Source organism: Kocuria sp. GQ42, from assembly GCF_059758435.1.
This window is the reverse complement of record NZ_JCAXEN010000001.1, coordinates 113,119-169,901: the sequence shown is the minus strand read 5'-3', so window position 1 is coordinate 169,901 and position 56,783 is coordinate 113,119. Positions and strand designations below refer to the sequence as shown.

Below are 56,783 nucleotides of genomic sequence, written 5' to 3'. Positions count from 1 at the left end.
CCGCAAGTTCGAGCCGCCCGCGTCCCCGGCCCGGTACGAGACCCGCACCGGTGACAACCACCACCACGCGTACTGCGTGCGCTGCGGAACGGTGGCCGACGTCGACTGCGCCGTCGGCCACGCCCCGTGCCTCACGCCCTCCGAGCACCACGGCATGCAGCTGCTCACCGCCGACGTCGTCTACCAGGGCATCTGCGCCGACTGCCTCGCGGCCGGAGCCTCCCCCGCGCAGGCCGCCCCGGAGCAGCCCTCCGCAGAGCAGCCCCTCCCCGCCGCGGGCTGACCCGCCCGCCGGGACTCAGCTCCGCCCGGTGCCGTCCCCGGCCGGAGCCGGCCCGGCCTCGGCGCCCCCTGCCTGCCCCGGCTCCTTCTCCACGAGGGCCAGGAGCTCCCGGAGCTGGTCGGCGGTCAGCGTGGCCACCGGGGGGTGCGCGTTGATGCTGACCTTCCGCGCCCCGGCGTCGAGGGCGAAGCGCAGCGCCTGGCGGGCCGGCGCGGAGCGGACCTCCAGGGTGGTGTCCAGCACGGCGACCTCGGGCGCGGACGTGAACAGCAGGAGGGTGTCCGGAGCGGCGCCCTCCTCCTGCGGCTTCGCGTAGACCGGCACGGCGCGCCCGTCCTGCACGCGCGCGCCGAGCAGCAGCACCGCGTCCGGGGCCAGGAGCCCGGCGAGCAGCTGCGACATGTTGTTCTCGAGCATCGCGGCCTTCACGGCGTCGTTGCGCGGCGCCCGCATCGCCCACTCCACCTGGGGGCGGCTGATCCGGCAGCCGCGGTGGGCCGGGTCGATGACCAGGTGGTCGTGCTGCGGGTCGTCGGCGAGCATCTTCAGGACCTTCACGGCGGACTCGCGCAGCAGCACGGGCTTGCCGCCGTCCGGGTGGTGGCGGTCGAACATGGCCTGGGCCTCCGCCGCCGAGGTGTAGGCGGCGAGGGACCGCGTGCCGTCCGGCTCCCCCAGGGTCTGGACGCGCAGGGTGGACTCCGGGCCCACGGCCTCCCCGCCCGGGCCCGCCACCAGGTCGCTGGCCGTGACGTCCAGCAGCAGGGAGCCCGCCATGCACTGCCGGACGACCTCGATCATCGCCTTGTTGTCGGGGGCGCTCACGAACCGGTCGACGGCCGCCCGCACGAGGGGGTTGACGACTCCCTCGGGGTCGGCCTGCTGCTCGGCGCCCGGGGCGAGGACGGGCAGCTCGACACCGTCCCGCCGGGCGAGCTCGAGGGCCCACGCGGGGGTCCGGGCGCGGGTGCGGGGGAAGCGCTCGAGGTGCGCCAGGACGTCCTGGGCCGTGAACGGCCCCTCCGTCCCCCACTGGCGGGGCTCGCCGTCGAGGTCGTAGGTCCCTCCGATCCGGTGGGTCGGCTCGGGCCAGCCCTCGGCGAGGATCACGACCGTGGCCGTGAACCACGTCCCGCGCCCCGGGACGTGGACGTTCTCCCGCAGCTGCTCGACGGCGGGGATGACGGCGCTGTCCTCCTTGATGGGCCCGGCGGTGCCGGGCACCACCTCGTCGCCCCGCTGCTCGCGCACGCGCAGGTGCACGCGCCCGCCCTGGACCTTGAGGTCCACGACCATCCGGTCCCATCCCGGCTCCGTGCGCAGCACGGAGAGCACCCACGAGCCGATCGTGTTCAGCAGCTCCTGCCGGGCCGGTCCGGGGGTCGGGGTGGCGGGGGTCTCGCTCATGCGGTGGCTCGTTCCCGGCCCGCGAGGGGGCCTGCTCGGATCGTGTGGTCACGGGACGGGCGCGGGGCCGGGCGCGGCACCCGCCGGGCCCCGGGGGTCTCGCCCCACCCTACCCAAGCGGTCCCCGGCCGCCGCGGGCGGAGCGGCCGTCCGGCGCCCCCGCCGACGCACCGGGCGGCGCCCGCCGTGACGCTCCCGCACCCGCGAGGGTTGCTAGCCTGGACGCATGACGAAAACGCTGCAGGAACTGATCGACGAGTCGATCTTCATCTCCACCGAGTACCAGGCCAGGCTGGCCGAGCTGACCCAGGGCGCCGGGTGGGACGTCGACTTCTCCGCGCCGGCGTTCACCCTGCAGACCGAGCCCCCCGTGACCCTGACGCCCTATCTGCTGGGCACCGAGTCCGCCTCCCGCGGCTCCTGGATCTGGTCCTGGCAGGAGCTGGGCCACTTCCCGGCCGCGGTGGTCTCCGCCGCGGTCCAGGCCCGCGAGGCCGGGGAACGGCTGGGCGTGGACGAGCTGTCCACCGACGAGCTGCCCGTGGCGGAGGGCCTCGCCCGCCGGCTGACGCTGGCGGCCAAGGCCGTGACGGGCGTGTACGCGCACTACCCCGCGGGAGCGGGCGGCGGCGTCACCGCGTGGCTGCTGCTGGACGGACCCGAGTTCGAGCTCCCCGAGCTCACCGTGGAGCGGATGATGCGGGTCATCGCCGAGGCGCTGACCACGGACACCGCGGTGGACCACAACCTCGCCGTGGACTCCTACGCCAAGCTGCGCGGCGCCCACATCGAGTGGGACACCGCGGCCACGTGCGTGGTGACCGTGCGGGACGGCGCGCAGCGGTTCTGGTTCGACGACCACCAGATCTCCGGTGTCGAGCCCGCCGAGCCGTCCGTGGGCCCCGAGATCCTGGTGGACCTGGCCGCCGACGCCCGGGAGCGCGCCGCCACCCTGCGCGAGGACCGTGCCGCCGCCGAGGCCACGGCCGCCCGGCAGGAGGCCGAGCCGCACCGCGCCGCGGCCCCGGCGGCTCCCGCGGAGACCCCGGTGCCCGAGGAGGCCCCCCGGGAGCAGCCCGAGCCGATCGAGGTGCCCGACTTCGTCGAGACGGAGCACGTCCGGCCCGAGCCGGCCGAGGAGCCCCGGCCGCCCGAGGAGCCGGCCGCCGCGCACGCAGGTGCCGCCGAGACCGACCTCCCGTTCGACCAGGAGCCCTCGGACCGGGAGGTGCGCCCGGGCCGCGTGAGCACCACGGTGGTGCCCGGCCCCGAGCCCGTCCGCCCGGCCCGCGAGGAGGTGCCCGAGCCCGCCGCCGCGCCGCACCGGGAGCCCGTCGCGGAGCCGCAGGTGGAGCGCGAGGTCGAGCGCGAGGTCGTGGCCGGCCCCGGTGTCCCGGGCAGCGCCGGAACCGAGCCCGTGGTGGAGGGCGAGGAGACCGCCGAGGAGGAGCAGGGCGAGCGGAAGAAGGGCTTCTTCAGCCGATTCTTCGGCCTCTGACCCCCGGCGGTACCCTCGAGCGTGACCGCCTACAACACCGCACCCGGCCCGGATCCCGACGAGCAGTCGAGGACCCGGGCCGGTGTGCTGTCCGGATTCGCCGCCTACGGGATCTGGGGCCTGCTCCCGCTGTACTTCGTGGCCCTGGAGCCGGCCACGCCGGTGGAGATCGTGGCGATGCGCGTGCTCTTCTCCCTGGTCTTCTGCCTGGCGCTGCTGGCGCTCACCGGGCAGCTGACTCCCCTGGGCCGGGCGCTGCGCGCTCCGCGCACCCTCGGGACCCTGGCCGTGGCCGGCCTGCTGATCGGGGTCAACTGGTGGCTCTACACGGTCGCCACGACCACGGGGAACACCCTGGAGGCCTCCCTCGGGTACTTCATCAACCCCCTCGTGGCCATCCTGCTCGGCGTGCTGGTGCTGCGGGAGCGGATGCGGGCCCTGCAGTGGACGGCCGTGGGGATCGGGTTCGTGGCGGTCGTGGTCATGGCCGTCTTCTACGGGCGGGTGCCGTGGCTCTCGCTGGGCCTGGCCTTCTCCTTCGGCTTCTACGGCCTCGTGAAGAACAGGATGGGCGGGTCCTACCCGGCGATCGTGACGCTGACCGTGGAGACGATGGCGCTGACCCCGGTGGCCGCGATCGTCGTGGCGCTGCTCGGGGCGGACGGCAGGCTGACGCTGGGCAGCGAGGGCACCGGCCACCTCCTGCTGATGCTGTCCTCGGGCGTGATCACGGCCGTGCCGCTGATCCTGTTCGGGGTCGCCGCGACCCGCCTGCCGCTGAGCACCGTGGGCATGATCCAGTACGTGGCGCCCATCGGGCAGTTCCTGCTGGCCGTGCTCGTGTTCAGCGAGCAGATGCCCCTGGAGCGCTGGGTCAGCTTCTGCTTCGTGTGGCTCGCGGTGCTGCTGCTCGTGCTGGACGCGGTGCGCGCCCCGCGGGCGCGCCGCGCCTGAGCACCCCGCCCCGGGTCCGGCGCGCGGCGGCGGCCCGTTCCGGGTCCGCCGCACCCGGGCTCCGGGCCCGGGGGGCGCGGACCCGGGTCACCACGCGCAGAAGGGCTCCCGGCGCCGCGCGGCGCCGGGAGCCCTCCTGCTGGTCCCGGGGGTCCGGGACGGGGTCAGGTGGTGCGGACGTAGTCGTCGCCGCCGAAGCCCTGGTCGTTCTCGTCCACCTCCGGCGTGCGCCGCAGGTGGAGCACGGCGGCGATGAAGCCGCCCCACACCGTGCACACGGCCACGATGAGCATGATGATGGCGGGAGTGGTCATCGGGGGTCCTCCTGGGATCCGGTGGTGCTGGACGGGGTGCCGGAGGACCAGGGCGCCGTGCCGGTCCCCTCGGCGGGGGCCTCCGCGTGCCGGCCCGTGGACCCGGCAGTGCCCTCGGCGAGGGTGCGGTAGGAGAAGTCCTGGTCGAGGGCCGGGGTGCGCAGAGCGGTGTCCGACCAGCGCGAGAGCGGCTGGCCGCCCTGCAGCCGGCGCCGGTCCACGGAGGCGTCGACGATCGCCGGGGACGGGCTGAGGTCCGAGGCCGCCGAGCCGGCGGGCCACGGCAGCCGGGAAAGCAGCAGCGCGACGACGACGATCGCGAGCGCCGTGCCCCAGCCGAACGTGTTGACGAACCACGCGGGCATCTCGCCGTAGCCCTCCGCCAGGGTGGTGGTGAGCGTGTTGATGAGGATGTAGCCCAGCATGATCGGGGTGATCCCGCCGACCACGACCATCCAGGTGCGCCCCAGCTTGAAGGAGGACACCGAGTTCAGGTGGTCCCGCAGGGTGGGCAGCGCGGAGAAGCCGGCCGTGAGCAGCATGATGGACACCAGCGCCGCGGCGACGATGCCGAACTGGTTGACGAAGTTGTCCGTGACGTCGAGCAGGTTCAGCCCCGTGGTGGTCGTGAACAGGGCCAGGGAGATCAGCGCCATGGGCACCACGACGGCCACCACGGCGGTGCGCCGGCGCAGGCCGAGCTTGTCCTGGGCGGCCGCCACGACGACCTCGACGATCGACACGAGCGACGTGAAGCCCGCGAAGGTGAGGGTCGCGAAGAAGAGGACGCCGATGAGCGTGCCGAGCGGCGCCTGGGAGATGATCGTCGGGAACGCGATGAACGCGAGGCCGATGCCCGAGGTGGCGACCTCGTCCACGCCCACGCCGGAGACCCCGGCCATGAAGCCCAGTGCCGCGAAGACGCCGATGCCGGCGAGGATCTCGAAGCTGGAGTTGCCGAAGCCCACCACGAGACCGGAGCCGGTGAGGTCCGTCTTGGGCTTGAGGTAGGACGAGTAGGTGATCATGATGCCGAAGCCGACCGAGAGCGAGAAGAAGATCTGGCCGTAGGCGGCGACCCACACGGCGCTGTCGGTGAGCGCCGCCCAGTCCGGGGTGAAGAAGGCGTTGAGGCCGTCGGTGGCGCCCGGCAGCGTCAGGGCGATGACCACGATGGTGAGGAACATCAGCACCAGCAGCGGGATGAGCACGAGGTTGACCCGGCCGATGCCCTTCTGCACGCCCAGCAGCAGCACCACGAGCAGCGCGATCCACGCCACGGCCGTGACGGCCAGCACGTTGGGGACGAAGTCGAGGCCCACACCGACCTCCTCGGAGGTCTGCAGGACGTCCGAGAGGAAGAACGCGGCGGGATCGTCCCCCCAGGCCTTGCCGAAGGAGAAGTAGGTGTACAGCATCGCCCAGCCGAGGATGACGGCGTAGTACACGGCGATCACGAAGCTGATGCCCATCTGCCACCAGCCGATCCACTCCGTCTTGGGGTGCAGGCGGCGGTAGGCCAGCGGCGCCGAGGCGCGGAAGCGGTGGCCGATGCCGTACTCGAGCATCAGCAGCGGCAGACCGGCCGTCAGCAGCGCGACGAGGTACGGGATCAGGAACGCCCCGCCGCCGTTCTCGTAGGCGATGTAGGGGAAGCGCCAGATGTTGCCGAGGCCGACGGCGGAGCCGATCGCGGCCAGGATGAAGACGGTGCGGCTGGAGAACGCCTCGCGTGGCGCGGCGGCACGGCCGGGTGGGGACTGAGGGGTCATGGTCGTCCTCGGGTGCGGGAAGTGGTCTGCGGACGGCTACAGGCTAGCCCGTGGGACCGCGGGAACCACACCCGGCGCCACGGCCCGGGACGCACGGTGCGGAGCTTGCTCAGGCCTCGCGGTGGACGACGGCGTGCGCGAACGCCACGAGCGCGCGCTTGGCCACCGTGTCCGGCAGCGGCTCCAGCGACGCGATGGCCTCGTCGGCCCACTGCCGGGCGATCCGCCACGCCTCCTCGGTGGCCCGGTGCCCCGAGACCGCGGTCACGGCCCGGGCCAGGGCCTCGTCCGAGGTGAGGTCGGAGTCGAGGTGCTCGAGGGCGCGCACCGCGTCGGCGTCGCCCTCCCCCGCCATCCGGCGCAGGATGAGCACCGGCAGAGTGGGCACCCCCTCGCGCAGGTCGGTGCCGGGGGACTTCCCGGAGACCTCGTCCTCGCCGGTCACGTCGATCACGTCGTCGGCGAGCTGGAAGGCGATGCCGACCTTCTCCCCGTACTCGACCATGACGTCCACGACGTCCTGGTCGGCCCCGGCCAGGACCGCGCCGAAGTGCCCGCACGCCGCGATGAGGGAGCCGGTCTTGCCCGAGAGGACGTCGAGGTAGTGCTCCAGCGGGTCCTGTCCCTCGCGGGGGCCGACCGTCTCGTGCAGCTGGCCGAGCACGAGCCGCTCGAACGTGTCCGCCTGGATCTTGAGGGCCCGCTGGCCGAGCTCGGAGACCATCGAGGAGGCGCGGGCGAAGATGAGGTCGCCGGTGAGGATGGCCACCGAGTTGCCCCACACGGTCTGCGCGGTCGCGACGCCGCGGCGCAGCGGCGCGGAGTCCATGACGTCGTCGTGGTAGAGGGTCGCCAGGTGCGTGAGCTCCACGACGGCCGCGGACTCGAGGACGGCGTCGTTGATGCCGCCGCCGATCTCCCCGGCCAGCACGGTCAGCAGGGGCCGCACGCGCTTGCCCCCGGCCTGGAGCAGGTGGCGGGAGGTGACGTCGGCCAGGTGGTCGGCGCTGCGCACCGCCTCGTCGAGCCGCTCCTCGATCCGGGCCAGCGACCCGAGCACGACCGGGCCCAGCCGGTCGTCGGACGCGATGAGGTCGAAGCCGGCGGGCAGCTTCACCTGATCGGTGCCGAGACCTGCGGCGGGGCCGTCGGCGCTCGGGGAGGAGGATTCAGTCACGGTCCACCACTCTAGCGAGTTTTCGGGGGGCGGGTGTTGCCGGTCGCGGGCGTCAGGGCGTCCAGGAGGGAGACCACCCGGTCCTCCCACGTGGCGGCGGGGCGGTCGGAGAGCTCCGTCATGACCCGGACCACGAAGCGCATCAGCGCGGGCACGGCCATGCCGGTGCGCACGGCCGCCTTCATCACGGCGGGGCTGCCGATGAGCTGGGCCAGGACCCGGCCCTGGGTGAAGTGGGCGCCCCACTCCTGCCGGACCCGGTCGGGGTAGCCGGCGAGCACGAGCTCCCGCTGGGCGGGGCCGTTGGCGGCCGCGGCCGCCACGACGTGCTCGGCGGCGTAGCGGGCGGACTCCATCGCGTTGGAGATGCCCTCCCCGTTGAACGGGGAGACGAGGCCCGCGGCGTCGCCCAGCAGCAGCATCCCCGGGACGTGGTGCGGCGTGCGGTTGAAGGCCATCGGCAGGGCCGCGCCGAGCACGCGGCCGCGGCGGTGCTCCTCGTCGAACGTCCACTCGGCGGGCATGGACGCGGTCCAGTCCGCGAGCACCTTCCGGTAGTCCAGGGCCCCGAACGCCGGGGAGGTGTCCAGGATCCCGAGTCCCACGTTGGCGGTGCCGTCCCCGACGCCGAAGACCCAGCCGTAGCCCGGCAGCAGCGCCCGCTGCGGGTCGGTGCCGTCGGTGAGCTCGAGCCATCCCTCCATCCAGTCCAGGTCCGAGCGCGGGGACTCGAAGTAGGCGCGCACCGCCACCCCCATCGGGCGGTCGTCCCGCTTGTGCAGCCCGGCGGACACCGCGGTGCGGGAGGAGTTGCCGTCGGCGGCGAGCACGACGTCCGCCCGGTGCTCCTCGGTCTCGCCGGTGCGCCGCCCGGCGGCGTCGAGGACGTTGGCGCGGGCGCCGACGACCCGGCCGGAGCCGTCGCGGAGCACCCCGGTCACGGCCCGGTGCTCGAGCACCCGGGCCCCGGCGGCGCGGGCGTGCCCGGCCAGGTGCTCGTCGAAGCCCAGCCGGGTGCGCACGAGCCCGTAGGGCGGGAAGTCGCTCAGCTCGGGCCACGGCACCTCGACGGTGCGCTCGCGGGCCACGAGCCGCAGCCCCCGGTTGCGGGCGTAGCCGAGCTCGGGCCCGTGCGGGAGGCCCATGAGCCGCATCTCGCGCACGGCGCGCGGGGTCAGCCCGTCGCCGCAGACCTTCTCCCGCGGGAACGCGGTCTTCTCCAGGACGGTGACCTCGATCCCGTGCGCCGCGAGCCAGTACCCGGCCGTGGCGCCGGCGGGGCCGCCGCCGAGGACGAGGGCCCTCATCGGGCGGGGGCGTCCGCGGCGGGCTTGACGGCCCGGTGCACGGCCACGATGCCGCCGGTGAGGTTGCGGTACTGCACGCCGGTCCAGCCGGCCGCGAGGATCTCGGCGGCGAGGTCCTCCTGATCGGGCCACGCCGCGATGGACTCGGCGAGGTACCGGTAGGCCTCCGGGTTGGACGCCGCGCGCGCGGCGATCCCGGGCAGCGCCTTCATGAGGTACTCCGTGTAGACGGTGCGCAGCGGGGCGGCCGCGGGGGTCGAGAACTCGCAGATCACGAGCCGGCCGCCCGGCCGGGCGACCCGCAGCATCTCGGCGAGCGCGCGGCGGTAGTCCTGGATGTTGCGCAGCCCGAAGGAGATGGTCACGGCGTCGAAGGACGCGTCGGCGAACGGCAGCCGGGTGGCGTCGGCCTGGACGAACTCGATGTCGGGGCGGCGGGCACGGCCCACCTCGAGCATCCCGAGCGAGAGGTCCGCGGCCACGACGTCGACGCCCGCGTCCGCGTACGGCTCGGACGAGGTCCCGGTCCCGGCGGCGAGGTCGAGGACCTTCTCCCCCGGGACGGCGCCGACGGCCTCCGCGACGACCCTGCGCCAGCCGCGGGTCCGCCCCAGCGAGAGGATGTCGTTGACGAGGTCGTAGCGGGGCGCCACGTCGTCGAACATGGCGGAGACTTCGTGCGGCTGCTTGGACAGGTCTGCTCGGTTCACCCGGTCATTGTCGCACCTCGCTCCGACGCCCCCGCCCGGGCCCCTCCCCCGGCGCCCGCCCCGGACGCCCTCCCGGCGGCCCCGCCCGCGGGAGCGGGGCCAGGGGGCCAGGGGCTGTCCGGCGGTCGGCCTAGACTGGGGGGCGATGTCTTCCACCGCCCCCGCCGCCGACCCCGCAGCCGTCCCGCCGGTCCCCGTGCTGCACACCCTGACGGTGCCGCTGTCCGCGCTGGGCGCGGATCCCGCGCCCGCCCCGGACCTGCGGGACCTGCTCGTCGGACCGGAGCTGCTCACCTGGACGGTGGACGGGCGCGGACTCGTGGCCTGGGGCCGGGCCGCCGAGCACACGGTGCGCGGCGCGGACCGGTTCACGGCGGCCCGCGTGTGGTGGGACGACCTGGTCGGCGCGGCCGTGGTCGAGGACCGCGTGGGAGTGCCCGGGACCGGGCTGGCCGCCTTCGGCGCGTTCACGTTCGCGACCGCCTCCGCCGTGGATTCCGGGCTCGTGGTCCCGGAGCTGCTCGTGGGCCGCCGGGGCGACGTCGCGTGGGTGACCCTCGTGGTGGCCGTGGCCCCCGGGACCCCCTTCACGCTGGGCGCCGACGACGTCGCGGCCGCCTGGCTGCGCCGGATCGGCTCCGCCCCGGGGCGCCCGCCCGCCGCGGGCGGGCCGCCCGCGGCGCCGGCCGTGGTCCGGCTGTCCTCCGGGACCCTGGGCGAGCACGAGTGGACGGAGGCGGTGCGCGAGGGCGTCGAGCGCATCCGCTCCGGCCGGATGGAGAAGCTGGTCCTGGCCCGGGACGTCGTGGCGCGCACGGACGCCCCGCTGGACGCCGTGGCCGTGGTGCGGGACCTCGCCCGGCGCTACGAGCAGTGCTGGACGTACTGCGTGGGCCTCGGCGGGGACCCTGCGGGCGCGGGCCGGCTCATGGGGGCCACCCCGGAGATGCTGGTGCGGGTCCTCGACGGCGTGGCCCACGCCCGGGTCCTCGCCGGCACCCTGGACCGGGACGCCGCGCCCCCGGACGAGGACCCGCACGAGTACGCCGCGCGGGTGCTCGGGGAGTCCGAGAAGCAGCAGCACGAGCACGGGTTCGCGATCGACTCCCTCGAGGCGTCGCTGGCCCCCTACACCGACGCCGTCACGACCTCCCCGGAGCCGTTCATCCTCGAGCTGCCCAACGTGTGGCACCTCGCCTCGGACGTCACCGCCGCGCTGCGCCCGGGCCCGGCCGGGGACCCGCCGTCCTCCCTCGAGCTCGCCGAGGCCCTGCACCCCACCGCCGCGGTGTGCGGGACGCCCACGGCGGTGGCCGCCGCCGCGATCCCGGAGCTGGAGCAGATGGACCGGGGACTCTACGCGGGCCCCGTCGGCTGGCTCGACGCGGCCGGCAACGGGGACTGGGGCATCGCCCTGCGCGGGGCGGTGCAGGAGGACGAGCGCACGGTGCGGCTCTACGCCGGGTGCGGCATCGTGGCCGCCTCGGACCCCGAGTCCGAGCTGGCCGAGACCTGGGCGAAGCTGCGGCCGATGCTCCAGGCCCTGGGGCAGCGGGCCGCCGGGGCCCCGGAGCGCCTCGTGCCCGCCCCGGGCCTGTCCGCCGGCTGAGCCGGACCCGGGCTCGCACCGTATCCTGGTGCCCGAACACGCGCGGGGCCACCGCCCCGCAGGGCCGGCCCCGCGCCCGGCCCGACCGCGCCGACGACCACTGCTCCCACCGGAGGAACCCCGCATGCCCCGTCCGACGACCCGCCCGTCCCGCGCGCACGCCCTGGCGGCGCTGTCCGCGATCGCCGCCCTCGCCCTGACCGCCTGCACGCCCGAGAGCCCCTCCGGGGAGGCCGCGGACGGCGGCGGGGAGACCGCGGGGGCCACCGCGTCCTCGGCCGTGGCCCTGGTGGAGACCGGGTTCCTCACCGTGTGCTCGGAGTCCAACTACCCGCCGTTCGAGATGGAGGAGGGCGGCGAGATGGTCGGCCTCGACATGGACCTCGGCCGGGAGATCGCCGAGGACCTCGGCGTGGAGATGAAGAACGTCACGCTCGCCTTCGAGTCGATCCAGTCCGGCGCGGCCCTCGAGACCGACCAGTGCGACGTCGCGATCTCCGCCCTGTCCATCACCGAGGAGCGGCGGACGGTCATGGACTTCTCCGACCCCTACTACGACAACGAGGTCGGCCTCGTGACCGACGGGGAGGACGGGGTCGACTCGATCGACGCCGCCCGCGAGGAGCAGGTGCGGGTCGGGGTCATGCAGGGCACGGTCGGCGAGACCCAGGCCCAGGAGCTCGGCCTCAACGCCGTCCAGTTCGAGGACGCCACCACGCTGTTCACCGGCCTCAGCACCGGAAGCGTGGACGCGGTGCTCGACGACGTCACGGCGATCGCCCAGCACGCCCAGGACGACCCGGACTTCGTGGTGCAGGAGACCGCCGACCTCGACGACCAGCTCGGCGTGGCCGTGGCGAAGGGCGACGACGCGATGCTCGGCGCGGTCGACGCCACCCTGGACCGCATCGAGGAGGACGGCACGCTCGAGCAGATCGTCGAGACGTGGATCCCCGTCCAGGAGAACTGACCCGGGGCCGGCGACCCGCACCCGGGACGCCGGCCCCGTCACCGTCCCACCCGTACCACCCAGAACGGACCAACCCATGGCCATGACCATGCACCAGAGAGCACGGCTCTCCCGCGGCGTCCAGTACGCCGTCCTGATCCTCGTCGTCCTCGCCCTCATCGCGGTCGCCGACTGGCCGCTGCTGGTCGAGAAGGTGTTCAACCCGGCCATCGCGGCCCAGCAGTTCCCCGGCATCATCGTGGTCGCGCTGAAGAACACGCTCATCTACACGCTCCTCGGCTTCGTGGTCGGCCTCACCGGCGGTGTGGTGCTCGCGCTCATGAAGCTCTCGTCCGTGGCGCCCTACCGGTGGCTGGCCACGATCTACATCGAGTTCTTCCGCGGCGTCCCCGCCCTGCTGGTCTTCCTCGCCTTCGGCTACGGCATCCCGCTGGCCTTCGGCTTCCGCTTCAACCACTACGTCACGGTGATGATCGCCCTGGGCCTCGTGGCCGCCGCCTACATCGCGGAGTCCCTGCGGGCGGGTCTGCAGGCCGTGCCGAAGGGCCAGTACGAGGCCGCGCGCTCCCTGGGCATGTCCCACGCCCGGGCCATGGTGACGATCGTCATCCCGCAGGCGCTGCGGATCGTGCTGCCCCCGCTGACCAACGAGGTGATCCTGCTGACCAAGGACTCGTCGCTGGTCTACCTGCTGGGCATGGGCGTGGGCCAGTACGAGCTCACCAAGTACGGCCGCGAGGCCATCTCCGGTGCCGGGGCGGGGCTCACGCCCCTGGTGGTGGCGGGTGTCTGCTACCTCATCATCACGGTGCCCCTGGGCATCCTGACCCGCCGCTTCGAGTCCAAGACCGACCGCATGAAGAAGTCCTAGGAGCCTGACTGTGAGCACTGCATCCTCCCCCACTCCCCGGTCCGGGCCCGGCGGCGCCGACGGCCTCGCGGACGCGGCCTCCGTCGTCGTCGAGGGCCTGCACAAGTCCTACGGCTCCCTCGAGGTCCTCAAGGGCATCTCCCTCAGCGTCGGCGCCGGCCAGGTGGTCTGTCTCATCGGTCCCTCAGGCTCCGGCAAGTCCACGCTGCTGCGCTGCGTCAACCTGCTCGAGACCCCCCAGCAGGGCCGGATCACGATCGGCGACTTCGAGGTCACCGACCCCGAGGCCGACGTCGACCGGATGCGCCGGCACGTGGGCATGGTCTTCCAGCAGTTCAACCTGTTCCCGCACCTGAACGTGCTCGAGAACTGCACCGTGGCCCAGCTCAAGGTGCTCAAGCGGGACCGGGCCGAGGCCGAGCGGATCGCCCGCGGCAACCTGGAGCGCGTGGGCCTGGCCGAGAAGGCGGACAGCTACCCCGACCAGCTCTCCGGCGGGCAGCAGCAGCGCGTGGCGATCGCCCGGGCCCTGTCGATGGACCCGTCCCTCATGCTCTTCGACGAGCCGACCTCCGCCCTCGACCCCGAGACGGTGGGCGACGTCCTGGCCATCATGCGCAACCTCGCCGCCGAGGGCATGACCATGCTCGTGGTCACCCACGAGATGGAGTTCGCCCGCGACGTCGCCGACAAGGTGGTGTTCATGGACGGCGGGGTGGTCGTCGAGGAGGGCCCCGCCGCCGAGGTGATCCGCCACCCCCGCGAGCCCCGCACCCAGGCGTTCCTCTCCCGCGTGCTCAACCCCACGCAGGTGCAGGCCCCGGAGCAGTGACCCGGCGCCGTCCGGGCCCGTCGTCTGCGGACGACGGGCCCGGACTCATATCCAGGACAGTCCCGATCGGGTCCATCAGTATTCCAGGCATGTGAATCACCCCCTGGTGGATCCCTGGGTCTTTGCCTCATATGACCCGGATCACAGCTCTGCCAGGCTGGACGCAGCCAGGGGACGCACCGCCGGTCTCCCCCGCTTCCTGCCTTGTCCACGCGCTGCCCAGAGAGGTCCCGGGGAACATGACCCAACCACACACCATCATCGCGGAGAACCCGCTGCTCGAGCAGAGGACCGCCCGCTTCGTGGCGTTCATCATCTGCCTCGCCCTGCTCTTCGACGGCTACGACCTCGTCATCTACGGCGTGGTCCTGCCGGGCCTGCTCGCCGACCCCACCCAGATCGGGACCCTGGAGCCGGCCGTCGCCGGCCTGGTGGGCTCCTACGCCCTCATCGGCGTGCTCATCGGCTCGCTCGTCTGCGGGGCCATCGGCGACTTCTTCGGCCGCCGCCGGCTGCTGATCACCGGTGTCGCCTGGTTCTCCGTCGGCATGTTCGTCACCGCGCTCACCACCAGCGTGCTGGCCTTCGGCGCGATGCGCTTCCTCACCGGCATCGGCCTCGGCCTCGTGATCGCCACCGCCGGCGCCACCATGGCCGAGTTCGCCCCCGCCGGCCGCCGCCAGTTCTACAACGGCATCGTCTACTCCGGCATCCCCGCCGGCGGCGTCTTCGCCGCCCTCATGGGCATCGCCTTCCTCACCGACCTGAGCTGGCGCGGGCTCTTCATGATCGGGGCCCTCCCCCTCCTCCTGCTCGTCCCGCTCATGCTGTGGAAGCTCCCCGAGTCCCCGCGCTGGCTGCTCACCCGCGGCGAGACCGAGCGGGCCGAGGCCGTCGCCCTCCGGACCGGCGTCCCGCTGATCGAGGAGCAGGTCATCCAGAAGGTGGGGGCCGCACCGCGCAGGACCGGCTACGCGGCCGTGTTCTCCAAGCAGTTCGCCCTGGCCTCGATCCTGCTGGGCTTCATGTCCTTCTGCGGCCTGCTGCTCACCTACGGACTGAACACCTGGCTCGCCGTCATCATGAACGGCTACGGCCACAGCATCAGCCCGCTGTACTTCGTCCTCGTGCTCAACGGCTCCGCCCTGGTCGGCGGTCTGCTGGCCTCCCGCCTCGCGGACCGCACCGGCCCGCAGCGGATGATCGCCACCACCTTCGCGCTGGCCGCGATCGCCCTGGTCCTGATGACCTTCAGCTTCCCGCTGCCGCTGCTGTTCCTCTTCATCGCCGTGGCCGGCGTGGGCACCATCGGCACCCAGGTCCTGGTCTACGGGTTCCAGTCGAACTACTACACCACCAACGCCCGGGCCGCCGGGGTGGCGTTCTGCGCCAGCATGGGCCGGTTCGGCGGCATCTTCGGCCCGATCATCGGCGGCTGGCTCGCCGCGGCCGGCTTCGGCGGCCCCCAGGCGTTCTACGTCTTCGCCGGCGTGGCCCTGCTCGGTGCGCTGGTCACCCTCGTGGTGCCCCACCAGCGCGGGCTGGAGGAGGCCGAGCACCGGGTGGAGGAGCTCGCCGGGCACCCGCAGGCGCCCGCCGAGCGCGAGGCGCCCACCGTGCGCGGCTGACCCCCGCGGCACCGCCTCCGGGCCCCGTCCCGCTCGCCAGGGGGCGGGGCCCGTCCGCGTCCCCGGCCCCGGGGCGCCGGCCGGCGCACCTCGACGCCCCTCAGCGGCCGGTGCGGTCTCCTGCACCGTTGTCCGGAGCCGTGTCCTGCGTGGTGTCCTGAGCCATGTCCTGCGCGGCGGCCACCGCGGCGGCCCGGGCGACGGCGGCCCGGATCCGGGCGTGGAGGTCCCGCAGCCCGCGCCGGTCCACCACGACCTCCAGGACCGAGCGCCCCCGCACGGGCGCGGCGAGCGCCTGCTCGAGCTCGGCGACGCCGGCCGCACGCCGGTGGGCCACGCCGTAGCCGGCGCACAGCGCGTCGAGCCGGGCCTCGTGCGGGGTGCCGAAGAACCGCTCCACGACCGCCCGGTACTCCTCCTGCTGCCCCAGCGCACCGTGCTCCAGGGTCGTGAAGATCCCCCCGCCGCCGTCGTTGAGAACCACGAGCTGGAGGTCGGGCTCGCGCTCGCCCGGCCCCAGCAGCAGGGACGAGACGTCGTGCAGGAACGTCAGGTCGCCCAGGAGGGCGCGGACCGGCCGGCCCCCGCCGAGCGCCGCGCCGGCGGCCGTGGCCACCGTCCCGTCGATCCCGGCGAGCCCCCGGTTGGCGAGCACGAGCGGGGAGCCGGGGCCGGGCCGGGCGGCCAGGTCGAGGTCGCGCACCGGGTTGGAGGAGCCCGCCAGCAGCACGGCCCCGTCCCGCCGGCAGGCCTCCCACACCGCGGCGGCCACGGCCGGGCCCGTGGCCCGCTCCGGCGGCTCGGCGGCGAGCAGCCGGGCCACGGCGCCGTCCGCGGCGGCGCCCGCCTCCCGCCAGGCCTGCGCCCAGCCGGGGGCGCCGCGGCCGGTGAAGGCGGCCGCCTCGGCCCAGCTCGTGAGCACCCGCTCACGGCGCCGCCCGGGCTCGTACCAGGCCACGGGTGCCGGCCGCACGGCCGCGGTGGCGACGTCCGCCCGGGCGAGCAGGGCCCCGACCGGGCGGGAGAGCGTGGGCCGGCCCACGAGCAGGACCCGCTCGATCCGCCGGCCCAGCGGGGAGTCCAGCAGCAGCCGGTAGGCCCCCACGGCGTGCGGGCCGCTCCGCGCGTTCGAGGAGGGCTCCGCGAGCAGCGGCAGTCCGCACGCCTCGGCGAAGCGTGCCGCGTCCGGTCCGGCGCCGTCCCCGGCGACGACGACGGAGCGCGCCGCCCCGGCGTCCGGCGACGGGACCGTGACGGGTCCGGCCGCCACCGCGGTCGGCCCCGGGTCCGGGCGTGCTCCCGTCCGGGCGGCCAGCAGCCGGGCCCGGGCCGCGAGCACCGGGCCGTCCTCCGGCGCAGGGTGCAGCGGCTCGCGCAGGGCCACGTTGAGCTGGACCGGTCCCGCCGGCCGGGGCCCCTGCCGTCCGCGGCCGGCCAGGGCGGCGAGGACCTCCTCGAGACGGGCGGGCACGTCGTCGTCCGGGAGGAGGTCCACGGCGGCGCGCACGTGGTCGCCGAAGATCCCCGGCTGGCGGGTGGTCTGGTTGGCGCCGGTGCCCCGCAGCTCCGGCGGGCGGTCGGCGGAGAGCACGACGAGGGGCGCCTCGGCGTGGTCGGCCTCCAGCACCGCGGGGAGCAGGTTGCCCACGGCCGTGCCCGAGGTGGTGAGCACCCCGGCCGGCCGGCCGGTGGCCCGTGCGATGCCGAGGGCGGTGAACGCCGCGCCCCGCTCGTCCACCCGCACGTGGACCTCGAGGGCCCCGGCGGCCTGGGCGGCCGCCGCGGCGTAGGCCAGCGGCGCGGACCGGGAGCCGGGGGCCACAACGAGGTGCCGCATCCCGGCGGCGACGAGCTCCTCCAGGACGGCGCGGGCGGTGTCGAGAGAGGGTGTGGTCACAGGAGACCAGGGTAGTCCGGGAACGCACCGGTCCCCGGCCCGCCGCGGGGCGGGCCGGGGACCGGGGGGGGCGCCGGACGCCTCCGGCGGCGGGGCTCAGTAGGAGCGGGACGCGGTCCTCGCCGCCGCCTTCGTCTCCGCGGTGGCCTTGCCCTTGTAGCCGCGGTAGCGGGGCCCGCGCTCGCCGTTCTTGCGCCGCTTGTGCTGGTTGCGGCCCTGGCCCGGCCGGTCGTGGATCGCGCCGGGGAACTCGGTCTCCCCGGCCCGGTCCACGGCGAAGACCTGGGCCACGGACGGCCGCGGCAGGGACCACTCGCCCTCGCCCTGGCGGGTCTCCACCACGTAGTCCGGGAAGTAGGAGCGGGGCTCCTCGAAGGAGCCGTCCTCGCCCGGGTGCTGCACGGCCACGTAGACCATGCGCTCGCGATCGTGGATCACGGGCCCGCAGGTCTCGGCGTCCTGCGGCACGGCGAGGAACTGCTCGACGTTGCCGCGCTCGCGCCCGGACAGTCCCACCTTGAACAGGCCGTCGTTGTAGCCGATGGTCCCCGGGGCGCCGTCCGTGGAGATCCACAGGTTGCCCTCCGAGTCGAAGGCCAGGTTGTCCGGGCAGGAGATCGGGGAGACCTTCTCCACCGGGTAGCCGGAGAAGTAGGTGGAGGCGTTCTTCGCCGGGTCGCCGGCGACGAGGAGAATGTTCCAGTCGAACTCGGTGGCGGCGGCACGGTGGTGGCGCTCCGTGATCTCGATGACGTGCCCGTCGCGGTTCTGGGTGCGCGGGTTGGCCTCGTCCGGGCCGGCCTTGCCCGGGGTGCCGCGGTCGGTGTTGTTGGTCAGCGCCACGTAGACCTTGCCGGTGTGCGGGGAGGGCTCGACGTCCTCGGGTCGGTCCATCTTGGTGGCACCGACCTGGTCCGCGGCCAGGCGGGTGAACACCAGGACCTCCTCCACGGACATGCCGGCCACGGCCGACTCCCCGTTCACCACCAGGGGCAGCCACTCGCCGGAGCCGTCGAACGCTCCGTCGGAGGGCAGCCGGCCGGAGCCGTCGATCTCGGCCGCGGTGTCCCCGGTGAACTTCGCGACGTACAGGTTGCCCTCGGAGAGCAGCGTCATGTTGTGGGCGCGGTCGCCCTCCACGTACTTCTGGGCGGAGACGAACTTGTAGAGGTAGTCGAAGCGCTCGTCGTCGCCGGAGTAGGCCACCACGGTGCCGTCCTCGGCCACGCGCACGTTGGCGCCCTCGTGCTTGAAGCGGCCCAGGGCGGTGTGCTTGACCGGGGTGGAGGCGGGGTCCTGGGGGTCGAGCTCCACGATCCAGCCGAACCGGTTCGGCTCGTTCGCGTAGCCCGGCAGGGTCGAGTCGAAGCGGGGGTCCACCTCGTGCCAGCGCCGGCTCGGGGCCTCGGTGGAGATCCCGTAGCGCTTCTGCTCGGCGGAGCCGTTGCCCTTGAAGTACTGGTTGAAGTTCTCCTCGCCGGACAGGACGGTGCCCCACGGGGTGGTGCCGCCGGCGCAGTTGTTCTGCGTGCCGAGGACCACGGTGCCGGTCGGGTCGTCCTGCGTCCTCAGCAGCGCGGAGCCCGCGGCCGGGCCGTCCACGGCGAAGGGCGTGCTCAGGGTGATGCGCCGGTTGCGGGCGCCGCCGCGCACGTAGGACCAGGGCCGGCCGGGGCCGGTGCGGGCGATCTCCACGACGGACATGCCGTGGGCGGCCATGGCCACCCGGGCCACGCGCTGGAGGTCGTCCTGCTGCTCGGCGGGGAACATGAGGCTCTCGTTCGTGTACTCGTGGTTGTTCACGAGCACTCCGCTGCGCCCGCCGCGGTCCTGGAGGATGTCCAGGTAGTCGCTGTTGTAGCCGAACTGGCCCGCCTGGGACTCCGGGGTCTGTCGGAGGGGGTCGAACTCCGGGGAGTCCGCGAACAGGGGGTCGCCCCAGCGGATGATCGGGGACCAGTCGAAGCCCTCGGGGACCGTGAGGTCGTCCACGGTGTTCGGGACGGGGGCGATGGGCGCGAAGGACAGCCCGGAGCGTCCGCGGCCGTGGGCCTGGGCGGTCTCCGGGGTGGCGCCGACGACGCCGACGGTCACGGCCGCCGCGGCGCCCAGGCCCAGGGCGGAGCGGCGGGACAGCGCGGCGCTCGCGATGTCGCGGAAGTAGCCGTTGCCGGAGGTGTTGCACTCCGGTCCGGCGCAGGCGCTGCCGCACTTGAGCTGGCACGTGACGGGGCTGCGCTTGCCGCGCGTGTGGCCGAGCAGGGGCAGGACGGTGCGCTTGGCGGTGTCGGTCATGGCTCTCCCAGGGGACGGGGCCCGCGGCGGACCGCGGTCGGGGAACGGGTGCTCCGCCACTGCACCACTGCCCGGTGAGGCCCCGGGGGCGGCCGTGCGAACCGCAGGTGAACGGGCAGTGTCCGGCCGGGGACCCATCCGCCCCTGATCAGCGGGTCCGTCCCGGGCCGAGTTCACTCAAAGAAACAATGCGCCGGCGGATTCCGCGGCCGCCCCGGTTCTGGGATGCTCGTGGCGTCAGGCCGTCCCATCCGTCCAGCGCCCCGGGCCGTGACCGGGAACTTACGGAAGACCCCCCTCCTTCTGCTCGATCCGCCCACGGGCCGTGCCGCCGCGGCGGCGGAGCCGGCCGGGACACCGGCGGAGGAGGCGCGCGATGCACATCGAACCAGAGGGGGGACTGCTGTCCCCGCGGGAGCACGGGGGAAACGTTCCGCACGAGCACGGCGCGCGCGGGTACCGGCGTGCAGCCGTGGACTGCCTGAGCGTCCACCGCGCGTGGGACCTCCACCCGGGGGACTGCCTGCACGGACGGATCATCGCCTCCGTCCACGGGGTGGTGGGGCTCGCCTGCAGCCCCGTGGCGGTCTTCTCCTTCACGGGCGACGACCCTGAGCACACGGCCCAGACCCGGATCGGCGCCGCCCACCCCGACATGGAGCTCGGCTGCGACGACGTGTGGCGCGCCGCCCGGGCCTGGGTCCGGGGCCACGGGCTGCACGAGGGCGAGCCGGTGGACCTGGACCGACTCCGGGCCGAGGTCCTGGGGGTAGTGGCTCAGGGCTGAGGTGCGGCCCCGGCCAGGGCGTGCACGCGGCGCAGCCGCTCCAGCCACCACCGGCGACGGTCGGCGGGCACGGCGTGGCACGCCAGCAGCTCGGGGTCCGGGACCGCGTCCCGGAGCTCGAGCATCCCGCCCACCGGCCGCAGCGGCTCCCGCAGGACGTCCGCCCGCATGAGGGACACCGTCCCGAGCCCGCAGGCGTACGGGAGCTCGGGCAGGGCGGCGGCGAGCCCGAGACCCGCCCGGATGCCCACGGAGGTGTCCAGGGCGGAGCTGACCACCGCCGGCAGGCCTGCCTGCGCGACCACGTCCAGGGCCCGGCGCACCCCGCCCAGCGGAGCCGCCTTGACCACGAGCAGGTCGGCGGCGCCCGCCCGGGCCACCGCCAGGGGGTCGTCCTCCTTGCGCACGGACTCGTCCGCGGCCACCAGCACCGGCACGCCCCGGTCGGCGAGGCCCTCCCGGACGGCGGCGAGGCCCTCGATCGTGGGCACGGGCTGCTCCGCGTACGCGAGCCCGTGCCGCCCGAGCCGCTCCAGGGCCGCGAGGGCCGTGGGCACGTCCCACCCGCCGTTGGCGTCCACCCGCAGCTCGGCCTCGGGCAGCAGGGCCCGCACGGCCGCGACCCGGGCATCGTCGTCCCCCGGCCCCTGGCCGCGCTCGGCGACCTTGATCTTCACGGCCCGCACCCCGCCCCCGAACCCGGCGAGGACCTCCCGGACCCGGGCCGCCGGCACGGCGGGCACGGTCGCGTTGACGGGGATGCGCGTGCGCCGGGGCGCCGGGAAGCCGTGCCACGCGGCGTCGACCGCGGCGCGGAGCCAGGCGCCGGCCTCGGCGTCCCCGTACTCGGGGAACGGGCCGAACTCCCCCCACCCCGCCGGGCCGCGCAGGAGCACCGACTCGCGCACGTCGACGCCGCGGAAGCGCACCCGCATCGGCAGGGCGACGACGTGCGCGTGCGCGAGCAGGTCGTCGAGCGGGGGCAGGACCACGGCGGGGAGCATGCTCCCCAGCCTAGGCGGCGCCTCTCAGCCCGCTCCGATCCGTGCGTGGAATGATGAGGGCTCCGCGGGTGCCCGCACGGCCGCGGCCGTGCCCGCGCCCCGACGATCCGCACCACCGCCCAGGAGCTCGATGACCACGACCGCCCGCCGCCCCGCACCCACCGTCCTGCAGGTCCTGGGCCACCTGCTCGGCGCCGCCGCCCTGTGGGCGTCGGCCGCGCTGGTCGGGGTCGTGGCCCTCACCACCGCGACCGGGCAGTGGCTCGACGAACTGGCCCTGCGCCAGGCGAGCGGCGCCTTCCCGGACCTCTCCGACCGCGCCGCCCAGCTGCTCGACTCGGTGCCGTGGGTGGTGGGCGCCGTCTCCGCCCTGTGTCTCGCGGTCCTGGCCGTGCGCTCCCGGCGCCTCGCCCCGGCGGTGGTCGGGGCGGCGGTGGTCGTGCTCTCCAACCTCACGGTCCAGCTGCTCAAGCGGGTGCTGCTGGAGAAGCCGGACCTCGGGATCCAGGAGGCCGCCGTCAACTCCTTCCCGTCCGGGCACACGGCCGCCGCGGCCGCCGCCGTGGCGGTGGTGCTGCTCGCGGCCCCCGCCCCCTCCCGGCCGGTGGTCGGGCTGCTGGGGGCCGGCGCCACGACCGCGACCGGGGTGGCCACGCTGCTGAACGGCTGGCACCGGCCCTCGGACGTCGTGGCGTCCCTGCTGGTCGTGGCGGGCTGGGCCGCCCTGGGCGGGCTCGTCCTGCGCCTGACCGGGCCCGTGGAGCGACCCGTGCCCGGCGGGGGCCTGACCGCCCTGCTGGCCGTCTCCGGCGCGGGGGCCCTGCTGGTCGGCCTGCTGCCGCTGTGGGCGGCCCTGCGCGTGCCGGGCGGGGGCTGGGCTGCGGTCGCGGCGTGCGCGGCGATCCTCGGGGTCAGTCTCCTGGCGGCAGCGGCGCTGACAGCGCTGCAAGCTCCTCGGTCGCGGCGTCCTCGGCCCTGATCCGCTCGAGCCGGTCCAGGAGGATCCGCGCCGCCCCCGGGTTGTAGGGCAGGCGGAACATCGAGGCCGTCACGGGACGCATGCCGTCCGGCTGCGCCGCGGCGGCCTCGCTCGCGTCCACCCGCTCGATCGCGGTGCGCATGAGCCGGGCCTGCTGGAGCACGAAGCCGCGCTCCACCGGGTTGCCGTGGCCGGGGACGAAGACCTGGTACCGGTCGAGGGCGGCCAGGCTTTCGAGGGCCGTGGCCCAGCCCCGCGGGTAGGAGTCGTCGAAGCTGGGGTCGGCGCCCTGCTCCACGAGGTCCCCGGTGAACACGACGTCGTCGACGCCCACGCAGAGGTCGTTGTCGGTGTGGCCCGGGCCGAACGAGAAGAGCACCGCCGCCCGCTCCCCCAGGTCCACCCGGGTCAGGGCGGGGCGCCGGCCCGTGCCCGGCAGGTGCCGGTTGGGCACGACGAGACGGGTGTCCGGCCCCTCGGCGGCGGCCATCTCGGGCTCGTGGGTGCCCACGAAGGAGCGCTGGAAGTCGCCGTGCGCCTGGATCGCCGCCGCGCAGCCGCGGTGCGCCCAGAAGTCCTCGGCCCCGGCGCGCTGGAACACGGCGTTGCCCAGGAAGTGGTCGTAGTGGGCGTGGGTGTTCACCACCGTCAGCGGCAGGCCCGTGAGCGAGCGGACGGCCTCCAGGATCTCCCGGGCCTGGCGCGGGCCCGCGCCCGTGTCGATCACGAGGGCGCGACGAGACCCGAGCACGACCCCAGAGTTCAGCCTCCAGTTGTCCGTGCTCACGGCGAAGACGCCGTCGCGGATTTCGTTGATGCGCGCCACCCGACCAGGGTACCGACCGCCGCTGGCTATCCTGGCAACCATGACCGCTCCGTCCTGGGGCCGTGCGGCCGGAGGCGCCGGCCGCTATGCTCCGTCCCCCTCGGGGGACCTCCACCTCGGCAACCTCCGCACGGCGCTGCTCGCGTGGGTCCTCGCGCGCTCCACGGGCCGGGGCTTCGTCCTGCGCGTCGAGGACATCGACCGGGTGCGGCCGGGGGCGGCCGAGCGGCAGCTCGCGGACCTCGCCCGGCTGGGCCTCGACTGGGACGGCCCGCCGCTGCTGCAGTCCTCGCGGGAGGACGAGCACCGGGCCGTGGTGGAGCGTCTCACCGCGGCGGGGCGCACCTACGAGTGCTACTGCACGCGCCGGGAGGTGCAGGCGGCCGCGAGCGCGCCGCACGGGGCCCCGGGCGCCTACCCGGGCACGTGCCGGGACCTCGGCGACGCCGAGCGGGCGCGGCGCCGCCGGGAGCGGCCCCCGGCGGTGCGGCTGCGCGCGGACGTGCGCTCCCGCACGGTCGTGGACCGCTGGGCCGGGGCGTTCACGGGGCTCGTCGACGACTTCGTGCTGCTGCGCAACGACGGCCGCCCCGCCTACAACCTCGCGGTGGTCCTCGACGACGCCCACCAGGGCGTGGACCAGGTGGTCCGGGGCGACGACCTGCTGCCCTCGACCCCCCGGCAGGCGTACCTGGCCTCGGTGCTCGGTCTGGACGAGCCGGAGTGGGTGCACGTGCCGCTCGTGCTCAACGCGCACGGGCAGCGCCTCGCCAAGCGGGACGGCGCCGTGACCCTCGCCGAGCTCGCCGCGGCGGGGCACGGCGCCGAGGAGGTGCTGGGCTGGATGGCCGCGTCGCTGGGCCTCCCCGGACCGGTCCGGTCGGCGCAGGACGTCCTCGCCGTGTTCGACGAGGACGTCCTGCCCCGGGCGCCCTGGATCGTGGACCCGGCCCGGTGGGCCGCTCAGGCTCGCGAGGACGCTGAGGTGCCGGCCTCCTCCGGGGCGTGCGGGTCCTCGGGCTCGGCCAGGAACCGCTCGTAGGCGGGGGTGGTCAGGAACGCGGGGTAGTCGTCGCCCAGGGCCACCTCCTCGAAGATGGCGCGGGCGTCGTCGAAGCGGTCGCCCTCGGCGCGCTCGATCTTCGCGAACTCCTCCTCCAACAGCTCCTGCACCCAGTCCCGGGTGATCTCCTCGCCCTCGTCCGTGATGGCGCGGGTATTCACCCACTGCCAGATCTGGGAGCGGGAGATCTCCGCGGTCGCGGCGTCCTCCATCAGGTTGTGGATGCCCACGGCGCCGTTGCCGCGCAGCCACGCCTCGATGTAGCGGATCCCCACCTCCACGTTGTTGCGGATCCCCACCTCGGTGATCCTCCCCTCGGCCGAGGCGATGTCGATGAGCGCCTTGTCGTCGGGCACCACGTCCTCGCGGAGCCGGTCCAGCTGGTTCGGCCGGTCGCCGAGCACCGCGTCGAAGACCTCGCGGCACACGGGGACCAGGTCGGGGTGGGCCACCCAGGACCCGTCGAACCCGTCCTCGGCCTCGCGGGTCTTGTCGGCCTGCACCTTCTCGATCGCGGTGCGGTTGACCTCCTCGTCCCGGCGGGAGGGGATGAACGCGGCCATCCCGCCGATGGCCATCGCCCCGCGGCGGTGGCAGGCCCGCACGAGCTGCTCGGTGTAGGCCCGCATGAACGGCTGCGTCATGGTCACCGCGTTGCGGTCCGGGAGGATGAAGCGGGGCCCTCGGGTCCGGAAGTTCTTGATGATGGAGAAGATGTAGTCCCAGCGGCCGGCGTTGAGCCCCGCGGCGTGCTCCCCGAGCTCGTGGAGGATCTCCTCCATCTCGAAGGCCGCGGTGATCGTCTCGATCAGCACGGTGGCGCGGATGGTGCCGCGGTCCGTCCCCAGCATGGACTCCGCCCGGCTGAAGATGTCGTGCCACAGCCGCGCCTCCTGGTGGGACTCGGTCTTGGGCAGGTAGAAGTAGGGGCCCAGGCCGAGCTTCTTGAGCCGGCGCGCGTTGTGGAAGAAGTACAGGCCGAAGTCCACGATGGCGCCCGCGATGGGCTCGTCCCGCACGGACAGGTGCCTCTCCTCGAAGTGCCACCCGCGGGGCCGCACCACGATGGTCGGGTTGGCCCGGGCGTCCCTGTTCTTCAGCGCGTACTTCTTGCCGTCCGGGTTGGTGAACTCGATGGTCCCCTCGAGCGCGTCGATGAGGTTGAGCTGGTTGGTGACCACGTTCGTCCAGTGCGGGGTGTTGGCGTCCTCCATGTCCGCGAGCCACACCTTCGCCCCGGAGTTGAGGGCGTTGATGGTCATCTTCCGCTCGGTGGGACCGGTGATCTCCACCCGGCGGTCCTCGAGCCCGGGCGGGGGCGGGGGCACGCGCCAGGAGTCGTCCTCGCGGATCCCCCGCGTCTCTGGCAGGAACGTGGGGTCGGTGCCGCGGGCGATCGCCTTGCGCCGCTCCTCGCGGGCGGCCAGCAGCTCGCGCCGGCGGGGCTCGAACTCGCGGTGCAGCGCCGCGAGGAAGCCGAGCGCGTCGGGGGTGAGCACACTGTTCTGCCGGGGCACGTGGTGACCGGTGAGGGTCACGCCGTTGATCGTCACGGGGTTGCTGGTCATGGTCATCATGGCTGGGTCCTCGCCTGAAGAGTGTCCTGGGGAGTTCGGGTGGGGCGGCTCCGGAGGGCGCCGGAGCGGGTCGTCGTCGGATGCGGCGCGGCCGGGGACCCTGTCGGGCCCCCGGCCGGTCACGGCCGTTCGGCTCAGGGCCGTTCGGCTCAGAACTGGGCGGTCTCGGTGGACCCGGCCAGCGCCGTGGTGGAGGACTGCGGGTTGAGGACGGTGGAGACCAGGTCGAAGTAGCCGGTGCCGACCTCGCGCTGGTGGCGGGTGGCGGTGTAGCCGCGCTCCTCGGCCGCGAACTCCCGCTCCTGCAGCTCCACGTAGGCCGTCATCTGGTTGCGGGCGTAGCCGTGGGCGAGGTCGAACATCGAGTAGTTCAGGGCGTGGAAGCCGGCCAGGGTGATGAACTGGAACTTGAAGCCCATCGCGCCCAGCTCGCGCTGGAACTTGGCGATCGTGGCGTCGTCCAGGTGCTTCTTCCAATTGAAGGACGGCGAGCAGTTGTAGGCGAGCATCTGGTCGGGGTGCTCCGCGTGGATGCCGTCGGCGAACTTCTTGGCCAGCTCGAGGTCCGGGGTGCCCGTCTCCATCCACAGCAGGTCGGCGTACGGGGCGTACGCGTTGCCGCGGGCGATGCAGGCCTCGAGGCCGTTGCGGACCTTGTAGTAGCCCTCCGCGGTGCGCTCGCCGGTGACGAACGGCTTGTCGCGGTCGTCCACGTCCGAGGTGATCAGGGTGGCCGCCTCCGCGTCGGTGCGGGCGATGATCAGCGAGGGGACGTCGGCGACGTCGGCCGCGAGCCGGGCCGCGCTCAGGGTGCGGACGTGCTGCTGGGTGGGGATGAGCACCTTGCCGCCCAGGTGGCCGCACTTCTTCTCGGAGGCCAGCTGGTCCTCCCAGTGCACGCCGGCCGCGCCGGCGGCGATCATGGACTTCATGAGCTCGTAGGCGTTGAGCGGGCCGCCGAAGCCGGCCTCGGCGTCGGCCACGATCGGGACCAGCCAGTCGTCGACCGTGCTCGTGCCCTCGGAGTGCTCGATCTGGTCGGCGCGCATCAGCGCGTTGTTGATCCGCCGCACGACCGCCGGGACGGAGTTCGCGGGGTAGATCGACTGGTCGGGGTAGGTCTGGCCCGCGAGGTTCGCGTCGCCGGCGACCTGCCAGCCGGAGAGGTAGATGGCCTTGAGACCGGCCTTCACCTGCTGGACCGCCTGGTTGCCGGTCAGGGCGCCCAGGGAGTTGACGAAGTCCTCGGTGTGCAGCTTCTCCCACAGCTGCTCCGCGCCGCGGCGGGCCAGGGTCATCTCCTCCTGCACCGTGCCGCGCAGGCGGACGACCTCCTCCGCCGTGTAGTCGCGGGTGATCTGCGCCCAGCGGGGATCGGCGTCCCACTCCTGGCGGATCTCGTCGGCGGTCTTGGGGGCGTTGGGGTAGGACATGTCGGCTCCTCGTTGAGTGGTCCGAGAACGGGTGCTTCGGCTTCGGGGTCACCGGGAAGTTCGCTCTTCCGTGGTGACACATCCCACTTTGCCCCAGTTCAACCCGGATCAACCCCACATTTCTCGTCGAACTTTCGCCGTTTTTCGTCTATCGTGAAGAAATGACGACCAGCGCGTGGGGCACCGAGGAACCGACGACGGCGGAGCCGGCCGGCAGCACCGACCTGATCGGTCTCGGCCGGCGCATCCGCTCGCTGCGCAAGGACCGCGGCATGACGCTCGCGGAGCTCGCCGACCGGGCGGGCACCGCCACCTCGCAGCTGTCCGTGATCGAGAACGGGCGCCGCGAGCCCCGGCTCAGCCTGCTGCGGCGCCTCGCCGAGGTCCTGGGCACGAGCGTGGACGCCCTGCTCGGGGCCGAGCCGGGCACCCGGCGGGAGGCGCTCGAGATCCAGCTCGAGCGCGCCCAGCGCTCCCCGTTCTACGAGCAGCTGGGGCTGCCGACCGTCCGGGTCAGCTCCGCGCTGTCCACCGAGGTGCTCGAGGCGCTCGTGGCCCTGCAGGAGCGGCTGGCCGAGGCCCTCGAGAAGAACTCGGCCACCCCGGAGGAGGCCCGCCGGGCCAACGTGCAGCTGCGCCGGCTCATGCGGGCGCAGGACAACTACTTCCCGGACCTGGAGCAGGCCGCCAAGGAGCTGCTGACCCTGGGCGGCTACTCCTCGGGGCCCGTGTCCAACTCCGTGATCTCCGAGATGGTGGGCAGGCTCGGCTACAGCATCCACCACGTCACCGACCTCCCGCACTCGACCCGCTCGGTGACCGACCTGCTCAACCGGCGGATCTACCTGGTGCAGAGCCCCCGGGCGGACCACGACCCCCGCGCGGTGCTGCTCCAGGCCGTGGGGCACCAGGTGCTGGGCCACGAGCCGCCGAAGGACTACGCCGAGTTCCTCGCCCAGCGCGTGCAGACCAACTACTTCGCCGCCGCGGTGATGCTCCCGGAGGACAAGACCGTCCCGTTCCTGCTCGAGGCGAAGAAGGACCGGGACCTCTTCCTGGAGGACCTCAAGGACCGCTTCGCCGTCTCCCACGAGACGGCGGGCCACCGCTTCACGAACCTGGCCACCCGGCACCTGGGGATCCGCACCCACTTCCACAAGGTGCACTCGTCCGGGGTGATCCACAAGGCCTACGAGAACAACGGGCTGGCGTTCCCGACGGATCACACCGGGGCGATCGAGGGCCAGATCTCCTGCCGCAAGTGGTCCGGGCGCACCGTCTTCGACCAGCCCAACCAGTTCACGGCGTTCGCCCAGTACACGGACACCCCCTCCGGCACGTACTGGTGCTCCACGCGCACGGAGCTCTCCAGCCAGGGCGTGTTCTCCATCGGCGTGGGCGTCGCGTTCACCGACGCCCGCTGGTTCCGCGGCCGCGACACCCCGCACCGCACGGTGTCGACCTGCCCGGACCCCTCGTGCTGCCGGCGCCCGCCCGAGGAGCTCAGCCGGGTGTGGGCGGGCCACGCCTGGCCCAACACCCGGGCCCACTCGCACGTGCTCGCCGCCCTCCCGGAGGGGGCCTTCCCCGGCGTCGACGAGCGGGAGGTCTACGAGTTCCTGCAGGCGCACGACGACGCCTGAGCCGGCCCCGCGGGCCGCCGGCGCGGTCTCCCCGCACCCCCGGGACCGCCTCCCTATACCCGTAGTGGCTGGCCACTGCCCGGGAGCGGGCGTAAAGTTCTGTGGGACCTCTGCTCCACCCACCCCCCTGGACGCTGCGCTCCACCGGGCCGGCTCCGGGCGGAAAGGACACCATGCCCCAAGAGATAGCCCAGACGATCGCGATCGTCATCTACTTCGCCGCCATGATCGGGATCGGCCTCTACGCCAACAGCAGGACGAAGAACCTCGACGACTACATGCTCGGCGGGCGCAACCTCAAGCCCGGGACCGCCGCCCTCAGCGCCGGTGCCTCCGACATGTCCGGCTGGCTGCTGCTCGGTCTGCCCGGCGCGGTGTTCCTCTCCGGTCTGGTCGAGGCGTGGATCGCCGTCGGCCTGATCATCGGCGCGTGGGTCAACTGGAAGTTCATCGCGCCCCGGCTGCGCTCCTACACCGAGGTCTCGCACAACTCGATCACGATCCCGTCCTTCCTGGACAACCGGCTCAAGGGCGGCAGCCGGCTGCTGCGCATCGTCTCCGGGCTCATCATCCTGGTGTTCTTCACGTTCTACGTCTCCTCCGGCATGGTGGCCGGCGGGCTGTTCTTCCAGTCGTCCTTCGGCTCGACGTACCACGCCGGGCTGCTCCTCGTCGTCGGCGTCACCATCGCCTACACGCTCTTCGGCGGCTTCCTCGGCGCGACCTACACGGACGTGGCGCAGGGCCTCCTGATGTTCGCGGCCCTGCTCCTCGTCCCCGTCGTGGGCGTGATCAACGTGGGCGGCTTCGGCCAGATGGCGGAGAACATCCGCGCCGTCCAGCCCGACGCCCTCTCCATGGTGTCCGGGGCCACGGCCATCGGCGTCATCTCGGCCCTGGCGTGGGGCCTCGGCTACTTCGGCCAGCCGCACATCATCGTCCGCTTCATGGCCATGCGCTCCCCCTCCGACGCCAAGACCGGCCGCCGGATCGGCCTGACCTGGATGGTGCTCAGCGTCATCGGGGCGATCGCCACCGCCCTGGTCGGCGTGGCCTACTACGGCAACCGCCCGGACGAGAGCCCGACCGACCCGGAGTCCGTGTTCCTGGATCTCGCGCAGGTCTTCTTCCACCCCGTGATCGCCGGCTTCGTGCTGGCGGCCGTGCTCGCGGCGATCATGTCCACGGTCTCCTCCCAGCTCATCGTCTCCTCCTCCGCGCTGGTGGAGGACCTGTACAAGCTGACGGTCAAGGAGTCCCCGTCCGAGCGCAAGCAGGTGTGGATGGGCCGCGCGGGTGTGGCCCTCGTCGCCCTCGTCGCCACGTTCCTGGCCTGGGAGCAGAACAACACGATCCTCGGCCTCGTGGCGTTCGCGTGGGCCGGCTTCGGCGCCTCGTTCGGCCCGATCGTGATCCTGTCCCTGTTCTGGCGCAAGCTCACGAACCTGGGCGCGATCACCGGCATGGTCCTGGGCGCGGTCACCGTGTTCGCGTGGACCGTGACCCCGTGGGCCGACCTCTACGAGATCATCCCCGGCTTCCTCGTGAGCCTCGTCTCCGCCGTGCTGGTCTCGAAGGCCACCTACCGGCGCGACGAGGAGGTCGAGCGCGAGTTCGACGACGCCGTGCGCCTCGCCCACGCGGCGGAGGACGAGATGGCCGCCCGCTGACCTCTCGCACCGCTCCGCCGGGGCCCGTTCCGCACGCCGGGACGGGCCCCGGCGCCGTCCGGGCTCAGTACCCGATCGTGGCCAGGGTGGCCCGGATCGCCTCGGCGGAGCGGTGCAGCATGGCCAGCTCCTGCTCGTCCATGGGCACGACCAGCCGCTCGACGACGCCCCGCCGCGCGACGATCGACGGCACGGACAGGGCGACCCCGCTGATCCCCCGGTAGTCGTCGAGGACAGTGGAGACGGGCAGCACGGCGTGCTCGTCCCGCAGCACGGCCTCCGCCACGCGCGCCCCGGCCAGGCCGATCGCGTAGTTGGTGGCCCCCTTGCCCTGGATCACCGTGTACGCCGCGTTGATCGTCCGGTGCGTGATCTCGTCCAGCCGCTCGTCGGTGAAGGGCCGCCGCCCCTCGACGGTCCAGTCCCGCAGCGGGATCTGCCCGATGTTCGCGTTCGACCACAGGGGGAACTCGGTGTCCCCGTGCTCGCCGACGATCGTGGCGTGCACGCTCGTGGTGGACACCCCGCCCTCCTCGGCCAGCAGCCACCGCAGCCGGGACGTGTCCAGCACGGTCCCGGAGGACATCACCCGCTCCGTGGGCAGGCCGGTGAGCTTCTGCGCGATGACCGTGAGCACGTCGCACGGATTGGTCACCAGCACGTACACGGCCTCGGGCGCCTGCTCCACCAGCCGCGGCATCAGCTGCTCGAGGATCGCGGCGTTGGCGCCCGCCAGCTCCATCCGGGTCTGGCCGGGCCGCTGCTTGGCCCCGGCGGTCACGAAGACGACGTCCGAGCCCGCCAGCACGGCGACGTCGTCGGAGCCGGTCACCCGGGAGCTGGGGGTGAACATGGCCCCGTGGGCGAGGTCCAGGCCCTCGGCGCGGACCCGGTCCCCGGCGAGGTCGTAGAGGGCCACCTCCTGGGCGACGCCCTTGATGAGGACCGCGTAGGCCAGGGACGAGCCGACGGAGCCGGCGCCGACCACGCCGATCTTGGTTCTCGCGGGAGTGGTGGGCACGGTCTCGGGCACGGGGAACTCCTCGGGGGTCCGGTGGTCCGCGGCTGCGGACGGTGTGCTCCCATCCTGGGCCAGCGGCGCGGGTCGCGGAAGGGCCCGGGCCACCGTGTCGCGGCTCAGCCGGCGGTGGACGCGGAGGCCGCGGCCAGGAAGTCCCGCATGATGGGCCCGCCGGTGACCGAGCCCAGGCCGCCGTCCTCCACGAAGACCGCCACGGCGAGGTCCTCGTGCTCGGCGATCACCCACGAGTGGGTCCGGGGCGGGTCCTCGTCGCCGAACTCGGCCGTGCCGGTCTTGCCGATCGCGGTGTCCGGTTCGAGCCCCTGCAGCACGCCCAGGTGCCCGGACGAGACGACGGCCCGCATCATGGTGCGCAGCTGCTCCGCCTCCTCGGCGGTCAGGGGCTCCTCCGGTCCGGGCCCGGTCACGGCGTCATCCTCGAGCAGGCCCTCGGTGCTGACCAGCCGGGGGGTGACGAGCTCTCCGGCGGCGACCGAGGCGGTGAGCCCGGCCATGCTCAGCGGGGACACGAGCGTGCGGCCCTGCCCGAACATCGCGGCGGCGTGCTGGGCCGGCTCCTCCTCCTGCGGGAGCTCACCCCAGAACGCGGGCACGGACAGCTCAGCGGGCACCCCGATCCCGAGCGCGGCCGCCGCCTCGGCCAGCTCCGCCTGGTCGATCCGGTCGTGCTGGTCCACGAAGCTGGTGTTGCAGGAGTGGGCGAGCGCCTCGGTGAGGGTGATCGCCCCGGTGAACTCGGCCGGATAGGACTCGACGTTGTCGATCCGCACGCCCGCGGCGGTCGTGGACGGCGGGCACTGCACGACCGTCCCGGGGGTGTCGCCCTGCCGGAGCATCCCGAGGGCCGTGACCACCTTGAAGGTGGAGCCGGGCGCGTACCGGCCCAGCAGCGCGGTGGAGTAGCCCTCGGAGCCCGGCCCGTTGGCCGAGGCGACGAGCTCGCCCGTGGAGGGTCGGACCGCCACGACCGCCGAGGGGGACTCGACCCCGGCCAGCAGCTCCTCGGCGGTGGCCTGGAGCCCGCGGTCCAGGGTCACCGCGACCGGTTCGCCGGCCTCCGCCGGGACCTCGAACAGCGGCTCGCCGGCCGCGGGCTCGTCCCCGATCTCCTCGACGACGACGCCGGGCGTGCCGCGCAGCCGGTCGTCGAAGCGCTCCTGCACTCCCCCGCGGCCGATCGCCGTCCCGGGGGCGAGCTCCCCGCCGGAGTCCGCCACGTCCTCAGCCGTCGCCTCGGCCACCCCGCCCAGCAGGTCGGCGGCGAAGCCGCGGGAGGGGGCCAGCGGCAGCTCGTCCTCGACCACGAGCAGGCCCGGGACCGCCTCCATCTCCGCCGCGTCCAGCTCCCGGAAGTCCTCCAGCCGCAGCGGGACGGCCTCGACGAACGCCTCGGGCCCGGCCTGTCCGACGGCCTCGGCGTAGGCGTCGGCGTCGATGTCCACGGCCTCGGCGAGCCGGCGGGCCGCTTCCTCGGGGTCCGCCCCGTCGAGCTGCGACCGGTCGATGCCCACCCGCCGGATCGGGCGCTCCGTCACCAGCGCCTCGCCGTCCGCCCCGCGGATGTCCCCGCGGTCCGCGGCCACCGTCCGGGCACGCAGGGCCTCCCCCTCCGCCAGGCCCGGGTGCACCACGGCCGGGGACCACTCGGCGGCCCAGTCGCCGGACCCGGTCCGGACCAGCGGGAGGACCGAGTCGTACGCCCAGTCCTGCGCCACGCCCGGGAGGTCCCACGACCAGGACAGGGTGGCCTCGCGGCGGTCCTCCTGTCCGGTGTCCTCGACTGCGGAGACCTCGACGGCCGGGGCGGCCTCCCCGAGCGGCGCGGTGATCCGCTCGTACTGCTCCTGGGCGGAGGGACCCTCGACGTCGCCGAAGGGCAGCTCCTGGACGCTGCCCGCGCCCAGGGCCGCGGCGACCCGGTCGGCGGTCTCCCGCCCGCCGTCGGGGGCGAGCGCCGAGCAGCCGGTGGCGAGGAGGGCCGCGGTGAGGGCGACCGGGATGGCCGCCCTCGGCCGCCGGGGGCGGGGCCGGGACGCCGGGGGCTGCGGGGCGGGGCGGGGAGTCTGCACGGTGTCGAATCTAGTCCGTCCCGCCCCGGACGGGACAGGCCGGGCGGGGGGTCCGGACACGGAAGAACCGGTGGGCGCCGTGTCTGCACGGCGCCCACCGGTCCGTCGGACGCGCGGGGAGGGGGTGCGCTCCCGCGCGGGGGCGGGGCCGGGTGCCGGCCCCTCACCACCGGATCAGCAGTGGTACGTGTCGGTCGGCGCCTCGAAGTGGACGTCGTAGCCCTCGGGGATGCTCAGGCCGAAGGCCCCGGCCAGGCCCAGGATCTTCTTGGCGCGGGCGAGGCGCGGCAGGTCGGAGCCGTTGCGGATCTCCCCGCCGTCGGCGTCGAACTCCTGGAGGAACTCGGTGGCCCAGGACAGCTCGGACAGGGACGGGCTCAAGCCCTCGTTGACCGTGGCGGTCTGCTCCGGCATCAGGCACAGCTTGCCCGTCATGCCGAACTCCAGGGTCACGGACGTGGCCTCGGCCAGCTTGGGGCCGAGCGCCCCGACGGCGGGCCCGTCGATGGGGCCGGGCAGGTTGGCCGCCCGGGAGGCAATGGTGAACTGCGAGCGCGTGTAGGCCAGCGTCATGGGGTTCTCCCCGAAGCCCGTGTCGCGCCGGAAGTCGCCCAGGCCGAAGCCGAGGCGGTACGTGGAGCGGGCGCCGGCGATGGCCTGCAGGTGCTGCACGCCGCGGGCCGTCTCGACGAGCGCCACGATCCTCGTGTCCTTGAGCAGCTCCGCGGTGCGGGTGACGTGCTCCGGGGACTCGACCATGGCCAGCATGACGCCGTCCAGGCCGCGGACCCCGGCGAGGGCCCGGAGGTCCTCCTCCCACCACTGGGTGCCGAAGCCGTTGACCCGCACCCACGCGTGGTGCTGCTCGCCGTGCTCGTCCCGGGCGTCCAGCCAGCTGATGACGTTGCGGCGGGCGCGCTCCTTGTCCTTGGGCGCCACGGAGTCCTCGATGTCCAGGACGACGACGTCGGCCGCGCTCGCCCGGGCCGCCGCGAACCGCTCGGCCTGGGCGCCGTTGACGAGCAGCCAGGAGCGGGCGAGCTCCGGGCCGACCGCGGGAGCGGCGACCTGGGGAACCAGCGGCAGGGACGAGGTGGTCGGGGTCGTCGGCGAGGTCTCGATCGAGGTGGCAGTCATGAGGGCGTACCCGTTCTCCGTGAGGTGCAGCGAGCTGCGGTGTGACAGATGTGCCGGGGCACCCGTGCTGGGAGGGCAGGTGCTGCCCGGCGGAACCGTGACCGGTGCCGGGCCCGCGGGAACGATCGCGTCGCGGGGGTCCGGCCGGTGCGTGCCCCGGACCGGGGATCGCGAGGTGGGCGAGCCGGTCCGTGCGCGCTGGATCAACGCGCTCGGCAGGTGCGGTGACTCCACCGTAACCCAGATCACACCGGGACGCCACCCGCCGTGCCCGGGCACGGGTCCGGGCTCAGGAGCGGCGCGCGGTGCGGGCGGTCGCGGGCGCGGTCCAGGGGTCCTCGGGCCAGGGGTGCCGGGGGTAGCGGCCGCGCATCTCGGCGCGCACCTGGGCGTAGGGGCCGGACCAGAAGGAGGCGAGGTCGCCGGTCACGGCCAGCGGCCGCCCCGCCGGGGAGAGCAGGTGGAAGAGGATCGGGACCCGGCCGCCGGCGACGGCCGGGGACGCCGCCCACCCGAAGCACTCCTGGAGCTTGACGCTGACCACGGGCCGGCCGGCGGGGTCGTCGGCGGCCGGGTAGTCGATCCGGGCCCGGGAGCCGCTGGCCACGGTCAGCCGCTCGGGCGCGAGCTCGTCGAGGCGGGCGGCCTCCGGCCACGGGAGCAGCCGCCGCAGGGGCGCGGCGAGGTCGACCCGGCGCCCTGCGGCGAGGGCGTCGAGCTCGGGGGCGAGCCACTCGTCGAGCCGGTCGAGCAGGGCGGCGTCGGACACGTCGGGCCACGGGTCCCCGAGCCGGTGGTGGAGCAGCGCGAGCCGGCGCCTCAGCCGGTCGGCGCCGTCCGACCAGCCGAGCAGGCCGAGGCCCTGCTCGGCCAGGGCGGCGCGCACCGCCTCGCGGGCCGCCCCCGGGGCGGGCCGCACGGGCGTCGAGGACAGCTCGATCGCCCCGAGCGCCCGGACCCGGCGGGCGCTCGCCCGCCCGTCCTCGAAGCGGGTGCGGACCTCGTCGGTGAGCAGGTGCTCGGCGCAGCGCTCGGCGAGGGGCCGGTCGAGCGCCGCCGCGGCGCGCACGACCGCCCCGGTCCCGGCGGCGGCCTGGCCGGACGCCCGGGTGACGTCCGCGACGGCGAGCCACTCGTGGCCCGCCAGGCCGCTCCCCGGGGCCAGTCCCGCACGGGTCCCGGAGGCGAGCAGGTAGGTGTCCCCCACCTTCCGGGCGACCCGCTCCGGCAGGGCCAGCGCCACGACGGCACCGGCCACGAGTTCGGCCGGGACGTCCCCGGCGACCGGCGGGGCGGGCACTTTGGAGAACGGCGGGTCCGTGGCGATCCGCTCCAGCCGGCGGCCCTCGTCGGCCCAGCGGCGGGCGTCAGGGGCCCGCCCGGCGCGCAGCTCGGCGAGCAGGCGGGTCAGGTCCCCGCCGGGCGGGCGGTGGTCGTCCGAGACCATCGCGACGACCTCGGCCGCCGGCCGGGCGCCCACCGCGCGGGCGCCGTCGAGCAGGCCGCGGGCCAGGCGCGGGTCCACGGGCACCGCCGCGAGCAGCCGGCCGGTGGCGGTGGCCCGGCCGTCGTCGTCGAGCGCGCCGAGCCCGTGCAGCACGGCGACGGCGTCGGCCAGGGCCGGCGCGGGCAGGGGGTCCGGCAGGGGCAGGCCCCGTCCGCCGGGTGCGCCCCAGCAGGCGAGCAGCAGCGCGGCGCCCGTGAGGTCGGCGGCCGCGAGCTCGGGGGTGAGGTGGCGGGGCATCGCGGCCCAGGTCCGCTCGTCGTAGCAGCGCACGACCTCCCCGGGCCCGAGCCGGGCGGCACGGCCCGCCCGCTGCTCGGCCGAGGCCCGGGAGGCCGCCACCGTGACCAGGCCCGTCATGCCGCGGCCGGCGTCCCGCCGGGGCTCGCGGGAGAGCCCGGAGTCGACCACGAGGCGCACGCCCGGCACCGTCAGGGAGGACTCGGCCAGGGACGTGGAGACGACCACGCGGGGCAGGTCCCCGGGCCGGCGTCCCGAGGTCGCCCGGTCCTGCTCGGCGGCCCTGACCCGGCCGTGCAGCTCGAGCACCTCGGCCCCGCGGCAGGTCTCCCGCAGCCGCCGGGCGACCTGGGCGACCTCCCACGCCCCGGGGACGAACACGAGCGCGTCCGTGGCGCCGTCCCGGGCCAGGGCCCGCGCGTGGGCGTCGGCCGCGGTCCGGGCGACGTGGTCGAGGAACGGGCGGGTGACCCCGCGCTCGTCGGTGCGCCGGCCGGGGGCCGGGGCCCACCGGACCGTGAGCGGGTGGAGGGCGGCCGGGCAGTCGACCACGGGGGCCGGGGCGCCCTCGCCCAGCAGCCCGGCGAAGCGCGGGGCGTCGAGGGTCGCGGACATCGCGACGAGCACCAGGTCCTCGCGCAGCTGCCGGACCTCGGCCAGCATGCCGACGAGCAGGTCGGACTCGAGACCGCGCTCGTGGACCTCGTCGAGGACCACGGCGCCCACCCCGGGCAGCCCGGGGTCCTGCAGCAGCCGGCGCAGGAGCACGCCGGGCGTGACGAACTCGACGAGCGTGCCGGCCCCGGTGCGCCGGTCGCCGCGCACCGTGTGGCCCACGAGCTCGCCCACCCGGGTCCCGGCCAGGTGCGCCAGCCGCCGGGCCGCCGCGCGGGCGGCGACCCGGCGGGGCTGGGTGACGACCACCCGGCCGGGCCCGGGGTCCGTGGCGCGCTCGTGCAGCAGGTCGGCGACCAGCGGGGGCACCAGGGTGGTCTTGCCGGTGCCGGGCGGGGCCTGCACCACGGCGACGCCGCCGGCGAGGGCCGCGCGGAGCTCGCCGAGCACCCCGGCGACCGGCAGGCCGGCGCCGATCCGGGCGAGGTCGAAGGGGACGGGGCTCATCGTCCCAGTCTCCCACCGCCGCGGGAGCCGGCCGCGACCCTGGCGGGGAGGGCGGTCAGGGCCCGGTGTGGTCCAGGAACCCGCGCAGCACCGCGGCGAACTTCTCCGGCTCCTGCGAGTGGACCCAGTGGCCGGCCTCGCGGATCGTCACCCGGTGCGCCCGCGGGAACAGCCGGCGCATGACCGGCGCGTGCTCGTCGCGGACGTAGTCCGAGCGCCCGCCGGCGACCCAGAGCACCGGACCCTCGTAGACGGCGTCCCCGGTGTCCGGGAAGCCGCCGATGGTGTCCAGGCTCGACCGCAGCAGCTCGAGGTTCGGCTCCCAGGAGAGGCCCTCCGGGCCCCTGCGCAGGTTCTGCAGCAGGAAGCTCCGGGTGGTGTCCCACGGGATGGGCCCCCGGAGGGCCTCGTCCGCGTCCGAGCGGCGCTCGACGGCCGTGAGGTCGACGGCCGCGAGGCTGTCCAGCAGGTGGGCGAACTCGCCCTCGCCGCCCCCGGCCCGGGCGGGGGCGATGTCCACCACGACGAGCCGGGAGACGAGGTCCGGGTGCCGCAGCGCCAGCACCATCGCCACCTTGCCGCCGAGGGAGTGCCCGACGACGGCGACCGGCCCCGCCGCGGCGAAGTCGTCGCGCAGGGTCTCGGCCACGGAGTCCGCCATCTGCTCGTAGTCCACCCGGTCCGTCCACACCGACCCGCCGTGGTTGGGCAGGTCCACGAGCAGGCTCCGGAAGTCCGGCTGGAGGTCCTTGGCGATCCGGGTGAAGTTCTTGCCCCGGCCGAACAGACCGTGCAGGAAGACGACGCGGTCGCCGTCGTCCCCGACAGCGGTGGTGTGCAGGGTGCTCGTCCGGTTCTCAGCCATCCTCCGAGCTTAGGGTCTCGGCCGCCGCAGGCCGGCACTGCGGCAGGTCAGCGCGGCGGCCGGGGCGCGGGGCCGGCGGCCGGGGCGCGGGGCCGGCCGCCGTGGGACGGCGCTCTCGTCGTGCGCCGAGGACTCAATGCCCCACAGTCGTCCGGAACTGTTGTCACGACCACCGGCGGAGTGGTCGGATAGGGCACATGAAGAAGCTCATCAACGACCCGGCCGACGTCGTCCGGGAGGCCCTGCTCGGCATGCAGGCGGCGCACGGGGACCGCCTGCGCGTCGACCACTCCAACCGCGTCGTCTTCCGCGCCGACGCGCCCCGGCGCGGCAAGGTGGGCCTGGTGTCCGGCGGCGGCTCCGGACACGAGCCGATGCACGGCGGGTTCGTGGGCCCGGGGATGCTGGACGCGGCCTGCGCCGGCGAGGTGTTCACCTCCCCGGTGCCGGACCAGATGCTCGCCGCGACCCTCGGCGTCGACGGCGGCGCGGGCGTCCTGCACATCGTGAAGAACTACACCGGCGACGTCATGAACTTCGAGATGGCCGCCGAGCTCGCCGCCGAGAACGGTGTCGAGGTGGTCTCGGTCGTCACCGACGACGACGTCGCCGTGCAGGACAGCCTGTACACCGCCGGACGTCGCGGCGTGGGGGTCACCGTGCTGCTGGAGAAGATCGCCGGTGCGGCCGCCGAGGAGGGCCGTCCGCTCGCCGAGGTCGCCGACATCGCGCGGCGGGTCGACGAGCAGGGGCGCAGCATGGGCATGGCGCTCACCTCGTGCACGGTCCCGGCCGCGGGCAGGCCGACGTTCGAGCTCGGCGAGAACGAGATCGAGGTCGGCATCGGCATCCACGGCGAGCCCGGGCGCGAACGGCGGCCGATCGCTCCCGCGCGGGAGGTCGCGGCCATGCTCGTCGAGCCGGTCCTGGCCGACCTGCCCGCGGCCGACGGCGCCCCGGTGATCGCGTTCCTCAACGGCATGGGCGGCACGCCGCTGATCGAGCTGTACATCATGTACTCCGAGGTGCAGCAGCTGCTGCAGAAGGCCGGCATCCCGGTCGCCCGCAGCCTGGTCGGCAACTACATCACCTCGCTGGACATGGCCGGCTGCTCCGTGACCCTGCTGCGGGCGGACGACGAGATCGTCCGCCTGTGGGACGCGCCGGTCAACACCCCCGGCCTGCGCTGGGGCACGTGATGCCGGAAGTCACCACCGAGGGTCTCGACCGCTGGCTGCGGAGGTTCGCGGAGGTCGTCCACGACCACGCCGCCGAGCTCACGGAGCTCGACTCCGCCATCGGCGACGCCGACCACGGGAGCAACATGGACCGTGGCATGCGGGCGGTCGTCGGCGCGCTGGACGCGGGCGACGCCGGGGACGCCGGCGCGATGCTGAAGAAGGCCGGCATGACCCTGGTCAGCACCGTCGGCGGGGCCAGCGGCCCGCTGTACGGCACGTTCTTCCTGCGGGTCGGCGGCGGGCTGGCCGGTGGGCAGGCCGTCGACGCCGCCGCGCTGGGCCGGGCGCTGCGGGCCGGGCTGGAGGGCGTGGTCGCCCGGGGCAAGGCCCAGCAGGGCGACAAGACGATGGTGGACGCCCTGGTGCCGGCACTCGACGCGTACGACGCGGCGGTGGCCGGGGGCGCCGGCATCGCCGACGCGCTGTCCGCGGCGGCCGACGCGGCGGAGGCGGGCTGCGCCGCGACGATCCCGCTCGTGGCCCGCAAGGGCCGGGCCAGCTACCTGGGCCAGCGCAGCGCCGGGCACCAGGACCCCGGCGCCACCAGCACGGCGCTGCTGCTGCGGTCCGCCGCCGACAGCCTGCCGTGATCGGCATCGTCGTCGTCTCGCACAGCCGCGCGCTGGCCGAGGCGGCCGTCGAGCTGGCCTGCGAGATGGTCGCGGAGCGCCCGCCGATCGCCGTGGCGGCGGGTGCCGGCGCCGGGTTCGGCACGGACGCCGTCGCGGTCGCCGACGCCATCACCGCCGTCGACTCACCGGACGGCGTGCTGGTGCTCCTCGACCTCGGCAGCGCCGTGCTCAGCGCGGAGATGGCCCGGGAGCTCGTGCCGCCCGACGTCGCCGAGCGGGTGCGCCTGTCGCCCGCTCCGCTCGTCGAAGGGCTGGTCGCTGCCGTGGTGACGGCCGCGACCGGCGCGCCGCTGGACGCGGTGCTCGAGGAGGCCGGCCGCGGGCTGGCCGCCAAGCTGGATCACCTGGGGGAGGCGGCGGACCCGTCGGCGGCGGGCACGACGGCGCCGCCCGCGGCACCCGAGGTCGTCGCCGAGCTGCCCGTGGACACCCCGCACGGCCTGCACGCGCGCCCGGCCGCCCGGCTGGTCGGCCTCGTGCGGGCCGCCGACGCGGCCGCCGTGGTCACGAACCTGCGCACGGGCCGCGGTCCGGTCGACGCCCGCAGCCTCTCCGGGCTCGTGACGCTCGCCGTCCGGCAGGGCGACCGGCTGCGCTTCGAGGCGTCCGGACCCGGCGCCGAGTCGTTGACCGAGGCGGTGCGGGCGCTGGCCGCGGACTCCTGGGGCGACCGGCCCTCCGACCAGGCGCCCCCGGCGGCCCCGGGGTCGGCCGGTCCGACGGTCGAGCCCGCGCCGCCCGCCGCCGGACCGGGCGTCGACGTCGCCCTCGGCCCGGCGGTCGTGCGGGGCGGCGCGATCGACCTCTCCGGCTACCGGCCGGGCGGGCCTGCCGAGGAGCAGCGGCGCTCGGACGCGGCCGTCGCCCGCGCACTCGACGAGCTGGCCGCACTGCGCCGTTCCGCCACCGGAGGCCCCGGCCCGGTGGGCGCCGTCCTCGAAGCCCACGAGGCCCTGCTCGTCGACCCCGGGCTGACGGAGGCCGTCTCCGCCGGCATCGCCGCCGGCGCACCCGCGCCCACGGCGTGGGAGGACCGGCTCTCCGCGCTGGGCGGAGAGCTCGAGGCGATGGACGACCCCTACCTGCGGGCGCGCGCCGAGGACGTCCGCAGCGTGCGGCAGCGGGTGCTCGCCGCACTGGCCGGAGCCGGTGCGCCCGAGGACGCCGTCCCGGCCGAGGGTCCGCCCGCGGTCCTCGTCGTGCGGGAGCTCGACGCCGCGACGGCGGCGATGCTGGACCCGCACCGGGTCGCTGGCGTGGTCACGCTGGCGGGCGGGGACACCGGTCACGGCGTCCTCGTCGCCCGCTCACGCGGCATCCCGGTGTACCACGACGCCGGGCCGGCCGCGGCCGCTGTGGCACCGGGCACCGTCGTCGGCTTCGACGCGCGGGACCGGCGGTTCGTCGTCGACCCCGACGAGAGCACCCGGCGCTCCCTCCGCGAGCTGTCGGCCGCCCGGGCCGTCGAGGCCGAGCGCGTCCTGGCCACCGCCCGCGAACCGGGCGCGACGGCGGACGGCCACCCGGTGCCGGTGCTCGCCAACGTCACGACGCCCGCCGACGCCGGCCGGGCCGTCGCGTTCGGGGCGCAGGGGTGCGGGCTGCTGCGCACCGAGATCCTGTTCGGGCACCTGGACGACGCCCCGTCGGTCGAGGCGCAGGCGGCCGCGTTCGCCGGGATCGCCGAGGCGTTCGCCGGGCGGCCGGTGACCGTCCGCACCTGGGACGTCGGCGGCGACAAGCCGCTGTCCTTCCTGCCGGCGCCCGACGAGGCGAACCCGTTCCTCGGCGAGCGCGGGCTCCGGCTCATGCGGCGGGCACCGGAGGTGCTCCGCGACCAGCTGACGGCGGTCTGTCTGGTGGCCCGGGACCACCCGGTGCACGTCATGTTCCCCATGGTCAGCACCGCCGAGGAGGTGGCGTGGGCGCTGGAGCGGCTCGACGAGGCCTCCTCGGCGATCGGCGGACGCCCGGCGGGCATGAGGGTCGGCGTCATGATCGAGGTCCCGGCCGCGGCCCTGGCCGTCCGCCGCGTGGCGCAGGGGCTCGACTTCGTGAGCATCGGCACCAACGACCTCGCGCAGTACACGATGGCCGCCGAGCGGGGCAACACCGCGGTCTCGGCGCTGGCGGACGCCCGGCAGCCCGCCGTGCTCAACCTGGTGTCCCGGGTGTGCGCCGAGGTGCCCGAGGGCACGCACGTCGCGGTGTGCGGCGACCTCGCCGGTGACCCGGCCGCGGCGGTGGTGCTCGCCGGACTGGGCGTCGAGGAGCTCAGCGTGGTGCCCACCCAGGTGGCCCTCGTCAAGGCGCGGCTGCGGGACGTGACGCTGGCCGGTGCGCAGGACCTCGCGCGGCAGGCCCTGGCGTGCGGGTCCGCCGACGAGGTGCGGGCGCTGCTGGCGGGCGCTGCGGGCGCGGACCGGGCGGGACGCCGGCAGCGGTCACCCGTACGCGGCCGCGGCTCGGACCCGATCCCTCCCGCCCTCCACAGCACCGTTGCTGACGGTCCGGAGGCCGGGCTCGAGGCCGGCGGAGAAGTCCCCGTAGACTCGGACCCGTGACCGACGCGACCCCGACCCCCGCCAGCAGCCACCTCCCCGAGCAGGTCTCGGAGCTCTTCGACCCCGCGCAGTGGCGGACGGTCGAGGGCTTCCAGGACCTGCAGGACCTCACCTACCACCGCGGTGTGGAGCGGGACGCGGACGGCGCGGTGCTCCGGGACCTGCCGTGGGTGCGGATCGCCTTCGACCGCCCGGAGGTGCGCAACGCCTTCCGGCCGGGCACCGTCGACGAGCTCTACCGCGCGCTCGACCACGCGCGGATGAGCTCGGACGTGGGCGCCGTGGTCCTCACCGGCAACGGGCCCTCCGCCAAGGACGGCGGCTGGGCGTTCTGCTCCGGCGGGGACCAGCGCATCCGCGGCCGCGACGGCTACCGCTACGCCGGGGGCGAGACCGCCGAGAGCATCGACCCGGCCCGCGCCGGGCGGCTGCACATCCTCGAGGTGCAGCGCCTGATCCGCACCATGCCCAAGGTGGTCATCGCCGCCGTCCCCGGGTGGGCCGCGGGCGGCGGGCACTCCCTGCACGTGGTCTGCGACCTCACGATCGCGTCCCGGGAGCACGGGAGGTTCAAGCAGACGGACGCCACCGTCGGCTCCTTCGACGCCGGCTACGGCTCCGCGCTGCTCGCCCGGCAGGTGGGGCAGAAGGCGGCCCGCGAGATCTTCTTCCTCGCCCGGGAGTACGACGCGCAGCGGATGCTCGAGATGGGCGCGGTCAACGAGGTCGTCCCGCACGCGGAGCTGGAGGACGCGGCGATCGCCGCCGCCCGGGACGTGGCGGCCCAGTCCCCGCAGGCGATCCGGATGCTGAAGTTCGCGTTCAACCTGCCCGACGACGGGATGGTGGGCCAGCAGGTCTTCGCCGGCGAGGCGACCCGCATGGCGTACATGACCGACGAGGCCGTCGAGGGCCGGGACGCGTTCCTGGGCAAGCGCGACCCGGACTGGTCCGGCTTCCCCTACTACTTCTAGGCCGGCTGCCGCCGGTGCACGACCCGTTCCCGGGTCGGGAGCCGGCCGGCGGCGCGAGGAGGAGGGCCGCGATGGCCGAGCTGATCGTCCCCGGCGACGCCGTGGTCCTCGACGGGCCGGTGCCCGGCGACCCCCTGCGGCTGCTGTCCCCGCTGACCCGCGCGCTGGGCCGGGAGGGCCCCGCCGTCGTCGTGCGGACCTCCGGGTCCACGGGCCGGGCCAAGCGCACGGTCCTCACCCGGGACGCGCTCGCGGCGTCCTCGATGGCCACCGCGGTGCGCACCGGCGGGGTGGGCCAGTGGCTGCTCGCGCTGCCCGTCCACTACGTGGCGGGGCTCCAGGTGCTCGTCCGCTCCCTCTACGCCGGGACGGACCCCGTGGTCCTCGACCCCGCGGCCCGCTTCACCCCGGAGGCCTTTGCGGCGGCGGCCGAGGAGCTGGAGGACCCCGTGCGCTTCACCTCGCTCGTGCCCACCCAGCTGCAGCGAATCCTGGAGCCGGCGTCCGGGGTGCGCAACGGGGACGCGGTCTCCGCGCTGAAGAGCTTCTCCGCGGTCCTGCTCGGCGGCTCGGCCGCTCCCCCGCGGCTGCTGGCGGCCGCCCGGGCCGCCGACGTCCGGGTGGTCGTCACCTACGGGATGTCGGAGACGTGCGGGGGCTGCGTCTACGACGGCGTGCCCCTGGACGGTGTCTCCGTGCACGTGGGGACGGAGGGGGCCGAGGACGACGTCCCGCGCACCGGGGTCACCGGCGGGTCCGGGCCGGGGCGGATCTGGCTCGGCGGGGACATGGTCGCCGCCGGCTACGCCGGGGACCCGGAGCAGACCGCACGGCACTTCCGGGAGGCCGCCGGGACCCGCTGGTACCGCACGGACGATCTCGGCGAGATCTCCGCCGACGGCGTGCTCACGGTGCACGGGCGGGTCGACGACGTCGTGAACACCGGCGGGGTCAAGGTCGCAGCGGGTCTCGTGACCGCCGCGCTCGCGGAGCACCCGGGGGTGCGCCAGGCCCTGGTGCTCGGCGTGCCCGACCCCGAGTGGGGGCAGGCGGTCGGGGCGGCGGTCGTCGCGGCCCCCGGCGCGGACCGCCGGCGGCTGCGCGCCGAGCTCGAGGAGTCGGTGCGCGCCCGGCACGGCGCCGCCGCGGTGCCCCGGCGCTGGGCCTGGCCGGACGAGCTGCCCCTGCTGCCCACCGGGAAGCCGGACCGCGCCGCCGTGGGCCGCCTGCTCGGCTGAGCCCCCGCCCGAGCCGGGTCCGGGGCCGGGCCGTGACACAATGGTTCGCGGCCACGGACCCCCACCGCGGCCCGCATCCCGCACCCCGCACCCGCGCGGGTCGTTCCCGACGGAGGTAGCCCGTGGCCACGCCAGCACAGTGGATCGAGGGGGCCCGGCTCCGGACGCTGCCGATGGCCCTCGCCCCCGTGGTGGCCGGCTCCGCCGCGGCCCAGGCCCTGCACTCGTTCGACCCCGTCCGGGCGCTGCTCGCGCTGCTGGTCGCCCTCCTCCTGCAGATCGGCGTGAACTACGCCAACGACTACTCCGACGGCATCCGGGGCACCGACGACGACCGCGTGGGCCCCCTGCGCCTGACGGGCTCCGGGGCCGCCGCGCCGGGGCAGGTGCGGGCGGCGGCGCTGCTGTGCTTCGGCCTCGCCGCGCTCGCCGGCGCGGCCCTGGTGGTGCTGAGCCGTCAGTGGTGGTTCATCCCCGTCGGCCTCTCTGCCGTGCTCGCCGCGTGGGGGTACACCGGCGGGCGCAGCCCGTACGGGTACCGCGGGCTCGGGGACGTGTTCGTGTTCGTGTACTTCGGGCTCGTGGCCGTGCTCGGCACCACGCTCACCCAGGCGGGCACCCTCAACCTCGAGGCCTTCGTCGCGGCCCTGTCCACCGGTCTGATCGCCACCGCCCTGCTGATGGCCAACAACATCCGGGACCTGCCCGGGGACCGGGAGGTCGGCAAGCGGACCCTGGCCGTGCGGCTGGGCGATCCGCTGGCGCGGGTGGTGTTCACCGCGGAGATCGCCGTGGCGTTCGCGCTCGTGCTGTTCCTGGTGCCCGACAACCCGTGGATGCTCCTCGTGCTGCTGCTCCTGCCCCTGGCGTGGGCGCCCGTGGCCACGGTGCTGCGGGTGCAGGACCGGCGCCAGCTCATCCCCGTGCTCCGGCAGTGCGGGGTGCTCAACGTGGGCTGGGCCGTGCTCTTCCTGCTGGCAGTGCTGCTGCGGCAGTGGTGGTGAGGACCCGCTGAGGAGGCGACGGCGGGTGGCTCAGACCTCGCGGCCATCCTCGCGCAGCCGCCGGTCCACGTAGGCGTCCTCGACCTCCTGGTCCTCGAGCGCCACCCGGTTGCGGGGCTTCGGCGCCCGCGCGAACCACCGGTGGAGCTCCTCCCCCGCGGCGCTGTGCAGGCGCGGGAAGAACAGGTAGGAGACCGCGAAGGAGATGACCACCGCGGCGACCCCGGACAGGACCAGCCCCACGCCCAGCCACATGCTGAGCAGGAAGGCCAGCACGAGGAGCGCGAACCGGAGCAGGGAGTACTTCAGGAAATTCACGCGCCCAGTCTAGCGGGAGCTCCTGACAGAACCCCCGGGCCGGTGGAGCGGTGGACGGGGTCTCCGGAGCGCTGAGCTGGCGTCCAGGCAACTCCCCTACGATTGTCGGCATGGGCAGAGCCATCCTCATCATCGGCGCGGCCGCTTTGGCGGTGGGCGTGATCGTCTACTCCCTCATCGAGTGCGCCCGGACCGACAGCACCGACATGCGCGGTCTCCGCAAGGGCGGCTGGATCGCGGTGATCCTCCTCCTCCCCCTCCTCGGCGCCCTCCTGTGGCTGTTCCTCGGGCGGCCCAAGGGCACCGCGGAGTCCTCGCGTCCCGTGCGCGGCAGGGGGCCCGACGACGACCCCCAGTTCCTGCGCAACCTCGAGGAGCGCCGCCGGCAGCAGGAGAAGGCCGAGAAGCTCCGGCAGTGGGAGGAGGAGCTGCGGCGCAACGGCGGACCGGGAGCGTCCGGCGGCACCGGGCCGGACGAGGCTCCCGGCGAGCGCCCCGACGACGGGCCCTCCGGCGGCTCGTCCGCCGGCCGCAGCGACGGACCGACGGACGGCTCCCCCGGCAGCCGGCCCCCGCGCGGCTGATCCGCCCGGCAGGACCGCACAGCGGCACCACCCGGCAGGACCGCCCGACAGGACCACGGGACGGGGCCACGCGACGGAACCGCCCCGCCGTGGACCCCACCGGGCCCGACGCCCCGACCACGACCGCCCCGACCACGTCCGTCCCGACCACGACGAACGGCCCGCACCTGACGGTGCGGGCCGCTCCTGTGTCGTCGCCCGGCGGGGCGGCCGGGGTCAGACCCCGGAGTAGGAGTGCAGGCCGGGGAAGACGGTGTTGACCACGGTGAAGTTGAAGATCACGCAGAGGTAGCCGACGATCGACAGCCAGGCCGACCGGTTGCCGGTCCAGCCCCGGGTGGCGCGGGCGTGCATGTAGGCGGCGTAGACCACCCAGATCACGAAGGTCCAGACCTCCTTGGTGTCCCAGCCCCAGTAGCGGCCCCAGGCCTGCTCCGCCCAGATGGCGCCGGCGGCGAGGGTGAAGGTCCAGAACGCGAACCCGACCGCGTTGAGCCGGAAGGACAGGTTCTCGAGCGCCTGGGAGGACGGGACCATCGCCAGGAACCCCGCGCCGGGCCGCTCGCCGGACAGGATCGCCTGCTCCCGCCGGGCCTGCAGCAGCTGCAGGACGGCCATGGCGAACGTGATGGTGAAGACCCCGGAGGCGGCCACGGCGATGGACACGTGGATCACCAGCCACCAGGACTGCAGGGCGGGCTGCAGCGGTCCCACCGGGGTGGGGAAGCCGATGGTGGCCGCGCAGAGCATGATCACCACGAGCCCGGACACCAGGGAGCCCACGAAGCGCAGGTCCCGGGCCAGCAGGGCCAGCAGGAACACGCCCGCGACGACCAGGGCGCCCGTGGTGCAGAACTCGTACATGTTGCCCCACGGCACCCGCCCGGCCGCGAAGGCCCGGCTGAGCACGGCGGCGGCGTGCACGGCGAAGCCCAGGACCATGACGGCCACGGCCACGCGGGCGGCGGGCCGGCGCTCGCCGGTGTAGCGCATCTCCTCGTCCGCCACGTGGCCGGACAGGGCGGAGCGCGCGCTCGTGCGGTAGCCGCGGCCGCGGTGGCCCGCGCCGTGGCCGGCCCGGGAGTCCGCGGGCTCGGCGGCGTCCCCGGAGGTCGCCGCGGAGGCTCCCGCGGCGGCGCCCACGAGCTCGCGCTCGCCGCTGCCCTCGACCCCGCGCAGGGTCTTGGAGTGGGACGCCACGTCCCACGCGAAGGCCACGAAGGCGACCAGGTAGGTCATGGCCGCCAGGAGCATGAAGAGCTCGCTCCAGGCGCCCAGTGTCTCGTTGACGGTCATGCCGCCCATCCTCTCACTCGTGGTCCGGCCGGGCGTCCGGCACGGAGTCCGTCCGGCCGTCCGGCCGGCCGGCGGCGCGCCCGGTGCTCCCGGCCGCCGCCGTGGTCGCTGTTGCTGTCGCTGGTGCCGGCGTCGGCGTGGTCGCCGTCCCGGTCTTGGTCGTGGTCGTGGTCGTGGTCGTGGTGTCGGTGTCCCGCACGCCGGCGTCCTGCCACTGCTCGGTCCAGAGCCGGTCCAGCCGCTCGGCCTCCGCGGCGAGCCGGGGGTCCTCGCCGCGGGCCAGCAGCCCGTACTCCAGCACCGTGCAGGGCCGGCCGTCCGCGTCGACGCCCTCCGCCGCCCGCACCCAGACGCGGCGGCGGGCGATGAACAGGGACATGAGCAGGCCGGCGAAGGCCGCGACGAAGGAGACGAAGGCACCCGTCTTGCCGGGGTCGTAGTGGACGTCCAGACCCACGTAGCGCTTGACGTCCAGGAACTCCACGGTGCCCTTGCCGTCGGGCAGCTCGTGCACGGGGTTCGCGGCGTCGAGCGTGATGGCGCCGTTCTCGTTGGTCATGGCGTTGAGCTCGGTGAGCGGCTCGACGTCGAGCACGTACACGTTCTGCGCTTCGCCGCTGTCCAGGCCGAGGTCCCCGTGGTACGCGGAGAGGATCAGCCGGGGGTTGGCGAGACCGGGGTCCACGGAGCGGGGCATCTCCCCCTCGCCGCCCACGGCGGTGGGCAGCAGCAGCCCCACGAGGCCGAGCTGGTCGGGACGGGCGTCCGGGACCTTGAGCACGAGCGAGGACGTGTAGACGCCGTCGGAGGGGATGGTCACGACCGGCCCCTCGAAGGCGACGTCCCCGTTGCCGTCGGTCACCCGCACCACCGGGGCGTAGCCGTTGCCCACGAGGTAGCTCTTCACGCCGTGCACGTTGAGCGGCTGGTTCACCTTCAGGACCTCCTGCCGCGGCTCGGCGCCGGGCTCGTCCTGCACGGTGACCTCCGCGGTGAAGTCGAGCGGCGCCCCGTAGTTGCGCGGGTTCGTGGTGTCCCGGTTGAACACGGCCTCGAAGCTGTCGAGCCGCACGGAGAAGGGGTCGAGCCAGTCGGCGTCGTAGTTGGGGCCGGGGGTGAAGGAGTCGTAGCCGATGAGGGTGTTGACGAAGGACTCGCCCTCCACGACCACCCGCTGGCCCTTGTAGCCGAAGAGGGAGCCGACGGCCACGGACACCAGCACGCCCAGCAGGGCCAGGTGGAAGACGATGTTGCCGACCTCCTTCCACATGCCGCGCTCGGCGGCCACCGACGGGGCGGCCGTGCCGGCGTCCCGCACCGCCACCCGGTAGCCGCGCTTCTTCAGTAGCCGGGCGGCGTCGGCCACGACGTCGTCCGGGGCCGGCGCCCCGGCCCCGTCCCGTCCGCCCAGGGCGAGGGAGCGGTGCTCCGGCAGCCGCTCGAGCCGACGCGGGGTGCGCGGGGGCTCGGCCCGCCACGCCCGCCAGTGCTTGGCCGCGCGCGGCAGGACGCACCCCACGAGGGAGACGAACAGCAGGATGTAGATCGCGGAGAACCACGCCGACGAGAAGACGTCGAACAGCTGCACCCGGTCCAGCCACTCCCCCAGGACGGGGTTGTTGTCGATGTAGTCCTGGACCGCCGCCGGGTCCTGGATCCGCTGCGGGAAGATCGATCCCGGCACCGCGGCGACCGCCAGGAGCAGCAGCAGGAACAGGGCGGTGTTCATCTTGGTCAGCTGCGTCCAGGCCCACCGGGCCATGCCGAGGGGCCCCAGGGCGGGGAGCTCGACGTCCGGGGTGCGCTGTCCGGACGGGTCCGGGGACGCGGGGCCCGACGACGACGGGGGCGCTGCGGTGCTCATGGCGGCCTTTCTGCTGTCGGTGCGGGCTCGCGGGTCGGCGGTGCTCAGATCGGCATCACCCAGTCGGTGACGAGCTCGGCCTGCACCCAGGAGACGAACGCGGTCCACGCGCCCGTCATCATGAGCAGGCCGACGAGGACGAGCAGGCCGCCGCCGGCGCGCTGGATGCCGAGGCGGTGCCGGCGGAAGAAGCCCATGGCGCCCATGCCCCGGCGCAGGGCGAGGGCGAGCAGCAGGAACGGCACGCCCAGGCCCAGGCAGTAGGCGACCGTGAGGACGGCCGCCTTGCCGGTCGAGGCGCCGTCCACGTAGACGAGCGCCTGCACGGCCGCGAAGGTGGGGCCGATGCAGGGGGCCCAGCCGAGGCCGAACGTCACGCCGAGCAGCGGGGCGCCCCAGAGCCCGGGCGGTGGGCGGTGCTCGATCTTGCGGTCCCGCTGGAAGAAGGACACCCCGCCGAGGAACACGACGCCCATGAGCACCACGAGCCCGCCGAGGACCACGGTGATCCAGTTCTGGCCCAGGAACCAGGCGTAGGCGCCCAGCTGGGCCAGCAGCACGGACATCAGCAGGAACACGGCGGAGAAGCCGAGGACGAACAGCGTGATCCCCGCGAGCACGCGGCCGCGCCGCTGCTCCTGCAGGTCCGCGCCGGTCAGGCCGGTGACGTAGCCGAGGTAGCCGGGCACGAGGGGCAGCACGCACGGGGAGGCGAAGGACACGAGGCCGGCGAGCAGCGCCACGGGCAGCGCGACGAGGAGGGAGCCGTCGAGGACGATCTCGGCGAAGGGGTTGCCAGCCGTCATGCCGCTTCGGCCACCGTGTCCTCGAGGAGGGTCTCGAGCACGGAGCGGTCCGCGATGCCGAGGATGCGGGCGGCCACCCGCCCCTGGGCGTCGAGCACGAGCGTGGTCGGCACGGCCTGCGGCGGCACGTACGCGCTCAGCGCCATGAGCACGCCCCCGTCCTTGTCCGCGACGGAGGGGTACGGGATCTCGAAGGTGCGCTCGAACGCCTCGGCGGTGGCCCGCTCGTCGCGCAGGTTCACGCCGTAGAAGGCGGCCTGCCCCTCGAACCGTTCGGCGAGCTCGCGGAGGTCGGGGGCCTCCACGCGGCACGGGGCGCAGCCCGCGTACCAGAAGTTCAGCAGCGCGGGCCGCCCGCGCAGGTCCTCGGCGGCGAGGGGCGTGCCGTCGAACAGCGTGCCGGCGAACTGCACCGGCTCCCCGCGCTCGGCGGCCGGGTACTCGGAGACCGTGCCGTCCCCGGCGATGTAGCCCTTCTGGTCCCCCGAGTTCGCCTGCTGGGCGAGGGAGTCCTCCTCCGTGCACCCGGCGAGGGCGAGTCCGAGGACGCCGAGGCCCGCGAGCGAGAGCACGCGGCGGCGGGACGGACGGGGGGCGGGCGAGGGGCGGGAGGTCACGGACGGATCACCTGGTGCTCTGGACGGGACGGGGAGGGCGGCGGCGCCCGGCCATTATGAACCGGGAAGCTGGTTGACCCCTGAGTAGAGGTCGGCGGCGGGCTCGCTGTAGACGACCCGGGGCGGGCGCCCGGAGTCGAGGTCGTCGAATACGAGGGAGGTGATGGAGGCGAGGTTGCACTGCCGCCGCCGGGGGTCGTGCGGCAGGGGGCGCCCCTCGGCGGAGAGCCGGGTGAGCCAGATCGGCAGCTGGTGGGACACGAGCACGGCCTCGGCGCCGTCCCCGCCGCGCTCCACGGCGGCGCGCCCGGCGTCCAGCACCGCCTCCGCCATGCGCGCGACCTGGTGCCGATAGGGCTCGCCCCAGGAGGGCCGCAGCGGGTTGCGCAGGTGCGGCCAGTGCCGGGGCCGCAGCAGCTCGGGGAGGTCCACGTGCAGGCCCTCGAAGTGGTTGTGCGCCTCGATGATCCGCTCGTCCGGGTGCACCGGCAGGTGCAGCTCCCGGGCCACGGGCGCGGCCGTCTCCCGGGCGCGCTGCAGCGGCGAGGAGACGAGGTGGACGATGCGCGAGCCGGTGTTCACGCGGCGGGCGAGCTCCGCGGCGGCGGCCTCCGCCATCCGCGCACCGAGCTCGGTGAGGCCGTAGCTGGGCAGCCTCCCGTAGACGATGCGGTCCGGGTTGAGGACCTGGCCGTGGCGCAGCAGGTGGACGGTCGAGGAGGGCATGCCCCCATGGTCCCAGACCGGGCGCACCGGCCCCAAAACGGGGGCGGCTCAGCCGGCCAGGCGCTCGCGCAGCAGCCGGGCGAGGCGGCGCTCGTCGATCTGCCAGAAGTCGCGCGGGACGCCGTCCACGAGGACCACGGGGATCTCCTCGGCGTGCCGGCGGGCCAGCTCGGGGTCGGTGTCGACGTCGACGTCCTCCCACTCCAGCCCCAGCGCGGAGGCGACCCGGTCCACGGACTCCCGGGCGGCCTCGCAGAGGTGGCACCCCGGGCGGGTGAGGAGGGTCACGGCGGGCGGCGGAGGAGTCATGGAGCCCATGCTACGGGCCCGCCGCGCGGTGCGGACGGGCCCGGGAACGCACCGGGGGCCGCCGTCCTGGATCGGACGGCGGCCCCCGGTGGCGCTCAGCGCAGGGTCACTTCTTGTTGCGGCGCTGGTGACGGGTCTTGCGGAGCAGCTTGCGGTGCTTCTTCTTGGACATCCGCTTGCGGCGCTTCTTGATCACTGAACCCATAGGATCCCTCGCATCTTCATGTCTCGGTGGTGTGCCCCCGGGGACTCCGCGCGACAGGCGGGAACCAGGGGTGCCGGCCTGCGGACGGTGACGGCCGGGCAAACGTTCACTGACACCCTACCGTCTTGTGGGGAGATTGCTGTACTCGGTCCGGCCGCGGCCGGCTCAGGCGCTGCGGGACACCGGCGCGGGCCCGTCCCCGGGCTCCTCCTCGAAGGCGTCCGCGAGCTCGTGCGCGCCGGTGTCCGGCTGCGCCGCGGCGCCGGGCGGGTTGAGCTCGGCGGGCGCGTCCGGAGCCGGACCGGGGGTGCGCTGCTCCTGGTCCGGGTCCACGCCGGCCTCGCGGTACTGGTACTCGATGTGCTCCGCCACCAGCCGGGACGCCAGCCGGCGGTCACCGGCCGCCACGGCGGAGTAGATGGCGTGGTGCTCCGCGCGCAGCCGGTCCGCGGTGGTGCTCCACAGGGGCACGTGGCCCACCAGGGCCATCGTGTACTCGTAGATCGAGTCCCGCAGGGAGGACATCAGGGCGGAGACCACCGAGTTGCCGGCGGTCTTGCACAGGGCGATGTGGAAGCTCACCTCGAGGTGGTGGAACTCCTTGAGCGACAGGTCGTCCCGGGCCATCTGCTCGAGCAGCGCCCGCAGCTCGGCCATCGCCGGGTGCTCCGGGTCCGAGCGCTCCAGGGCCCACGTCTCGAGCAGCACCCGGGTCTGCACGATGTCCCGCAGGGGGTAGTCCGAGGTGGCCATGTGCAGCTGCAGCGCGGGCCCCGCGGACGCGGCGGGCTCCCGCACCAGCATGGGCAGGATCGACTTGCGCGGCCCGTCGAACAGCCGCACGATGCCCTGGGCCTCCAGGATCTTGAGCGCCTCCCGCATGGTGTTGCGGGACACGCGGTGGATGGCCGCGAGGTCGCGGTCCGAGGGCAGTTGTTGGCCCAGCACGAGGTGGCCGTCGAACAGCTCGTTCTCCAGCCACTGCAGGACCTGCCGATGCGTTGCCATAGTCTCCAGGGTAGGACCACCGCGGCCCTCCGTGGGACGAACGCGGGTCCGGACGTGTCGGAAGTGCGGACGGGGAACCCCTGCCGGGCCCGGCGGACCGGACCCGGCACGGGTCAGATGAGGCCCTGCGCCATCATGGCGCCGGCGACCTTCATGAACCCGGCGATGTTCGCGCCGGCCACGTAGTTGCCGGGCATGCCGTAGTCCTCGGCGGTCTCGGCGCAGGTGTCGTGGATCGACTTCATGATCTGGCCGAGCCGCTCCTCCGTGTACTCGAAGGTCCACGAGTCGCGGGAGGCGTTCTGCTGCATCTCGAGCGCGGACGTGGCCACGCCCCCGGCGTTGGCCGCCTTGCCCGGGCCGAAGAGCACGTCCGCCTCCTGGAACAGGCGGGTGGCCTCGCCCGTGGTGGGCATGTTCGCGCCCTCCGCCACCGCGAGCACGCCGTGGCCGAGCAGCTTCTTGGCGTGGGAGCCGTCCAGCTCGTTCTGGGTGGCGCACGGCAGCGCCACCGTGCCGGGAACGTCCCAGACGGAGCCCTTGGCGATGAACCGGGCGCGTCCGCCGCGGCGCTCGGCGTACTCGGAGATCCGGCCGCGCTCCACCTCCTTGACCTCGCGGAGCAGGTCCAGCTCGATGCCGTCCGGGTCCACCACGTAGCCGCTGGAGTCCGAGGCGGTGACCACGGTGGCCCCGAGCTGCTGCGCCCGGTGGATCGCGAAGGTCGCCACGTTGCCCGAGCCGGAGACCAGCACGGTCTGACCGTCGAAGGACTGCCCGCGGGTCTGCAGCATCTCCTCGGCGAACATCACGGTGCCGAAGCCGGTGGCCTCGGTGCGCACCAGGGAACCGCCCCAGCTGAGGCCCTTGCCGGTGAGCACGCTGGACTCGTAGCGGTTGGTGATCCGCTTGTACTGGCCGAACAGGTAGCCGATCTCGCGTCCGCCCACCCCGATGTCACCGGCGGGGACGTCCGTGTACTCGCCGATGTGGCGGTAGAGCTCGGTCATGAAGGACTGGCAGAAGCGCATGATCTCGCCGTCGGAGCGCCCGCTCGGGTCGAAGTCCGACCCGCCCTTGCCCCCGCCGATCGGCATGCCCGTGAGGGCGTTCTTGAAGATCTGCTCGAAGCCCAGGAACTTCACGATGCCCAGGTACACGGAGGGGTGGAAGCGCAGCCCGCCCTTGTAGGGCCCGAGCGCGGAGTTGAACTCCACGCGGAAGCCGCGGTTGATGTGCACGCGGCCCTCGTCGTCGGTCCACGGCACGCGGAAGATGATCTGCCGCTCCGGCTCGCAGATCCGCTCGAGCACCGCGGCGTCGAGCAGCTCGGGGTGGCGTGCGACCACGGGGCCCAGGGAGTCGAAGACCTCGTCCACGGCCTGGTGGAACTCCACCTCTCCGGGGTTGCGGGCGAGTACGGCCTGGCGGATCGGGTACAGGTCCTCGTGCATGGTGCTCCTCGTTCGGATCGATTGGGCCCGGCCGGTCACCGCCGCGGATTCCTGGTGCGGCGGCGCAGGCCGGAGAGGCTGGACAGGATGTCCGCTGCACGAGCCCCCGCGCCCCTGCCCGGGCGCGCGGGGGTGCCGCCGACCGCCGGCGCCGGGCCGGTCTCGACCGCCGGCTCTGGGCTGGGGACGACGGCCGGCTCCGGAACGACCACCGCCGCGGCGTCCAGCACGTCCGTCCCGGGCGTCACCTCCGGAGCCGTCCCGGCCCCATCGGCCCCCGCGGTCACGACGACGTCAGGGCCGGCGACGCCGGCCCCGGCAGTGCCGCTGTCCGCGGCGTCCCCCGGGGCGCGCGTCGAGGCGGCCGGCTGGTGCGCCGCACCGCCCACGACCTCGTGGACCCATGCGGTGACCTCGGCCAGCGGCTCCGGCTGCACGGCGTAGAGACGTCGTTGCCCCTGTGCCTCCATGGACACCATACCGGCCTCGCGCAGGATCTTCAGATGCTTCGAGACGGTCGGCTGGGAGACCCCCAGCTCTGCCACGAGGTCGCCCACGGGTCGTTCGCCGTCCTTGAGCGCGGCGAGGATCCCCCGCCGGGTCTTGTCGGCGATCACCGCGAACACGTCGTTGTTGCCCATCCGATCACTGTAAACGGGTTGCCGCGCGGCTCCCGGCACCGGCACGTCCGTACCGCCCCCGTGGCTGCCCCCGCCGCTGCCGGAGCCCGCGGGCGGCGGGCTCAGTCGAACCACGGGTCCAGCCCCCACTGGGGGAAGACCTCCTTGCGGGTGGCCATGATGGTGCGGTCCGTCTCGTCGTTGGGGTCGAAGCCCACCTCCCAGGAGCGCCACCACAGGTCCACCTCGTCGCCCATGACCCGCGGCGCGTCGGCGCCGTAGCGTTCGCGCACGTAGTCGCGCCACGGCTGCGGCACCGCGGTGCCCACGTCGATCGGGTGGCCGGCGGCGACTCCCACCAGGTGCGTCCAGGAGCGGGGCACCACGTCGTAGCAGTTGTACCCGCCCCCGCCCGTGGCGATCCACCGGCCCTCGCACAGCTCGTGGGCCAGCCCTGCCAGGGCCACGGCGGTCTGCCGCTGCGCGTCGACGCTGACGCGCAGGTGGGTGAGCTCGTCGGCGAAGTGCGAGTCGCAGCCGTGCTGGCTCACGATCACCTCGGGCCGGAACTGGCGCAGCAGGGGCGGGACCACGGCGTCGAACGCGCGCAGCCACATGGAGTCGTCGGAGGCCGTGGGCATCGCCACGTTCACGGAGTGCCCCTCGGCCTCCCCGCGGCCGGTCTCGTTGGCGAAGCCCGTGCCCGGGAACAGCGTCAGGCCCGTCTCGTGCAGCGAGACGGTGAGCACGCGGGGGTCGTCGTAGAAGATCGACTGGGTGCCGTCGCCGTGGTGGCCGTCGACGTCCACGTAGGCCACGCGCCGGACACCCTGGTCCA

At 74.6% G+C, this 56,783-nt stretch carries 49 protein-coding genes (2 of these 49 only partly in view); 20 read left to right on the top strand and 29 right to left on the bottom strand.

Translation table 11 applies throughout. From position 1 onward, the window contains the following. Positions 1-283: the 3' portion of a Fur family transcriptional regulator gene (locus AC6CH6_RS00745; protein ID WP_017832439.1), read on the top strand. The gene continues 236 nt to the left of window position 1, outside the view; 283 of the gene's 519 nt are visible here — the last part of the coding sequence; its start codon lies off the left edge, out of view; the stop codon is at positions 281-283. 15 nt (positions 284-298) lie between these two features. Here AC6CH6_RS00745 and AC6CH6_RS00740 read toward each other — a convergent pair whose 3' ends face one another. Further along, on the bottom strand, positions 299-1,690 hold the full coding sequence (locus tag AC6CH6_RS00740) for an SseB family protein (protein ID WP_498253722.1): 1,392 nt from the start codon (positions 1,688-1,690) through the stop codon (positions 299-301). Positions 1,691-1,916: 226 nt separating this feature from the next. On the opposite strand from AC6CH6_RS00740, the gene AC6CH6_RS00735 reads away from it, so the two are divergent. Both AC6CH6_RS00735 and rarD read left to right on the top strand, forming a co-directional pair. Continuing rightward, positions 1,917-3,188, top strand: coding sequence for a DUF6882 domain-containing protein (locus AC6CH6_RS00735; protein ID WP_498253721.1), 1,272 nt, complete (start codon positions 1,917-1,919; stop codon positions 3,186-3,188). A gap of 21 nt (positions 3,189-3,209) precedes the next feature. Further along, positions 3,210-4,142 (top strand): EamA family transporter RarD, encoded by a 933-nt coding sequence (gene rarD, locus AC6CH6_RS00730; RefSeq protein ID WP_498253720.1) that lies wholly within the window; start codon positions 3,210-3,212, stop codon positions 4,140-4,142. 164 nt (positions 4,143-4,306) lie between these two features. On the opposite strand, the gene AC6CH6_RS00725 is transcribed toward rarD, so the two are convergent. The 5 genes from AC6CH6_RS00725 to AC6CH6_RS00705 all read right to left on the bottom strand — a co-directional run bounded on the left by AC6CH6_RS00725 (position 4,307) and on the right by AC6CH6_RS00705 (position 9,422). After that, the gene (locus AC6CH6_RS00725) at positions 4,307-4,456 is read right to left on the bottom strand and encodes a methionine/alanine import family NSS transporter small subunit (RefSeq protein ID WP_126350305.1); all 150 of its coding nucleotides are present in this window, start codon (positions 4,454-4,456) and stop codon (positions 4,307-4,309) included. Continuing rightward, on the bottom strand, positions 4,453-6,228 hold the full coding sequence (locus tag AC6CH6_RS00720) for a sodium-dependent transporter (RefSeq protein WP_498253719.1): 1,776 nt from the start codon (positions 6,226-6,228) through the stop codon (positions 4,453-4,455). Before AC6CH6_RS00720 ends, AC6CH6_RS00725 begins: the two co-directional genes overlap by 4 nt. 109 nt (positions 6,229-6,337) lie before the next feature. After that, positions 6,338-7,405, bottom strand: a complete 1,068-nt coding sequence (locus AC6CH6_RS00715; RefSeq protein ID WP_428841358.1) for a polyprenyl synthetase family protein — start codon at positions 7,403-7,405, stop codon at positions 6,338-6,340. An 11-nt stretch (positions 7,406-7,416) separates the two neighbouring features. After that, on the bottom strand, positions 7,417-8,712 hold the full coding sequence (locus AC6CH6_RS00710; RefSeq protein WP_498253718.1) for a geranylgeranyl reductase family protein: 1,296 nt from the start codon (positions 8,710-8,712) through the stop codon (positions 7,417-7,419). Next, entirely contained in the window at positions 8,709-9,422 is a 714-nt protein-coding gene (locus AC6CH6_RS00705) for a demethylmenaquinone methyltransferase (RefSeq protein ID WP_498253717.1), read from the bottom strand. The genes AC6CH6_RS00710 and AC6CH6_RS00705 overlap by 4 nt, the downstream gene beginning before the upstream one ends. Before the next feature lie 145 nt (positions 9,423-9,567). On the opposite strand from AC6CH6_RS00705, the gene AC6CH6_RS00700 reads away from it, so the two are divergent. The 5 genes from AC6CH6_RS00700 (at position 9,568) to AC6CH6_RS00680 (ending at position 15,332) form a co-directional block, all read left to right on the top strand. Next, complete coding sequence (locus AC6CH6_RS00700) at positions 9,568-11,031, top strand: isochorismate synthase (RefSeq protein ID WP_498253716.1); 1,464 nt, start codon at positions 9,568-9,570, stop codon at positions 11,029-11,031. 124 nt (positions 11,032-11,155) lie between these two features. Beyond that, the gene (locus AC6CH6_RS00695) at positions 11,156-12,001 is read left to right on the top strand and encodes an ABC transporter substrate-binding protein (protein WP_498253715.1); all 846 of its coding nucleotides are present in this window, start codon (positions 11,156-11,158) and stop codon (positions 11,999-12,001) included. A 76-nt stretch (positions 12,002-12,077) separates the two neighbouring features. Continuing rightward, positions 12,078-12,872, top strand: coding sequence for an amino acid ABC transporter permease (locus tag AC6CH6_RS00690; RefSeq protein WP_035924981.1), 795 nt, complete (start codon positions 12,078-12,080; stop codon positions 12,870-12,872). A 10-nt stretch (positions 12,873-12,882) separates the two neighbouring features. Further along, positions 12,883-13,704, top strand: coding sequence for an amino acid ABC transporter ATP-binding protein (locus AC6CH6_RS00685; RefSeq protein WP_498253714.1), 822 nt, complete (start codon positions 12,883-12,885; stop codon positions 13,702-13,704). Positions 13,705-13,943: 239 nt separating this feature from the next. Continuing rightward, on the top strand, positions 13,944-15,332 hold the full coding sequence (locus AC6CH6_RS00680; protein WP_498253713.1) for an MFS transporter: 1,389 nt from the start codon (positions 13,944-13,946) through the stop codon (positions 15,330-15,332). A 100-nt stretch (positions 15,333-15,432) separates the two neighbouring features. On the opposite strand, the gene menD is transcribed toward AC6CH6_RS00680, so the two are convergent. Together menD and AC6CH6_RS00670 are read right to left on the bottom strand one after the other, a co-directional pair. Further along, complete coding sequence (gene menD, locus AC6CH6_RS00675) at positions 15,433-17,229, bottom strand: 2-succinyl-5-enolpyruvyl-6-hydroxy-3-cyclohexene-1-carboxylic-acid synthase (RefSeq protein WP_498253712.1); 1,797 nt, start codon at positions 17,227-17,229, stop codon at positions 15,433-15,435. Between the two features lie 96 nt (positions 17,230-17,325). Beyond that, on the bottom strand, positions 17,326-19,524 hold the full coding sequence (locus AC6CH6_RS00670) for a PhoX family protein (protein ID WP_498253711.1): 2,199 nt from the start codon (positions 19,522-19,524) through the stop codon (positions 17,326-17,328). Between the two features lie 376 nt (positions 19,525-19,900). Between AC6CH6_RS00670 and AC6CH6_RS00665 the strand changes: the two genes are divergently transcribed. Further along, positions 19,901-20,311 carry a hypothetical protein gene (locus AC6CH6_RS00665; protein ID WP_498253710.1) on the top strand — a complete coding sequence of 137 codons (411 nt, stop codon included), beginning with the start codon at positions 19,901-19,903 and terminating at the stop codon, positions 20,309-20,311. Here the strand turns inward: AC6CH6_RS00665 and AC6CH6_RS00660 are convergent. Continuing rightward, entirely contained in the window at positions 20,302-21,315 is a 1,014-nt protein-coding gene (locus AC6CH6_RS00660) for an o-succinylbenzoate synthase (RefSeq protein ID WP_498253709.1), read from the bottom strand. The genes AC6CH6_RS00665 and AC6CH6_RS00660 overlap by 10 nt on opposite strands. 130 nt (positions 21,316-21,445) lie before the next feature. Between AC6CH6_RS00660 and AC6CH6_RS00655 the strand changes: the two genes are divergently transcribed. Beyond that, on the top strand, positions 21,446-22,294 hold the full coding sequence (locus AC6CH6_RS00655; protein ID WP_498253708.1) for a phosphatase PAP2 family protein: 849 nt from the start codon (positions 21,446-21,448) through the stop codon (positions 22,292-22,294). Here AC6CH6_RS00655 and AC6CH6_RS00650 read toward each other — a convergent pair. Then, positions 22,227-23,120 carry an MBL fold metallo-hydrolase gene (locus AC6CH6_RS00650; protein WP_017832458.1) on the bottom strand — a complete coding sequence of 298 codons (894 nt, stop codon included), beginning with the start codon at positions 23,118-23,120 and terminating at the stop codon, positions 22,227-22,229. The two genes, AC6CH6_RS00655 and AC6CH6_RS00650, sit on opposite strands and share 68 nt — an antisense overlap. A gap of 40 nt (positions 23,121-23,160) precedes the next feature. Here AC6CH6_RS00650 and gluQRS point away from each other — a divergent pair, with 40 nt between their 5' ends. After that, the gene (gluQRS, locus tag AC6CH6_RS00645) at positions 23,161-24,162 is read left to right on the top strand and encodes a tRNA glutamyl-Q(34) synthetase GluQRS (RefSeq protein ID WP_498253707.1); all 1,002 of its coding nucleotides are present in this window, start codon (positions 23,161-23,163) and stop codon (positions 24,160-24,162) included. On the opposite strand, the gene aceB is transcribed toward gluQRS, so the two are convergent. Continuing rightward, positions 24,084-25,757 (bottom strand): malate synthase A, encoded by a 1,674-nt coding sequence (gene aceB / locus AC6CH6_RS00640; RefSeq protein ID WP_133409438.1) that lies wholly within the window; start codon positions 25,755-25,757, stop codon positions 24,084-24,086. The two genes, gluQRS and aceB, sit on opposite strands and share 79 nt — an antisense overlap. A 152-nt stretch (positions 25,758-25,909) precedes the next feature. Beyond that, positions 25,910-27,193, bottom strand: a complete 1,284-nt coding sequence (aceA, locus tag AC6CH6_RS00635; protein ID WP_133409274.1) for an isocitrate lyase — start codon at positions 27,191-27,193, stop codon at positions 25,910-25,912. A gap of 161 nt (positions 27,194-27,354) precedes the next feature. Between aceA and AC6CH6_RS00630 the strand changes: the two genes are divergently transcribed. Together AC6CH6_RS00630 and putP are read left to right on the top strand one after the other, a co-directional pair. After that, positions 27,355-28,836 (top strand): helix-turn-helix domain-containing protein, encoded by a 1,482-nt coding sequence (locus AC6CH6_RS00630; RefSeq protein ID WP_109268150.1) that lies wholly within the window; start codon positions 27,355-27,357, stop codon positions 28,834-28,836. A 173-nt stretch (positions 28,837-29,009) separates the two neighbouring features. Continuing rightward, the gene (putP, locus tag AC6CH6_RS00625) at positions 29,010-30,506 is read left to right on the top strand and encodes a sodium/proline symporter PutP (protein WP_498253706.1); all 1,497 of its coding nucleotides are present in this window, start codon (positions 29,010-29,012) and stop codon (positions 30,504-30,506) included. Between the two features lie 64 nt (positions 30,507-30,570). On the opposite strand, the gene AC6CH6_RS00620 is transcribed toward putP, so the two are convergent. The 5 genes from AC6CH6_RS00620 to AC6CH6_RS00600 all read right to left on the bottom strand — a co-directional run bounded on the left by AC6CH6_RS00620 (position 30,571) and on the right by AC6CH6_RS00600 (position 38,485). Beyond that, on the bottom strand, positions 30,571-31,539 hold the full coding sequence (locus tag AC6CH6_RS00620) for an L-lactate dehydrogenase (protein WP_498253705.1): 969 nt from the start codon (positions 31,537-31,539) through the stop codon (positions 30,571-30,573). A gap of 104 nt (positions 31,540-31,643) precedes the next feature. After that, positions 31,644-33,617 (bottom strand): penicillin-binding transpeptidase domain-containing protein, encoded by a 1,974-nt coding sequence (locus AC6CH6_RS00615; RefSeq protein ID WP_498253704.1) that lies wholly within the window; start codon positions 33,615-33,617, stop codon positions 31,644-31,646. 174 nt (positions 33,618-33,791) lie between these two features. After that, positions 33,792-34,754, bottom strand: coding sequence for an HpcH/HpaI aldolase/citrate lyase family protein (locus AC6CH6_RS00610; RefSeq protein ID WP_240722364.1), 963 nt, complete (start codon positions 34,752-34,754; stop codon positions 33,792-33,794). 289 nt (positions 34,755-35,043) lie between these two features. Next, complete coding sequence (gene hrpB / locus AC6CH6_RS00605; protein WP_498253703.1) at positions 35,044-37,620, bottom strand: ATP-dependent helicase HrpB; 2,577 nt, start codon at positions 37,618-37,620, stop codon at positions 35,044-35,046. Positions 37,621-37,675: 55 nt separating this feature from the next. Then, the gene (locus AC6CH6_RS00600) at positions 37,676-38,485 is read right to left on the bottom strand and encodes an alpha/beta fold hydrolase (protein WP_498253702.1); all 810 of its coding nucleotides are present in this window, start codon (positions 38,483-38,485) and stop codon (positions 37,676-37,678) included. A 197-nt stretch (positions 38,486-38,682) separates the two neighbouring features. Here AC6CH6_RS00600 and dhaK point away from each other — a divergent pair, with 197 nt between their 5' ends. From dhaK to AC6CH6_RS00570, 6 genes are all read left to right on the top strand, one after another. Continuing rightward, positions 38,683-39,684, top strand: coding sequence for a dihydroxyacetone kinase subunit DhaK (dhaK, locus tag AC6CH6_RS00595; RefSeq protein WP_115163595.1), 1,002 nt, complete (start codon positions 38,683-38,685; stop codon positions 39,682-39,684). Continuing rightward, complete coding sequence (dhaL, locus tag AC6CH6_RS00590) at positions 39,684-40,316, top strand: dihydroxyacetone kinase subunit DhaL (protein WP_498253701.1); 633 nt, start codon at positions 39,684-39,686, stop codon at positions 40,314-40,316. Before dhaK ends, dhaL begins: the two co-directional genes overlap by 1 nt. Then, positions 40,313-42,922, top strand: coding sequence for a phosphoenolpyruvate--protein phosphotransferase (ptsP, locus tag AC6CH6_RS00585; RefSeq protein ID WP_498253700.1), 2,610 nt, complete (start codon positions 40,313-40,315; stop codon positions 42,920-42,922). Before dhaL ends, ptsP begins: the two co-directional genes overlap by 4 nt. Further along, complete coding sequence (locus AC6CH6_RS00580) at positions 42,919-43,896, top strand: 1,4-dihydroxy-2-naphthoyl-CoA synthase (RefSeq protein ID WP_133409266.1); 978 nt, start codon at positions 42,919-42,921, stop codon at positions 43,894-43,896. The genes ptsP and AC6CH6_RS00580 overlap by 4 nt, the downstream gene beginning before the upstream one ends. A 71-nt stretch (positions 43,897-43,967) precedes the next feature. Next, positions 43,968-45,134, top strand: a complete 1,167-nt coding sequence (locus tag AC6CH6_RS00575; protein ID WP_498253699.1) for an AMP-binding protein — start codon at positions 43,968-43,970, stop codon at positions 45,132-45,134. 122 nt (positions 45,135-45,256) lie between these two features. After that, the gene (locus AC6CH6_RS00570; RefSeq protein ID WP_017832474.1) at positions 45,257-46,138 is read left to right on the top strand and encodes a 1,4-dihydroxy-2-naphthoate polyprenyltransferase; all 882 of its coding nucleotides are present in this window, start codon (positions 45,257-45,259) and stop codon (positions 46,136-46,138) included. Positions 46,139-46,168: 30 nt separating this feature from the next. Here AC6CH6_RS00570 and AC6CH6_RS00565 read toward each other — a convergent pair whose 3' ends face one another. After that, entirely contained in the window at positions 46,169-46,456 is a 288-nt protein-coding gene (locus AC6CH6_RS00565; protein ID WP_498253698.1) for a DUF4229 domain-containing protein, read from the bottom strand. A gap of 110 nt (positions 46,457-46,566) precedes the next feature. Here AC6CH6_RS00565 and AC6CH6_RS00560 point away from each other — a divergent pair, with 110 nt between their 5' ends. Beyond that, positions 46,567-47,040 carry a PLDc N-terminal domain-containing protein gene (locus AC6CH6_RS00560; RefSeq protein ID WP_498253697.1) on the top strand — a complete coding sequence of 158 codons (474 nt, stop codon included), beginning with the start codon at positions 46,567-46,569 and terminating at the stop codon, positions 47,038-47,040. A 216-nt stretch (positions 47,041-47,256) separates the two neighbouring features. Here AC6CH6_RS00560 and ccsB read toward each other — a convergent pair whose 3' ends face one another. From ccsB to AC6CH6_RS00505, 11 genes are all read right to left on the bottom strand, one after another. Then, the gene (ccsB, locus tag AC6CH6_RS00555) at positions 47,257-48,336 is read right to left on the bottom strand and encodes a c-type cytochrome biogenesis protein CcsB (RefSeq protein WP_368810005.1); all 1,080 of its coding nucleotides are present in this window, start codon (positions 48,334-48,336) and stop codon (positions 47,257-47,259) included. A gap of 13 nt (positions 48,337-48,349) precedes the next feature. Beyond that, a complete protein-coding gene (gene resB, locus AC6CH6_RS00550; protein WP_498253696.1) occupies positions 48,350-50,200 on the bottom strand; it encodes a cytochrome c biogenesis protein ResB in 1,851 nt (616 codons plus the stop codon). A gap of 44 nt (positions 50,201-50,244) precedes the next feature. Beyond that, positions 50,245-51,006 (bottom strand): cytochrome c biogenesis CcdA family protein, encoded by a 762-nt coding sequence (locus AC6CH6_RS00545; RefSeq protein ID WP_017832479.1) that lies wholly within the window; start codon positions 51,004-51,006, stop codon positions 50,245-50,247. After that, positions 51,003-51,623, bottom strand: a complete 621-nt coding sequence (locus AC6CH6_RS00540; protein WP_035925018.1) for a TlpA family protein disulfide reductase — start codon at positions 51,621-51,623, stop codon at positions 51,003-51,005. Before AC6CH6_RS00540 ends, AC6CH6_RS00545 begins: the two co-directional genes overlap by 4 nt. A gap of 54 nt (positions 51,624-51,677) precedes the next feature. Further along, positions 51,678-52,349, bottom strand: coding sequence for a histidine phosphatase family protein (locus tag AC6CH6_RS00535; RefSeq protein WP_498253695.1), 672 nt, complete (start codon positions 52,347-52,349; stop codon positions 51,678-51,680). A gap of 48 nt (positions 52,350-52,397) precedes the next feature. Continuing rightward, positions 52,398-52,658 carry a glutaredoxin family protein gene (locus AC6CH6_RS00530; RefSeq protein ID WP_133409259.1) on the bottom strand — a complete coding sequence of 87 codons (261 nt, stop codon included), beginning with the start codon at positions 52,656-52,658 and terminating at the stop codon, positions 52,398-52,400. Positions 52,659-52,764: 106 nt separating this feature from the next. Further along, complete coding sequence (locus AC6CH6_RS00525) at positions 52,765-52,863, bottom strand: 30S ribosomal protein bS22 (protein ID WP_005504750.1); 99 nt, start codon at positions 52,861-52,863, stop codon at positions 52,765-52,767. Between the two features lie 165 nt (positions 52,864-53,028). Next, positions 53,029-53,871, bottom strand: a complete 843-nt coding sequence (locus AC6CH6_RS00520) for a FadR/GntR family transcriptional regulator (RefSeq protein ID WP_133409258.1) — start codon at positions 53,869-53,871, stop codon at positions 53,029-53,031. 113 nt (positions 53,872-53,984) lie between these two features. Beyond that, positions 53,985-55,325 (bottom strand): NADP-specific glutamate dehydrogenase, encoded by a 1,341-nt coding sequence (gene gdhA / locus AC6CH6_RS00515; protein ID WP_017832485.1) that lies wholly within the window; start codon positions 55,323-55,325, stop codon positions 53,985-53,987. A 35-nt stretch (positions 55,326-55,360) separates the two neighbouring features. Beyond that, entirely contained in the window at positions 55,361-55,966 is a 606-nt protein-coding gene (locus tag AC6CH6_RS00510; RefSeq protein ID WP_498253694.1) for an ArsR/SmtB family transcription factor, read from the bottom strand. Positions 55,967-56,067: 101 nt separating this feature from the next. Continuing rightward, positions 56,068-56,783, bottom strand: partial view of an acetoin utilization protein AcuC gene (locus tag AC6CH6_RS00505; RefSeq protein WP_206063985.1) — the 3' portion only. The gene runs 496 nt beyond the window's last position; the window shows 716 of its 1,212 coding nt (coding positions 497-1,212); its start codon lies off the right edge, out of view; its stop codon occupies positions 56,068-56,070.

Coding starts and splice junctions, on each gene's coding strand:
- AC6CH6_RS00680 (WP_498253713.1), top strand. CDS start 13,944: ATGACCCAACCACACACCATCATCGCGGAGAACCCGCTGCTCGAGCAG.
- AC6CH6_RS00575 (WP_498253699.1), top strand. CDS start 43,968: ATGGCCGAGCTGATCGTCCCCGGCGACGCCGTGGTCCTCGACGGGCCG.
- AC6CH6_RS00660 (WP_498253709.1), bottom strand. CDS start 21,315: ATGCTCCCCGCCGTGGTCCTGCCCCCGCTCGACGACCTGCTCGCGCAC.
- resB (WP_498253696.1), bottom strand. CDS start 50,200: ATGAGCACCGCAGCGCCCCCGTCGTCGTCGGGCCCCGCGTCCCCGGAC.
- AC6CH6_RS00740 (WP_498253722.1), bottom strand. CDS start 1,690: ATGAGCGAGACCCCCGCCACCCCGACCCCCGGACCGGCCCGGCAGGAG.
- AC6CH6_RS00600 (WP_498253702.1), bottom strand. CDS start 38,485: ATGGCTGAGAACCGGACGAGCACCCTGCACACCACCGCTGTCGGGGAC.
- AC6CH6_RS00735 (WP_498253721.1), top strand. CDS start 1,917: ATGACGAAAACGCTGCAGGAACTGATCGACGAGTCGATCTTCATCTCC.
- putP (WP_498253706.1), top strand. CDS start 29,010: ATGCCCCAAGAGATAGCCCAGACGATCGCGATCGTCATCTACTTCGCC.
- AC6CH6_RS00535 (WP_498253695.1), bottom strand. CDS start 52,349: ATGCCCTCCTCGACCGTCCACCTGCTGCGCCACGGCCAGGTCCTCAAC.
- gdhA (WP_017832485.1), bottom strand. CDS start 55,325: ATGCACGAGGACCTGTACCCGATCCGCCAGGCCGTACTCGCCCGCAAC.
- AC6CH6_RS00610 (WP_240722364.1), bottom strand. CDS start 34,754: ATGACTGCCACCTCGATCGAGACCTCGCCGACGACCCCGACCACCTCG.
- AC6CH6_RS00700 (WP_498253716.1), top strand. CDS start 9,568: ATGTCTTCCACCGCCCCCGCCGCCGACCCCGCAGCCGTCCCGCCGGTC.
- AC6CH6_RS00545 (WP_017832479.1), bottom strand. CDS start 51,006: ATGACGGCTGGCAACCCCTTCGCCGAGATCGTCCTCGACGGCTCCCTC.
- AC6CH6_RS00725 (WP_126350305.1), bottom strand. CDS start 4,456: ATGACCACTCCCGCCATCATCATGCTCATCGTGGCCGTGTGCACGGTG.
- AC6CH6_RS00710 (WP_498253718.1), bottom strand. CDS start 8,712: ATGAGGGCCCTCGTCCTCGGCGGCGGCCCCGCCGGCGCCACGGCCGGG.
- AC6CH6_RS00670 (WP_498253711.1), bottom strand. CDS start 19,524: ATGACCGACACCGCCAAGCGCACCGTCCTGCCCCTGCTCGGCCACACG.
- dhaL (WP_498253701.1), top strand. CDS start 39,684: ATGCCGGAAGTCACCACCGAGGGTCTCGACCGCTGGCTGCGGAGGTTC.
- dhaK (WP_115163595.1), top strand. CDS start 38,683: ATGAAGAAGCTCATCAACGACCCGGCCGACGTCGTCCGGGAGGCCCTG.
- hrpB (WP_498253703.1), bottom strand. CDS start 37,620: ATGAGCCCCGTCCCCTTCGACCTCGCCCGGATCGGCGCCGGCCTGCCG.
- AC6CH6_RS00690 (WP_035924981.1), top strand. CDS start 12,078: ATGGCCATGACCATGCACCAGAGAGCACGGCTCTCCCGCGGCGTCCAG.
- ccsB (WP_368810005.1), bottom strand. CDS start 48,336: ATGACCGTCAACGAGACACTGGGCGCCTGGAGCGAGCTCTTCATGCTC.
- aceB (WP_133409438.1), bottom strand. CDS start 25,757: ATGACCATGACCAGCAACCCCGTGACGATCAACGGCGTGACCCTCACC.
- AC6CH6_RS00630 (WP_109268150.1), top strand. CDS start 27,355: ATGACGACCAGCGCGTGGGGCACCGAGGAACCGACGACGGCGGAGCCG.
- AC6CH6_RS00695 (WP_498253715.1), top strand. CDS start 11,156: ATGCCCCGTCCGACGACCCGCCCGTCCCGCGCGCACGCCCTGGCGGCG.
- AC6CH6_RS00720 (WP_498253719.1), bottom strand. CDS start 6,228: ATGACCCCTCAGTCCCCACCCGGCCGTGCCGCCGCGCCACGCGAGGCG.
- AC6CH6_RS00525 (WP_005504750.1), bottom strand. CDS start 52,863: ATGGGTTCAGTGATCAAGAAGCGCCGCAAGCGGATGTCCAAGAAGAAG.
- AC6CH6_RS00510 (WP_498253694.1), bottom strand. CDS start 55,966: ATGGGCAACAACGACGTGTTCGCGGTGATCGCCGACAAGACCCGGCGG.
- AC6CH6_RS00665 (WP_498253710.1), top strand. CDS start 19,901: ATGCACATCGAACCAGAGGGGGGACTGCTGTCCCCGCGGGAGCACGGG.
- aceA (WP_133409274.1), bottom strand. CDS start 27,193: ATGTCCTACCCCAACGCCCCCAAGACCGCCGACGAGATCCGCCAGGAG.
- AC6CH6_RS00520 (WP_133409258.1), bottom strand. CDS start 53,871: ATGGCAACGCATCGGCAGGTCCTGCAGTGGCTGGAGAACGAGCTGTTC.
- gluQRS (WP_498253707.1), top strand. CDS start 23,161: ATGACCGCTCCGTCCTGGGGCCGTGCGGCCGGAGGCGCCGGCCGCTAT.
- AC6CH6_RS00560 (WP_498253697.1), top strand. CDS start 46,567: ATGGGCAGAGCCATCCTCATCATCGGCGCGGCCGCTTTGGCGGTGGGC.
- AC6CH6_RS00530 (WP_133409259.1), bottom strand. CDS start 52,658: ATGACTCCTCCGCCGCCCGCCGTGACCCTCCTCACCCGCCCGGGGTGC.
- AC6CH6_RS00655 (WP_498253708.1), top strand. CDS start 21,446: ATGACCACGACCGCCCGCCGCCCCGCACCCACCGTCCTGCAGGTCCTG.